This is a genomic window from Streptomyces sp. NBC_00691 (assembly GCF_036226665.1).
GTDB lineage: Bacteria > Actinomycetota > Actinomycetes > Streptomycetales > Streptomycetaceae > Streptomyces.
The window spans coordinates 55,709-112,571 of record NZ_CP109007.1; the positions used below are offsets into that span (position 1 = coordinate 55,709).

General features: G+C 69.0%; 48 protein-coding genes, 1 tRNA gene and 9 pseudogenes (2 of these 58 cut by a window edge). 29 read left to right on the forward strand and 29 right to left on the reverse strand.

The window, feature by feature from the left end; genetic code table 11:
- From OG392_RS00290 to OG392_RS00300, 3 genes are all read right to left on the reverse strand, one after another.
- A protein-coding gene (locus OG392_RS00290) for a DNA repair ATPase (RefSeq protein ID WP_329274140.1) crosses the window boundary here: on the reverse strand, window positions 1-4,825 show its 5' portion. It extends 32 nt beyond the left edge of the window; the window shows 4,825 of its 4,857 coding nt (coding positions 1-4,825); its start codon is at window positions 4,823-4,825; its stop codon lies beyond the left edge, outside the window.
- A 97-nt stretch (window positions 4,826-4,922) separates the two neighbouring features.
- Complete coding sequence (locus tag OG392_RS00295) at window positions 4,923-6,947, reverse strand: flotillin family protein (protein WP_329274142.1); 2,025 nt, start codon at window positions 6,945-6,947, stop codon at window positions 4,923-4,925.
- A gap of 96 nt (window positions 6,948-7,043) precedes the next feature.
- Window positions 7,044-7,517, reverse strand: a complete 474-nt coding sequence (locus OG392_RS00300) for a hypothetical protein (RefSeq protein WP_329274144.1) — start codon at window positions 7,515-7,517, stop codon at window positions 7,044-7,046.
- 228 nt (window positions 7,518-7,745) lie between these two features.
- On the opposite strand from OG392_RS00300, the gene OG392_RS00305 reads away from it, so the two are divergent.
- Both OG392_RS00305 and OG392_RS00310 read left to right on the forward strand, forming a co-directional pair.
- A complete protein-coding gene (locus tag OG392_RS00305; RefSeq protein WP_329274145.1) occupies window positions 7,746-8,807 on the forward strand; it encodes a PucR family transcriptional regulator in 1,062 nt (353 codons plus the stop codon).
- 90 nt (window positions 8,808-8,897) lie between these two features.
- Window positions 8,898-9,224 carry a DUF3040 domain-containing protein gene (locus OG392_RS00310; protein WP_329274147.1) on the forward strand — a complete coding sequence of 109 codons (327 nt, stop codon included), beginning with the start codon at window positions 8,898-8,900 and terminating at the stop codon, window positions 9,222-9,224.
- A 266-nt stretch (window positions 9,225-9,490) separates the two neighbouring features.
- Here the strand turns inward: OG392_RS00310 and OG392_RS00315 are convergent.
- A pseudogene (locus OG392_RS00315) lies at window positions 9,491-9,724 on the reverse strand (Ku protein); the annotation flags it as partial.
- Window positions 9,725-9,774: 50 nt separating this feature from the next.
- Here OG392_RS00315 and OG392_RS00320 point away from each other — a divergent pair.
- Window positions 9,775-10,149, forward strand: coding sequence for a hypothetical protein (locus OG392_RS00320; RefSeq protein ID WP_329274149.1), 375 nt, complete (start codon window positions 9,775-9,777; stop codon window positions 10,147-10,149).
- Window positions 10,150-10,163: 14 nt separating this feature from the next.
- Here the strand turns inward: OG392_RS00320 and OG392_RS00325 are convergent, their stop codons facing one another.
- Both OG392_RS00325 and OG392_RS00330 read right to left on the reverse strand, forming a co-directional pair.
- Window positions 10,164-11,381, reverse strand: a complete 1,218-nt coding sequence (locus OG392_RS00325) for a tyrosine-type recombinase/integrase (RefSeq protein WP_329274151.1) — start codon at window positions 11,379-11,381, stop codon at window positions 10,164-10,166.
- Complete coding sequence (locus OG392_RS00330; protein ID WP_329274153.1) at window positions 11,266-12,375, reverse strand: hypothetical protein; 1,110 nt, start codon at window positions 12,373-12,375, stop codon at window positions 11,266-11,268. The genes OG392_RS00325 and OG392_RS00330 overlap by 116 nt, the downstream gene beginning before the upstream one ends.
- Before the next feature lie 23 nt (window positions 12,376-12,398).
- Between OG392_RS00330 and OG392_RS00335 the strand changes: the two genes are divergently transcribed.
- The 3 genes from OG392_RS00335 to OG392_RS00345 all read left to right on the forward strand — a co-directional run bounded on the left by OG392_RS00335 (window position 12,399) and on the right by OG392_RS00345 (window position 15,434).
- Window positions 12,399-13,568: a hypothetical protein gene (locus OG392_RS00335; protein ID WP_329274155.1), complete on the forward strand. Its 1,170-nt coding sequence runs from the start codon at window positions 12,399-12,401 to the stop codon at window positions 13,566-13,568.
- A 556-nt stretch (window positions 13,569-14,124) separates the two neighbouring features.
- On the forward strand, window positions 14,125-14,679 hold the full coding sequence (locus tag OG392_RS00340) for a hypothetical protein (protein WP_329274158.1): 555 nt from the start codon (window positions 14,125-14,127) through the stop codon (window positions 14,677-14,679).
- Window positions 14,676-15,434 (forward strand): hypothetical protein, encoded by a 759-nt coding sequence (locus OG392_RS00345; RefSeq protein ID WP_329274161.1) that lies wholly within the window; start codon window positions 14,676-14,678, stop codon window positions 15,432-15,434. Before OG392_RS00340 ends, OG392_RS00345 begins: the two co-directional genes overlap by 4 nt.
- Window positions 15,435-15,458: 24 nt before the next feature.
- On the opposite strand, the gene OG392_RS00350 is transcribed toward OG392_RS00345, so the two are convergent.
- Entirely contained in the window at window positions 15,459-15,797 is a 339-nt protein-coding gene (locus OG392_RS00350; protein WP_329274164.1) for a hypothetical protein, read from the reverse strand.
- 73 nt (window positions 15,798-15,870) lie between these two features.
- Here OG392_RS00350 and OG392_RS37445 point away from each other — a divergent pair.
- The 5 genes and pseudogenes from OG392_RS37445 to OG392_RS00370 all read left to right on the forward strand — a co-directional run.
- Window positions 15,871-15,957: pseudogene (locus OG392_RS37445) on the forward strand (IS5/IS1182 family transposase); the annotation flags it as partial.
- 254 nt (window positions 15,958-16,211) lie between these two features.
- Window positions 16,212-16,733 (forward strand): hypothetical protein, encoded by a 522-nt coding sequence (locus OG392_RS00355; RefSeq protein WP_329274168.1) that lies wholly within the window; start codon window positions 16,212-16,214, stop codon window positions 16,731-16,733.
- Window positions 16,734-17,057: 324 nt separating this feature from the next.
- Window positions 17,058-17,879, forward strand: coding sequence for a hypothetical protein (locus OG392_RS00360; protein ID WP_329274171.1), 822 nt, complete (start codon window positions 17,058-17,060; stop codon window positions 17,877-17,879).
- 149 nt (window positions 17,880-18,028) lie between these two features.
- Window positions 18,029-18,466, forward strand: coding sequence for an FG-GAP repeat domain-containing protein (locus OG392_RS00365; RefSeq protein ID WP_329274174.1), 438 nt, complete (start codon window positions 18,029-18,031; stop codon window positions 18,464-18,466).
- Window positions 18,463-19,047: an FG-GAP repeat domain-containing protein gene (locus OG392_RS00370; RefSeq protein ID WP_329274177.1), complete on the forward strand. Its 585-nt coding sequence runs from the start codon at window positions 18,463-18,465 to the stop codon at window positions 19,045-19,047. Before OG392_RS00365 ends, OG392_RS00370 begins: the two co-directional genes overlap by 4 nt.
- Before the next feature lie 348 nt (window positions 19,048-19,395).
- Here the strand turns inward: OG392_RS00370 and OG392_RS00375 are convergent, their stop codons facing one another.
- On the reverse strand, window positions 19,396-20,019 hold the full coding sequence (locus OG392_RS00375; RefSeq protein ID WP_329274179.1) for a flavodoxin family protein: 624 nt from the start codon (window positions 20,017-20,019) through the stop codon (window positions 19,396-19,398).
- Between the two features lie 524 nt (window positions 20,020-20,543).
- Here OG392_RS00375 and OG392_RS00380 point away from each other — a divergent pair.
- The 3 genes from OG392_RS00380 (at window position 20,544) to OG392_RS00390 (ending at window position 23,182) form a co-directional block, all read left to right on the forward strand.
- A complete protein-coding gene (locus tag OG392_RS00380; protein WP_329274181.1) occupies window positions 20,544-21,677 on the forward strand; it encodes an aromatic acid exporter family protein in 1,134 nt (377 codons plus the stop codon).
- Window positions 21,678-22,103: 426 nt separating this feature from the next.
- Complete coding sequence (locus OG392_RS00385) at window positions 22,104-22,577, forward strand: hemerythrin domain-containing protein (protein WP_329274183.1); 474 nt, start codon at window positions 22,104-22,106, stop codon at window positions 22,575-22,577.
- Between the two features lie 5 nt (window positions 22,578-22,582).
- Complete coding sequence (locus OG392_RS00390; RefSeq protein ID WP_329274184.1) at window positions 22,583-23,182, forward strand: isochorismatase family cysteine hydrolase; 600 nt, start codon at window positions 22,583-22,585, stop codon at window positions 23,180-23,182.
- Window positions 23,183-23,663: 481 nt separating this feature from the next.
- Here the strand turns inward: OG392_RS00390 and OG392_RS00395 are convergent.
- The 3 genes from OG392_RS00395 to OG392_RS00405 all read right to left on the reverse strand — a co-directional run bounded on the left by OG392_RS00395 (window position 23,664) and on the right by OG392_RS00405 (window position 24,225).
- Window positions 23,664-23,740, reverse strand: a tRNA-Met gene (locus OG392_RS00395).
- 14 nt (window positions 23,741-23,754) lie between these two features.
- Window positions 23,755-23,925: a cold shock domain-containing protein gene (locus tag OG392_RS00400; protein ID WP_329286984.1), complete on the reverse strand. Its 171-nt coding sequence runs from the start codon at window positions 23,923-23,925 to the stop codon at window positions 23,755-23,757.
- A gap of 18 nt (window positions 23,926-23,943) precedes the next feature.
- Window positions 23,944-24,225 (reverse strand): HU family DNA-binding protein, encoded by a 282-nt coding sequence (locus OG392_RS00405; RefSeq protein ID WP_329274186.1) that lies wholly within the window; start codon window positions 24,223-24,225, stop codon window positions 23,944-23,946.
- Between the two features lie 883 nt (window positions 24,226-25,108).
- Here OG392_RS00405 and OG392_RS00410 point away from each other — a divergent pair.
- Complete coding sequence (locus OG392_RS00410; protein WP_329274187.1) at window positions 25,109-25,558, forward strand: SRPBCC family protein; 450 nt, start codon at window positions 25,109-25,111, stop codon at window positions 25,556-25,558.
- Window positions 25,559-25,799: 241 nt separating this feature from the next.
- Here OG392_RS00410 and OG392_RS37450 read toward each other — a convergent pair whose 3' ends face one another.
- Together OG392_RS37450 and OG392_RS00420 are read right to left on the reverse strand one after the other, a co-directional pair.
- Entirely contained in the window at window positions 25,800-26,219 is a 420-nt protein-coding gene (locus tag OG392_RS37450; protein WP_443055042.1) for a DUF1214 domain-containing protein, read from the reverse strand.
- Window positions 26,220-26,664: 445 nt separating this feature from the next.
- Window positions 26,665-27,129 (reverse strand): annotated as a pseudogene (locus tag OG392_RS00420) (DUF1254 domain-containing protein); the annotation flags it as partial.
- A gap of 394 nt (window positions 27,130-27,523) precedes the next feature.
- Between OG392_RS00420 and OG392_RS37455 the strand changes: the two are divergent.
- Window positions 27,524-28,012 (forward strand): annotated as a pseudogene (locus tag OG392_RS37455) (molybdopterin dinucleotide binding domain-containing protein); the annotation flags it as partial.
- Here OG392_RS37455 and OG392_RS00435 read toward each other — a convergent pair.
- Window positions 27,984-28,538, reverse strand: coding sequence for a cysteine hydrolase family protein (locus tag OG392_RS00435; protein WP_329274191.1), 555 nt, complete (start codon window positions 28,536-28,538; stop codon window positions 27,984-27,986). The pseudogene OG392_RS37455 and the gene OG392_RS00435 sit on opposite strands and share 29 nt — an antisense overlap.
- A 137-nt stretch (window positions 28,539-28,675) precedes the next feature.
- On the opposite strand from OG392_RS00435, the gene OG392_RS00440 reads away from it, so the two are divergent.
- The 5 genes from OG392_RS00440 (at window position 28,676) to OG392_RS00460 (ending at window position 32,395) form a co-directional block, all read left to right on the forward strand.
- Complete coding sequence (locus tag OG392_RS00440) at window positions 28,676-28,837, forward strand: hypothetical protein (RefSeq protein WP_329274193.1); 162 nt, start codon at window positions 28,676-28,678, stop codon at window positions 28,835-28,837.
- A 108-nt stretch (window positions 28,838-28,945) separates the two neighbouring features.
- Entirely contained in the window at window positions 28,946-29,746 is an 801-nt protein-coding gene (locus tag OG392_RS00445) for an SDR family NAD(P)-dependent oxidoreductase (RefSeq protein WP_329274195.1), read from the forward strand.
- 87 nt (window positions 29,747-29,833) lie between these two features.
- Window positions 29,834-30,463, forward strand: a complete 630-nt coding sequence (locus OG392_RS00450) for a flavodoxin family protein (protein ID WP_329274197.1) — start codon at window positions 29,834-29,836, stop codon at window positions 30,461-30,463.
- A gap of 40 nt (window positions 30,464-30,503) precedes the next feature.
- The gene (locus tag OG392_RS00455; protein WP_329274199.1) at window positions 30,504-31,397 is read left to right on the forward strand and encodes an SDR family oxidoreductase; all 894 of its coding nucleotides are present in this window, start codon (window positions 30,504-30,506) and stop codon (window positions 31,395-31,397) included.
- Complete coding sequence (locus OG392_RS00460) at window positions 31,394-32,395, forward strand: PHP domain-containing protein (RefSeq protein WP_329274201.1); 1,002 nt, start codon at window positions 31,394-31,396, stop codon at window positions 32,393-32,395. The genes OG392_RS00455 and OG392_RS00460 overlap by 4 nt, the downstream gene beginning before the upstream one ends.
- 205 nt (window positions 32,396-32,600) lie before the next feature.
- Here the strand turns inward: OG392_RS00460 and OG392_RS00465 are convergent, their stop codons facing one another.
- The 5 genes from OG392_RS00465 to OG392_RS00485 all read right to left on the reverse strand — a co-directional run bounded on the left by OG392_RS00465 (window position 32,601) and on the right by OG392_RS00485 (window position 36,121).
- Window positions 32,601-32,867: a DUF4235 domain-containing protein gene (locus OG392_RS00465; RefSeq protein WP_329274203.1), complete on the reverse strand. Its 267-nt coding sequence runs from the start codon at window positions 32,865-32,867 to the stop codon at window positions 32,601-32,603.
- Window positions 32,864-33,247, reverse strand: a complete 384-nt coding sequence (locus OG392_RS00470; protein ID WP_329274205.1) for a DUF3618 domain-containing protein — start codon at window positions 33,245-33,247, stop codon at window positions 32,864-32,866. Before OG392_RS00470 ends, OG392_RS00465 begins: the two co-directional genes overlap by 4 nt.
- Complete coding sequence (locus OG392_RS00475; RefSeq protein WP_329274208.1) at window positions 33,244-33,657, reverse strand: phage holin family protein; 414 nt, start codon at window positions 33,655-33,657, stop codon at window positions 33,244-33,246. Before OG392_RS00475 ends, OG392_RS00470 begins: the two co-directional genes overlap by 4 nt.
- 283 nt (window positions 33,658-33,940) lie before the next feature.
- Window positions 33,941-34,987, reverse strand: a complete 1,047-nt coding sequence (locus OG392_RS00480) for a YihY/virulence factor BrkB family protein (protein WP_329286988.1) — start codon at window positions 34,985-34,987, stop codon at window positions 33,941-33,943.
- Window positions 34,988-35,167: 180 nt separating this feature from the next.
- Entirely contained in the window at window positions 35,168-36,121 is a 954-nt protein-coding gene (locus OG392_RS00485) for a magnesium and cobalt transport protein CorA (RefSeq protein WP_329274210.1), read from the reverse strand.
- A gap of 298 nt (window positions 36,122-36,419) precedes the next feature.
- Here OG392_RS00485 and OG392_RS00490 point away from each other — a divergent pair.
- Window positions 36,420-36,707 (forward strand): annotated as a pseudogene (locus tag OG392_RS00490) (DUF1622 domain-containing protein); the annotation flags it as partial.
- An 846-nt stretch (window positions 36,708-37,553) separates the two neighbouring features.
- Here OG392_RS00490 and OG392_RS00495 read toward each other — a convergent pair.
- The 6 genes and pseudogenes from OG392_RS00495 to OG392_RS37460 all read right to left on the reverse strand — a co-directional run.
- Window positions 37,554-38,533, reverse strand: a pseudogene (locus tag OG392_RS00495) (iron-containing redox enzyme family protein).
- Window positions 38,534-38,598: 65 nt separating this feature from the next.
- Window positions 38,599-38,733 carry a CDGSH iron-sulfur domain-containing protein gene (locus tag OG392_RS00500; protein ID WP_329286990.1) on the reverse strand — a complete coding sequence of 45 codons (135 nt, stop codon included), beginning with the start codon at window positions 38,731-38,733 and terminating at the stop codon, window positions 38,599-38,601.
- Window positions 38,734-38,824: 91 nt separating this feature from the next.
- Entirely contained in the window at window positions 38,825-39,511 is a 687-nt protein-coding gene (locus OG392_RS00505; protein ID WP_329274212.1) for a HemK2/MTQ2 family protein methyltransferase, read from the reverse strand.
- A 217-nt stretch (window positions 39,512-39,728) separates the two neighbouring features.
- A pseudogene (locus OG392_RS00510) lies at window positions 39,729-41,674 on the reverse strand (catalase).
- 431 nt (window positions 41,675-42,105) lie between these two features.
- The gene (locus OG392_RS00515; protein ID WP_329274214.1) at window positions 42,106-43,572 is read right to left on the reverse strand and encodes an aminotransferase class I/II-fold pyridoxal phosphate-dependent enzyme; all 1,467 of its coding nucleotides are present in this window, start codon (window positions 43,570-43,572) and stop codon (window positions 42,106-42,108) included.
- 339 nt (window positions 43,573-43,911) lie between these two features.
- Window positions 43,912-44,145 (reverse strand): annotated as a pseudogene (locus OG392_RS37460) (DUF6000 family protein); the annotation flags it as partial.
- A 627-nt stretch (window positions 44,146-44,772) separates the two neighbouring features.
- On the opposite strand from OG392_RS37460, the gene OG392_RS00525 reads away from it, so the two are divergent.
- Window positions 44,773-45,330: a CorA family divalent cation transporter gene (locus OG392_RS00525; RefSeq protein WP_329274216.1), complete on the forward strand. Its 558-nt coding sequence runs from the start codon at window positions 44,773-44,775 to the stop codon at window positions 45,328-45,330.
- 430 nt (window positions 45,331-45,760) lie between these two features.
- Window positions 45,761-47,014 carry a hypothetical protein gene (locus OG392_RS00530; protein ID WP_329274218.1) on the forward strand — a complete coding sequence of 418 codons (1,254 nt, stop codon included), beginning with the start codon at window positions 45,761-45,763 and terminating at the stop codon, window positions 47,012-47,014.
- A gap of 44 nt (window positions 47,015-47,058) precedes the next feature.
- Here OG392_RS00530 and OG392_RS00535 read toward each other — a convergent pair whose 3' ends face one another.
- Window positions 47,059-47,430, reverse strand: a complete 372-nt coding sequence (locus tag OG392_RS00535) for a VOC family protein (RefSeq protein WP_329274220.1) — start codon at window positions 47,428-47,430, stop codon at window positions 47,059-47,061.
- Window positions 47,431-48,446: 1,016 nt separating this feature from the next.
- Window positions 48,447-48,725 carry a GlsB/YeaQ/YmgE family stress response membrane protein gene (locus tag OG392_RS00540; protein ID WP_329274223.1) on the reverse strand — a complete coding sequence of 93 codons (279 nt, stop codon included), beginning with the start codon at window positions 48,723-48,725 and terminating at the stop codon, window positions 48,447-48,449.
- Between the two features lie 1,208 nt (window positions 48,726-49,933).
- Here OG392_RS00540 and OG392_RS00545 point away from each other — a divergent pair.
- From OG392_RS00545 to OG392_RS00560, 4 genes and pseudogenes are all read left to right on the forward strand, one after another.
- A complete protein-coding gene (locus OG392_RS00545; protein WP_329274225.1) occupies window positions 49,934-50,059 on the forward strand; it encodes a hypothetical protein in 126 nt (41 codons plus the stop codon).
- Between the two features lie 424 nt (window positions 50,060-50,483).
- Window positions 50,484-51,710: a PP2C family protein-serine/threonine phosphatase gene (locus OG392_RS00550; RefSeq protein WP_329274228.1), complete on the forward strand. Its 1,227-nt coding sequence runs from the start codon at window positions 50,484-50,486 to the stop codon at window positions 51,708-51,710.
- Window positions 51,711-51,913: 203 nt separating this feature from the next.
- Window positions 51,914-52,097, forward strand: a pseudogene (locus OG392_RS00555) (transposase); the annotation flags it as partial.
- 155 nt (window positions 52,098-52,252) lie between these two features.
- Window positions 52,253-54,046: an SMI1/KNR4 family protein gene (locus tag OG392_RS00560; protein ID WP_329274230.1), complete on the forward strand. Its 1,794-nt coding sequence runs from the start codon at window positions 52,253-52,255 to the stop codon at window positions 54,044-54,046.
- 207 nt (window positions 54,047-54,253) lie between these two features.
- Here the strand turns inward: OG392_RS00560 and OG392_RS00565 are convergent, their stop codons facing one another.
- A complete protein-coding gene (locus OG392_RS00565) occupies window positions 54,254-55,477 on the reverse strand; it encodes an IS701 family transposase (protein WP_443054638.1) in 1,224 nt (407 codons plus the stop codon).
- Window positions 55,478-55,683: 206 nt separating this feature from the next.
- Here OG392_RS00565 and OG392_RS00570 point away from each other — a divergent pair, with 206 nt between their 5' ends.
- The gene (locus OG392_RS00570; protein WP_329274232.1) at window positions 55,684-56,118 is read left to right on the forward strand and encodes a hypothetical protein; all 435 of its coding nucleotides are present in this window, start codon (window positions 55,684-55,686) and stop codon (window positions 56,116-56,118) included.
- A 4-nt stretch (window positions 56,119-56,122) separates the two neighbouring features.
- Here OG392_RS00570 and OG392_RS00575 read toward each other — a convergent pair.
- Window positions 56,123-56,863 (reverse strand): IS5 family transposase gene (locus OG392_RS00575; RefSeq protein WP_443054640.1). Its coding sequence is split into 2 segments (ribosomal slippage): window positions 56,123-56,716 and window positions 56,719-56,863, totalling 930 coding nucleotides; it runs 191 nt beyond the window's last position; the frame shifts between segments, so codons are not numbered across the junction.

Here is a 56,863-nt window from a genome sequence, read left to right on the forward strand (position 1 = left end):
CAGCGCGGTGTATCGCGTGCCGCCCGACGGGGCGCGCGAGGAGGTGGCGCGGGTCCGTCGCGCGGGTGATCGCCGTCTCGACGGCGGTGATGCGGTCGGCGAGCAGGCCGAGAGCGGCGACCGCCCGGGCGAGGGGGGCGTCTCCGGAACCGCCCATCGCCTGGGTGCGTGTGTACGCGCCGGTCACCTCGGCCCACCGGGCGGCCTGTGCCGGGGTGAGGGTGCCGCGGAGGCCGGCGAGTTTGAGGAGGTTGGCCTCGGCCTCGGTGGTGAGGGTCTGGGCTTCGGCGGTGTAGTGGTCGTCGACGACGGCGGCGAGTTCTGCGTCGTTCATGGCGGGTGAGATACGGGCCGTGATCTTGTTCATGGTGCGGTACGAGCCCTGGAGCTGGAACGGCGGTTCGGTGCGGGCCGCGTCGGCGGTGGCGGCGGAGGCTATGTAGGCCTCGTTGACGGCGAGGACGGTCTCGCGGGCGGTGAGGAGGTGGCGGAGGACGGAGAGGATCTGGTCGAGTTCGGCCGGGGCGTAGGGGTGGGTGAGGCGGTCGCGGCGCGCGGTCGGGTCGCCGGCCGCCAGCCGGGTCAGGAGCTCCAGGTCGGAGCGCTCGCGGCCGGCGAGCGGGGCGAGGACGGGGTGGGAGGTGAGGGCGTTCTCGACGAAGCTGAGGGCGAAGGCTTCCTCCTTGCCGGTGAGGACGTCGCCGAGGTTCCACACGTCGGCCCGGTTGGCGAGCATGTCGGGGACGCGGAAGGCCTGTCCCGACTCGGTGTACGGGTTTCCCGCCATGCAGACGGCGAAGCGCTTGCCGCGCAGGTCGTGGCCGTTCAGGGTCCGGGTGGCGTCGCAGAGCGGGATGAACTTCTGCAGGAATTCCGGCGAGGTGTGCTGGATGTCGTCGACGTACAGCAGGACGTTGCTGCCCGCCGCCAGGGCGAAGGCGATCTTCTCCAGTTCCCGGCGGACAGCGGCATCGGGGGCTTCCGCGGGGTCGAGGGAGACCGTCCGCTGCCCGAGAGCAGGCCCGTCGACCTTGACCAAGAGCAGGCCGAGGCATTCGGCGACGTACTCGATCAGCGTGGTCTTGCCGTAGCCGGGCGGGGAGAGGAGCAGCAGCAGGCCCTGGGAGTCGCTCCTCTTGGCGTCTCCGGCCGCGCCGAGCTGTTTGGCTAGGTTGTCGCCGATCAGGGGAAGGTAGACCTCGTCGACGAGCCGGTTGCGGACGAAGGACGACATGACCTGGGGGCGGTACTCGTCCACGCGGAGCCGTCCGCGCTCGGCCTCGACGAGCTCCGTCCGCTGCCGCTGGTAGGCGCGGAAGGCGGGCACGTCCTCGGCGGCGAACGCGGCCGTCCTGGCCAGGAACTCGTCGAGGCGCAGCTCCAGAGCACGTCCCTCCACGCGGGGGTGGCTGCCCAGGAGTCCGGTGACAGTCTCCGTGGTGGGGGCGGCGATCTCGTAGCGGTCGAGGTCCGGGCAGAGCTCGACCGCGACGGCCTCGGCCAGCATGCCTTCGTCGAACCGTTCTCCGGACGCCGACGCGTAGGCGGTGAGCCATGCCTCGACGAGCTGGCGCCGCGCGCGCGGCTCGGTGAGGGAGGCGAGGGCGTCGTCGTAGGCGGCGGTGTCGACGGCGCGGCGGAACTTCTCGAGCAGGGTGCGTGCCGCGTCCGAGACGGCGAAGCCCGCCGGAGCGGTGGCGAGTTCCTCGATCAGGTACGCGGCGGCCGTCGGGTCGCCGATCTCCTCGGCCCACTCGTTCCGCAGCCCGTCGAGGGCCGATTCCGCGCCGAACAGGTCACGGGCCCGTGTCAGGGCCTGCGCCCGGCGGGTCCACTGCTCGCGGGCGTCAGCGGTGGTGGCGTGGGCCCAGAAGAGCTGGGCGGTCGCGCGCGCGGTGGCCGGGTACCTGAGAAGTCCGATCCGTTCGTGCAGACGGAGGACGGCTTTGAGGATCAGCTCCGTGTCGTGGTCGTGGACGCCGCGCTCGTACCCCTCGTCGTACGCGGTCTCGGCGGCTCTGCGCGCGAGGGCGGCCAGGTCCTCGCCCGCCAGGCTGCCGGGGCCGTGCTCGGCGAGGAGTCGTGCGGCAAGGTGTTCGGACCGGTAGACCTCTGGTGACTCGGAGGGCAGAGCCCGGTCCCAGAAGCGGCGGGTCTCGGCGAACGCCGGGCCGGTGACCAGAACGCGGTAGTCGGTGCCGGTGAGGGCGAGGGCGAGGGTGTCGTGGTGCGGCACGAGGGTGACTTCGGGGGTCTGCCGGTTGACGGCGAAGCGGTGCCGGCCGAGCCGGATCGTGGCACCGCCGTCGGAGAGCAGGTCGGTACGGTCCCGCAGCGCCCGTCCGGCTTCCTGCCGGGCGGCGCCGAGTCGGCCCTCCAGTTCCTCCGCCCGTGTCCCGTCGCCGAGTTCCCTCAGCTCGGCGCCGGTGTGCCGGATCTTGGCGACCATGGGGTCGGAGGCGAAGTACGTGTTCACCTCGTCCAGGTCGGTCAGGGTCGCGGCGCGCCGGGCGATCGCTTCCAGGACGCGGCCGGCCGATGCAGCGAGGCGCTCCGCGCGGCGGGCGCGGGCGTCCTGGAGGGACTGCCTGCGCGCGGTGAAGGCGTCGTACATCTCGGCCCGTTTGTCAGCGAGCTCGCCGAGGAAGCCGTCGTGCTCGGCGAACCGCGACTCCAGGTTCTCCAGCTGGAGGAGCAGCCGGCCGAGGTGGTCGTCGCAGCGGTCCGGGGTGTCCGCGGTGGCCAGGGCTCCCGTGATGGCCTGTCCGAGCAGGGCGAACTCGGCGGTGAACTCCGCCCGGCCCTCCTGGTCGAGGAGTTCGGCGCGACGGGCGGCGAGGAGGGCCCGGACGCGGTTCAGCACGCCCAGGACATCGGCGATCCGTTCCAGGATCGAGGTGCGGACGGTGGCGTCGCCGATGTCGAGGCCGGCGATGATCTCGCTGAGGGTCCGCAGGCCGGCGGTGTGCGCGTCGATCATGTCGGCGACCGGGCCCGTGCCCGCCACGGTGGTGACGGCGCCGGCCTCGGTCGCGAGCCGCTCCGCCTCGGTGTGGTGGGCGGTGAAGGCGTCCTCGCGTTGGAGGAAGGCGACTGCCCGCTGGGCCGCTGCGGCGATGTCGGCCTCGACGTCCCCGGCGAGGACGTCGATGCGTGCCGTGTCGGCGTACCGCATGTCCTTCATGGTCACCAGGTGGCCCTGTGCCCGGCGGAGTTCGGTGATCCGGGAGATCCACTCCTCCGCCGTGGCGGGTGCCTCGCCCCGGATGCGCCGTACCAGTCGGCCGACCTGCTGGGCGGACTCGTCGAGAGCCTCCGCGGCCTGCCGGGTGAGCGTGGTCACGGTCCGGAACTCGTCGAGGACTTGCGCGGTGGTGGCCCGCAGCTGGTTCAGCGGGGTGCGCAGGTCGCCGGTCTCCGGGTCTCCCAGCCAGTGGTGGACGTCGCTCGCACGTATGCAGGCGGTGACGAGTGCCTCGTAGACCTCGCCGGCGGGGGCCGGCTCGGTGGCCTGGCGGGCGATCGACAGGCAGTCGGCAATGCCCCGGACGAGATCCGCGTTGCCGATGCGGGCCAGCGGACCGTCCACCGCAGGGGTCACGTGCGTGTCGCAGACGTACGGGGTCCGCCACATCTGCACGGGGTGGGCCCGGCCGGGCTCGCCGGGCTCGTCGCGCAGCACGACCATCGTGCCGTCGTCGAGCAGCGCGTATCCGCGGCAGGAGACGGGACGGGTGATCTCCTTGCGGATCAGGTTGTACGGAAGGAGGAGACCGCGACGCTCCGGCCGGGTGTGGAAGGCGAAGAGGACGTCCTCGCCGTTGGGCGAACGGACCAGTCGGTCGAAGACCAGTCCCGAGGTGTCGGTGTCGAAGGTCCTCACCGCACCGGAGGCCAGGCAGTAGCCACCGGGGAACACGACCCCCTCGTCCCCGGGCAGTCGCAGACACGCCTGAGCGAGTCCGTCGAGCCGGACGACGCTCCCGGTCAGAGCGTTGAAGACGAGGTGGCGGACGGCGTCCTCCTTGTACGGGCGGACCCGCAGCAGGATCAGCGGGCCCACGGTGGCGTACGCGACCTCGGCGTCGGCCAGCGCCTGCAGCGGCTCGTCGACCGGCTCGGTGTAGACCCCCTCGGCCCTCTCGGTGTCGTTCTCCGTCTTGACCGTCAGCGCCCCGCCGACCGTGGAGACGAAGATGCGGTCGTCGAGCGAGATGTGCGGGTGCCGCCCTTGGACATGGTCGTCGCGGGTCGTCTCCATCCAGTCCACGTCGTGCGAGGGAGGGACGACGTGGTCGCGTTCTCCCTGGGCGTCGAGGAACCGCGTCTCGCCGGACGGCCCGATCGACCAGCGCAGGACGCGGATGTCGCCGGCCTTCTGCCCGGTCCGGAAGACGGCGAGGAGCCGGCCCTCCACGCGCCTGAGCCGGAGCAGGCGCGCGCCTCGGAAGTACCGGTGCAGTGCCGAGAACTCCCGTACGAAGCCGGGGTCGTCGAGGAGTCCGGGCACCGACTCCTCGGGCAGCGGATTCAGGTCGCGGTCGTGCAGCGTGAAGACGTCGGCGACCGACGGCTCGGCGCTCACCGCGGAGGCCGGGTGGCAGCCGAACAACAGGACGTCGTCCCCGACGGCGGCGACGTCCAGCAGTACCCCAGCGCCCCGGGTGCGGATGCTGTCGGTGCCGGTGTGAGACAGACCGCCGGCACCGAAGGCGGCGGTACGAGCGGTGTTGAGTGCCTCGGCACGCCTGGCCAGCTCGGCCGCCTGCGCCGAAAGACGGTCGCGCAGCACCGCGTACGTGTCCTGGTCGATTCCGGTGCTCATGTCGATCCGCTCCTTGTCCCGTGATGGATGCGGGTCCGGTGCCGACAACCCCCGTATGCCGGTACCGGACCCGCTGTGACCGCTCCCCCCGGGGCGGTCAGTTCGTGGCCGCGCCGTTCAGTGCGGCGGGGTCGGCCGAAGGCGCGGCGGCCGGTCCGGGTCGGTGCGCGTCGAGCAGACCGGACTTCATGACCTTCGCGAGCAGCGCCGAGACGCTCAGGTTCTGCACGTCACCCGTGGACAGCGAGCCGAGCACCTTGGTCAGGTCCTCGGTGAAGGAACCCTCACCGTTCAGCCACGGGCCCGCCAGCGTCTGCGCGGTCCGGGAGTGCTCCATGAAGCCGTCGACGGACTTGCCGAGCGCGATGGACTGCACGAGCCGGTCGAGGAAGACCGACTCCCCGCCGACGATGTTGATGTCCGCGTTCTCCAGACCGGTGGCGAGCACGGTGGCCTGCGCCTCGGCGACCTGCCGCTGCACGTCGAGGCCGGCGAGCCGGATCTCCTTCTCCGCCTCCAGACGCAGCCGGTACTCCTCGTGGGTACGGGACGCCTCGTCGAACGCGGCCACGGCGATCGCCTTCTGGTTGAGTCCCTCGGCCTCGGCCTTGAGCTTCTCGCCGATCGCCGTGGCCTCGGCGAGCGCCCTGGCCCGCAGCCCCTCCGCCTCGGCCCGCAGCCGCGCCTCGGTGGCCTCGGCCTCGGCGCGCCCGGTCTTCTGAATCGCGTCGGCCTCCTTCTCCCGTACCTGTGCGGCGGCGAGCCCCTCGGCGGCGGCCTCGGCCTGCACGCCCTCGGCGAGGCGGATCTTGGCGCGGGCGTCCATGTCGGCGGCCTTGTTGCGGGCCTCCGCCAGGGTCAGCTCCTCGGCGGCCCGGTGCACGGCGGCCTGCTCGGCCGCCTCCGCCGCCTTGATGTCCTTGACCAGCCGCTCCTGCGCCTCCGCCTCCGCCGCGATGACGACCGCCTGCCGGGTGCGCTCGGCCTCCTCGACCGTGCGGAGCCGCTTGATGGACTCCTCCTGCTCGGCGACCGTACGGTCCACCGCGACCCGCTCGCGGATCACCTCGGCGATGTCGCGGCGCTCGGCCTCGACCTCCTTCTCGGCGGAGATCCGAGTCAGTTGGGTCTCCCTGTCGCGGGCGATGACCTCCAGCAGGCGGTCCTTCTCGATCCGCTCGTTCTCGACGGCGATGACCCGCTCGCGGTTCTTCTGCGCGACGGCCACCTCGCGAGCCTGGTTCTCCCGCTGGATGCCGAGCTGCTCCTCCGTCTTCAGGAAGGCGCTCTGAGCCCGCAGCCGCTCCTCCTCCACGACCTTGGCGGTCTCGGCCTCCTCCCGGGCCCGTACGGTGTCGACCTCTCGCTTCTGCTTGATCTCCGCGTCGGCCTGGCGCCGCTCCAGCTCCAGGATGGCCTCGCGGGCATCGACGTTCTGCCGGGTGATCTCCTTCTGCTCGTGCTGTCGGAACTCGTTCGTCCGGACGTTCTCCACTGCGGTCAGTTCGGTGATCTTGCGGATGCCCTGGGCATCCAGGATGTTGCCGGGATCGAGATGGGACAGCGGGGTCTGCTCCAGGTAGTCGATCGCCGCGTCCTCCAGGCTGTAGCCGTTGAGGTCGATGCCGATGATCTCGATGATCCTGAAGCGCAGTTCCTCGCGCTTGGTGTAGAGGTCGGTGAAGTCGAGCTGCTTGCCAACGGTCTTCAGCGCCTCGGAGAACTTGGCGTTGAACAGCTCCTGCAGCGTCTCCTTGTCGCTGGCGCGCGCCGTGCCGATGGCCTGCGCGACCTTGATGACGTCCTCCACGGTCTTGTTGACGCGGACGAAGAACGAGATCCGGATGTCGGCGCGGATGTTGTCCCGGCAGATCAACCCGTCCCGGCCGGTCCGGGAGATCTCGATGGTCTTCACCGAGATGTCCATGACCTCGGCCTTGTGCAGGACGGGCAGCACGACCTGACCGGTGAAGGTGACATCGACCTTCCGCATCTTCGAGACGATCAGCGCCTTGCCCTGCTCCACCTTGCGGAACAGCCGGCTGACCACGAAGAGCAGTGTGAGAACGATGAGCAGGACAGCGGCGACGAGCACGCCGATGCCCACGGTGATGGCATCCATGAGAAACCCCGTGTCGGTGGAAGAAAGGGGAGCCGCGCGTTCGGGCGGCGTTGTGGAAGGGCGAGCACCGGACGGCACGCGCTCCCGGAGCGACAGCTACCCGCGTCGCCGTGTGCGCGCAGCGGCACGGTGCTGCCCGAAAGCGGCGGCTCGGTCCCGTTCGGGCGGCCCCGCCAGACCGGCGTCGTCCTGCCGGGACGGCCCGGGTTCGTCGGGGAACAACTTCGCGAGCGGCCCCACGAGGCGGCGTGTCGACCACCATGAGGTGACGGGAGCGAGCACCAGCAGGGCGAGCGAGAACAGAGCGGGAAGGGGGCGGGGCGCATCGGAAAGGCCGAGGAGTACGGACCCGCTGACGCTCAGGACCCAGCCGGCCACGACGAGCACGGAGGCCGCCACCGAGACGGGCACCCGGCCGAGACGCAGCCCGAGGGCGTCCACGTCGCCGTCGAAGCCCTTCCGTTCCACCGCCCCGAACAGGACGAGCAGCCAGAACACCGCCACGGCGACCAGAGCCGCACTGAACGACAACGAGGGGAAGCCGAAGGCGGCTTTCAGGAACTCCCCCATGGCTCTCTCCCCCCTGACATCACGGTTTCCGTCTCCCGGCATCAGGCCCGCGCCCATGCCTTCCCGTGGAGGCATCCTGCAGCAGGATCGCCGCCTTGGCATTGCCGTAACCAGGCAGTCTTTGACGTCTTCTTGATGCCGGTTGCGAACCCCGGCGGACGGCATGTCAGTCTTGGTCCCCGCGCGTCGGGAACTCGTCGCAGACGCGTCAGGAAACGGGGAGGGACCGTGACGGAGAGGGAACCGGTCGAGGGGTACCTGGAGGGGTACGCCGAGATCCTGACGGGCGTGTGCGAGACCCGCCGCAGGCTCACCCTGGAGGAGCGCTCGGCCCTCCGCGCCCTCGGAGAACGGGCCGCCGAAGCAGGCATCGGGCTGCGGGACCTCATCCGGGCTCACCTCTCCGCCGCGCAGCGGGTACGCCCCGGGCTGCCGAGGGCAGCCGCCGACCACCTCCTGTCCGCCGTGGAACAGGCCGTCGACGCCTTCGCCGAGGGGCACGAGCGGGCACAGCACCTGGCGATGCGCCAGGAGGAGGCCGCCCGGCGGGAATTCATCGACGACCTGCTGTACGGCCGCAGCGACCTCGGCAGGCTGGCCGAGCGCGCCGAACGCTTCGGACTGCTCCTGTCCCACGCCCACGCCGTGGCCGTCGCCCAGGGACCGGAACCCTACAGCGACGGCTACGCGGTCACCCGTGCCGTCGAGTCCTCGCTCGTCGCCCGCTTCGGCAACCGCCGCATCCTGCTCACCACCAAGGAGGGCCGGCTGATCTGCGTCGCCCCCGCCGACGAACCCGACGTGCTCACCCACTTCGCCAAACAGGCGTACGCCGCCACGGACGGCGGCCAGGTGGCGATCGGGCGCGCGCACCCGGGAGCGGGCGGCGTCGTCCACTCCTACGAGGAAGCCCTCAACGCGCTGGACCTCGCCGCTCGCATGAACCTCGACGAGCCGGTCCTGCGCGCCGCCGACCTCCTCGTCTACCCGGTCCTCACCCGCGACCGGCAGGCCATGGCCGACCTGGTCCGCACCGTCCTCGGCCCGCTGCAGCAGGCACGAGGAGGCGCGAAGCCCCTCCTGGACACCCTCACGGCGTACTTCGACACCGGCTGCGTCACCGCCCAGGCGGCCCGCCGCCTCAGCCTCAGCGTGCGGGCGATGACGTACCGTCTCGACCGCATCCACCGCCTGACCGGCGCCGACCCCGGCGATCCCGTCCAGCGCTACACGCTCCAAACGGCCGTCGTCGGAGCCAGGCTCCTGGACTGGCCCGACCAGCCCCTGTGATCACGGGGGCTGAGCGAGCAGACTGGGAGGAGGAAGGGGCGCATCAGCCAGGCGTCTGCTCACCGTCTTCGTCAGAGCAGGGCGGTCACCATGAGCCACTCCCCTGACGAGCAGCGGATTCTCGGCGAGATCGAACGGCGTCTGGCTTGCGACGATCCCGCTCTGGCCACCCTGATCGACTCGCTGAACGCGCAGTTCCCCCGGGCGTCGGACGTGTCCGCGGGCGCCCGAGCCGCGCGCCGCAACCCCCGCGTCGTGGCGGCTGCGGCCCTGACCGTCATCGCGCTGCTGGGGCTGATCCTCACCGCCATGCTGGGCAGCCGGTCGGCCCCGGCGACGGGAGAGGACGGGGGACCTGCGGCGCTCCCGCCCCTCGCGGCGGTCTCAGGGGCATACGAAGGCCGCGCTCTCCCGTAGCCGGGAACGGCTTCGGCGCATTCGCGCTCGCGTTCACCGCCGCCGGAGTGGCCTGCGCCCGAGCAAGACGGTGAGATCACCCGTCGGCTCAAGGGGAGACGGTGGTGCGTGCGGGTGGTCATCGGCGTCCCGACCGGGGCGGCCCAGCCAGGATGTCGTAGATGATCACGAGGGCGACAGAACAGCCGACGAGGCCGAGTGCGATGGAGGAGCATGCTTTCAGTACGCCGTTCGGCGCCCCTGCCAGACGTGCCAATCTCCTTCTCACTGACGTCGGTCTCCGGCGGGGCGAGCTCGGCCGGGGAGCGGATCTCGTCGTCCCAGTGCAGGCCCTGGATGCTCAAGGCTTCGCCGACCGGGCGCAGCAGTCCGAGGCGTTCACGGCCGCGCAGGGCGTACTTCACCACCGCGACCTTGTCCGTGCGGCTCAGGGCCTGGCGCAGGAGCGTGTAGGGCTTCGCGGCGACCTCGCCCTTGGGCCTGGCGTAGTTTCTCTGCACTAAGTCAAGCCGAGGCGTGGGCAGTGCTGGAGCTTGCGTAGGGTGCCCGCATGATCGTTCAGTGTTTCCAGATCATCAGCCCGACGAGCGGAGAAGTGGTGAGTGATCATCCAGGGATCCGGGTTGGCGCTGAGTATCCAGTCCTGGAGGTCATCACGCCCGCAGGCCGGGTCCTCCTCCGGAGCCCTGAGCGGCCTGACCTCCTGGTGGAGCGAGACACCCCTGGGCTGTGGGATGCCGCCATGTTCACCGTGGTCAGCAGTCAGGTGCCGGACTGTTGGGTCGCAGGGCTGAAGGATGGCCAGGTGACGCTCGCGCCCAGGGAATGGCAGCGTCCAGGCTTCTGGGAGGACTACTTCGATGGCGAGCCAACTGCCGGCGCTGAATACGAGCGTCTTCGCGCGGAGGTCCTCTCTCAAGCGTGACCTCGGATGGGTGATCATCGCTGACGTTTGCCGGTAGTTGAGCTGGGGCGGGTGGTCGGGATGCCGAGCACGACGGGTGACCGTTGTGTGAGGCGGGCGGCGTCGGCTTGCTTGGTGCGGACGAAAGTCAAGGTCATGTCGATGCCTTCGATCTCGCCGAGCCACTGTTCATCCTCGGCCCGCTTGCGGCGGAGGATCAGGTCCTTCTCGATCTCCGCCAGCCTGGGCAGCATCTTGGGGTTGACCTGCAGCATCGGGCATCGGATGCAGGCGTGCTCATGTTGACAGGGTGATCCGTAGGGGCGAGCACAGTTGCCGAGTTCGACCTTGCGCTTGTCGAAGTGCTCCTCGAACTCCGCCCACTCCTGGGTGGTGGCGTCGGTGTATTCGTCGGCGGGCCGCAGGGTCCGGCGATGGTTCAGGAACTCCTGGTAGTGCTTGACGATGTCCTCGGCGAAAACCGCGACGTAGCCCTGTGTGGTCCGCAGATTCAGGTGTCCGAGTAGGGCCGCGCCGATGTGGATCGGCAGACCGCCGTTGACGATGTCGGTGGCGAAGAGCCGGCGGAAGCCGTGCGGAGTGACTTTAGTCCCGGCGAAGGCGGGGTTTGTCTTGGCGAGTTCTTCGCAGGTGCGGCCGAGCATTTCGAGCACGGTGCTGGGTGACATGACCGCGCGGACGCTGCCCCGGTGACGCTGGAACAGGAACGGCATGGGGCCCAGCCAGATCCTCTCGTGGGGGTCGTAGCGGGTCAGGAGGGGAATGGGCTGGCCGTCGCGGGTCTGGCGGCGGACGATCTGGGCGATGGCGTGGAAGAGCTCGGTGGACATCGGAATGACGCGCTCGCGTTCAGTCTTCGAGGGGGCGACGACCAGGAGGGCGATAACCTCGCCGTTGGAACGCTCGTATTGGCGGATGCTGAGATGGGTGAGCTCGACGAGTTCCTCGACGCGGATGCCACTGTGTCGCAGGACCTCGATGGACGCCCATTCCCAGAACGCCGTGTCCTCGGCGATCGTCACGTGGATCAGCTCGCCGGTGCCGTGGTCGGTGACCCTGACGGTCGGCTCGGCCACGAGCTTCGCCTGGCGCCTGTCCTCCCAGGAATCGGTGCGGCTATAGCGGCGGCCCCCGTGCTCGAAGGATTCCCCCAGCGGGACCGCCCGGGCGAGTTCCAACAGGCTGGCCAGGCGCTCGTAGCGGTCCTCGACGTGCCGGACGAGGACCGGCAACAGGGGTGTCCTTGCGGATCTTGGTCCGGTCGCTCTTCCCGTCCTTTCGCCAGTACTGGATCTCGGCCCGCCACTGGTCATAGAGCTCCTGGCTCAGGTTCAAATCCCGCTGACCTGGGTTGAGCTCCTCGATCAAGGCCCAGAAATGGCCGGCCAGGTGACGGCTGAGCGATTCGAGGGTGTTGTAGTCCGTCTCCGCCTTGCGACGCGTCAGGTAGTCGATCAGCAGCTGTCGGACCGCAGCGTTCTTGACGCCGTAGCGGTCGACGAGTTCCTCAATGCTGCGCTGGCCGTCATAGACGGACGTCCTCAGCGTCGGCGGCGACCCGGGCGGGAAGTGGCCCATCTTGTGCAGAATCTCCCAGGCGCCCAAGGCTGCGAACCGGGTGGTGTCCTTGTTCGCTCCATGGGTGAGCCCCAGGCGCTTGCTCTCCAGCGAGTAGTGCAGCAGAGCCGACGGAGTCAGATGCTCCATCGCGATGCCCTGCGTGGTCAGAACGCAGGCCAGGTCGAACTTCGCCCGGGCCCGGCGGATCGCGGTCAGATGGTGCTGAGCGTCGACGATCTCGAAGAAAGCGTCCAGGTCGGGGTCCTTTTGAAGCAGCCGGAAAGACTCGGGATATGTGGAGAACTTGTTCGCCCGGAACCCGGGGAGCGAGGGCTGGATGATCCGTGCTGCAAACGCCATTCGCAGCGCGGAAGCCAGATCGCTTGGGTCGATGCGGGACCCCGGACGGCCCAGGATGCTGACCCCCGGCGCCTCCTCACGGTTGAACCCGCTGGCCTCCCACCTCTCCTGCCAGGTCTCTCCCGGTAGCGTCTCCAGATGGCCGAAGAGCCTGCGGATGCCGGCCCGGCGCTTGTAGCCGTCGGACTTCACTCGGTGCGTCCAGACGGACCGGGCCAGCTCGCCCAGCTCGGCGATGCTGGCCCTCGACAGGTCACCGAACGGTGCCGGAGGATTCTCCGGCCGCGGGGCCGGTGCCGCTTTCACCGCGGCGTGGGAGAAAGGCGTCGATGGTCCTGATCCGGCTGGGGTTCCTTGAGCCTTATCTTCTGAAGTCCCATCAGGACCGGTATGTCGTGCGGCCTGCAGGGCTGGCGGGCGCTTTGGCGGCTGAACGGCTGGCGGAACACGGGGGCGTTGATGAGTTGATCTTGCTGTTGGATCGGGCGAGGGCGGTGTTCGATCGCAGCAATCCCGACCCCGAGGCCGCTCTGGACTATCTGGTGTCGTGCCGGAACGCGCTGCGGGTTTTCGCTCTGGATTTGCAGCGGCAGATCGCTACCGGCACGACGGCCGAGTTGATGGAGTCCCATCGACAGCATGATCATCAAGGGTTCACGCGCCAGGTGAAGGAACTGAACAGACTGGTCACGGACCGGTTCAGTGGTGACTGGGCGCTGGAGGAAGCTGGTTCGGCTCTGATCGAGGCGGAGCAGTTCTACCGTCTGCAGGTCATAGCCGCCGCGGACAAAGTGCTTGAGCAAGGCGGCGGCAGTCTGAACTTTGACGTGCTGACCGTGAAGGAGTACGACCACGCCGCGGTCCAGGGTGACGTCGAGCTGCTGTCGCAGGTGGGTACGGCACTGGTCGCCGACGTGCCGGCAGTGTGGGTCGAGCCGGCTCAGCTCCTGGAGACAGTGGAGGGCTTCGCCCCGCGCTCGCGGGCGCGCGTGCAGCCTCTCGTGGTCGAGGGCGACGACGAGGATGAGGACGATCCTTTGCAGTGGGCCGAGGATGCACACGCGCATCTACGGGAGCGGCGTCGGCTGCGGGCCGATGAGCTGTTGGCGGCAGACGAGGATGTCGATCTCACGCAGGCGCTGTACGAAGCGGGATGGCCTGCGGCTGCGTCGATCCTCACCGACGTGATGGCGTTGAGTGACGATCCGGGCGAGCCCTATGCGGTCGTGGTGGAGGACGGTTTGCTAGCCGATCCGGAGGCCTCCGTCACCTATCTGCATCCCCTGCGTCTTCGGCGCCAGAATGTGCCTCAGAAGTCCGATGGGGGGTTCGGATGGCTTCTGAACAGGACGCCATCCGTGAGGCGGATGAGGACAGAGCGTTTCAAGCAGCCTTGCTTCTGGGGCGGTTGCGGGCCGCTGGAGTGGCATCGGCCGAGACGACCGGTCCCGTGGCAGCTGCCGCTGCGGCCGCGGCCGCCTGGATCGGACGCCGGGTGATCCGCGTGCACGGGGTGGGCCGGCTGGCTGATGTGCTGGTCTTGGGGTGGGACGGTGAGACGGCACCGGCCGCCAGCCTGGCGCCGGCGCTCCGGATTGGTTTGTCGCCGGTGCCGACCCTGGTGTGGGCGGCGTGCCTGCGCGCGGCGTGGCCGCGGCCTGAGCGCGCGCCGTTTCCGGGCGGGCCGTTCAGGCGGGCCGCCATTGTGGCGTTGTGTTCTCAACTGGGCGCGGACCGCGAAGCGGTGGAGCGGGCACTCGAGCGGACCTTGCCGGAGGCCAGCCTGATCTCCGTGGACGGAGACGAACTGCGGCTGGGGGCAGCCGTTGCGGCGTTTCCTGCTGTGGTGGTGGAGGGCCTGCGTCGCGGACACCATTTGCTGCCGGCTCCCAGGGCGGATGAGCAGGCGAGCGGGGAGCCGGATTCGGCGGTGCCGCCGCATGAGGTCCGGGCCGATGCCGAAACGGCGCTTGAGATGTCCGACGGATATGTGGTGCGGTCAGTGATCGCCACACGGAGACGGCTCGTCGGCCGGTGCCCCGGGGTGAGCTGCCGATGCTGGCTGATCCGGCGATACGGGCCGCGGTGGATCAGGCCTTGCTGCCGTGCGGGCGGCAACTGCTGCAGACGGCGGAGGGCAACTGGGTCACCGGGTTTTGCGACCCGCTCGCCGACGCCCTGGCGGCCGAGGAGGTCGGGACCCTCGCCGCGGTGGACCGGGCCGTGCTGGCCCTGGTCCTCCTGCACACGGTGGCAATCCCGAGAGCTCGGGGGCGGCACCGGCACAGCCGTTGGACGGGGGAAGCCCACACCGTCACCCTGGCGGAGCTCGCCTCCAAGCGGCGGATCTCCAAGGCCGCGATGAGGACGGCGCTGCGCAGGCCGCGGGCGGCGGGCATGGTCGCGGAGACCACCACGGGCCGTTACCTGCCCGGCCCCGCGCTGGAGCGCATGAGCGAGGTCCGCAGCAACCTGCTCTGGGAGGACCTGATCCTGGTCGGTCGGCCCGGCGGGCAGCTGGCCGCCGCCATCCGCCGGCGGCGTGGCCTCGAAGTCCCGGCGCCTCGCGGGGAGTTGCTCGAAATCCCGACAGAGACGGACCGCATGTGAGTCAGCAGATCCCTAGTGCACGTGGCAAGCGGGGAGTGATCGGCACCCGTCAGCTGGTCGCTGTCCAGACATTCTCCATTGCCCGTCTGACCTCCCACCCCGTGGCGATCGTCCCCGGCACATTCGTCGCGGTGACCGGGCGGGGGCCGAAGGACTCCAATGAGTCGGGAAAGACCAGCTTCCTGTCTGCCCTGGCCCTCTTGCTGGGGGACCCGGAATGGCGCATGACGGGCGGTGGCTCCGTGCATGCACCCAAGCTGCTGTTCGAGCCCGTCACCGCCGGGGCATCGCCAGAGGTGAACGAGGCCGCCTCGATCGGCTATGGGGTGGGCGTCTTCGCCGAACCCGAGGATCCGCTGGGCAGCGCACACACCGTGTGGCTGCAGGTATCGGCCAAGTCACCGCACATCGAGGTACGGCACAAGGAAGGGGTGCACCTTCTGCTCGGCGGAGACGATCGCACCCAGCACGAGCTGGCTCCGGGGTTCTTCCGCGCCCTCGGTGGTAAACCCCTGGGGGCCACGGACTACGCGGAGGTCCTCTACGGCCGCGCCCCGCGTCTGCTGGCCTACATCATCAGCCGCGGCGGCATGCGGTCGCGGCCTTCTTTGCTGAAGCTGGATGCGGGCACCTTCACGCCCGTGCAGATCGGGGAGGCGCTGCTCGATCTCACCGGCAAGGCCGGCATGCTCGCCACGGACGTACAGGCCCGCAAGGATCTGGCTAAGGGCTGTCCCGTAACTGCGGGAGCGTGAGGGCCTGCCCCGGCTTCGCGAACATCAGAGGAAGAGAAGCTCGACATCTTTGACGACGCAGACCCGCAGAACGACCGTCAGCTGTTGAGCCGCGTCGATGTGTGTCCGAGGGACGTCGACCTCATGCCGCCACTGGTCGACCATCGCCTCGAGCCGGGGCAGGAGCGCAGCGCATTCAATGAGGTTCTTCGGCGGTGCCGCTCCGGGGTGGGTACGGCTGCGCGGGGTGGTCACCTGGGCCTTGTTGCCGCTTGGCCTGGAGGACAGGTTGGTGTAGGAGGGTGGAAGCCTTGGCGGCGACGGGGCCCTTCGGGCGGGCGTAGCGGCGCGGGAGTCGCCGCTGCCTCCGTCGATGAACGCCATGACCTCAATGTGGCGTGGGGTGCAGGCGGCCGGGGTCCGTAGAGCTCGTAATGGGGGTGACCTTGGAAGATCCCTGCGCAACTGCCGGCAGCGAGGCGACGCGCGTCACCATGCCGTCCAGGCAGTTGCCACCATGCTCAACCTCGCCATGGCACGGTGAACCGGCAGGTCAGGCGCCGCTCCATCCTGCGGCGATGCTTCCCGGAGCTGTGTCCTCAGGTCGAAGGCAGGGCCCCACCCGCTGGTGCCTTCCGCTGCCTCACCGTTGGATGCTGTGCGAAGCGGCGCCCGGAACGAGGGAGGGCCGATCCCGATGGAATACCCGGGATCATAGAGAGCATCCGGGGGCGACAGGTTCGACCGGGCGGAGGATAGGTTCGCGGGTGGGGCGAGTACACGACCGGCGGGGAGATGATGACGCAGCACCTGGGGCCGCTGGAACGGTTCGGTGACCGATGGGTCGTCGGGGACCCGAAGCGGAAGGAGGGCTCCTGTCTGGTCTTCACCCCGCGAGGTGTCGAGCATCTTCTGCGGGGAGTACCGCAGGCCCGGAATGTCGTCGCGTGGGACAGGTTCAGGCACCTGGAGTTGCGGGCCGTCATGCGGCCATGGATGGCCACCCGCGCAGGCGGGGTCGTCGTCGGGCTCGGCGGCGGCTACCTGGACGGTGGCCGAAGCGGCTGCTCTGTTACAGGTCTTCTTCATTCCTACGAGTCCTGGTCGGTGGACTACACCCACCACGAGCGGACGTACACGAGCATGCACATGGCGCTCGCGTGTGATCTCTTCGCGAAGACGTCCGAGGCCAAGGCCCTGCACCGACTCGGCGACCCCGAGTGGCTGGACGCGGTCGTCGCCCGCCTGGCGCCGACTCCCAGGTGGACCCCCCTTCCAGGCCGGCGTGTGAGCGAGGTCATCGAACTTCTCGGCACCTGACCCACCCCCGACGCCCCAGCTCTCTCGGCGCTTCTCCCCCGCACCGTGTCACCCATGGTTCTGGTGGTCTCAGGCCGTGTCCCGTCCGGCGTCACGTGGCATACCGTGCGAGCTCCGTGCCGCATCGAGGGCCGCGTTTCGTCCGGTCCGAGGCTCGGACCTCCTACGCCGAGTGGAGCACTAGGGTACGCAGAACACGACATGCCCGCACAACCATTCGCCTCTCGAACAAGTCTCCGTCACGTAAGTGACGAACTGGCGTCCAGAACATGAGCACCCGATGCAACGGCAGGCGTGTTCCCGGCGCCTGACGGATGGACACGGATGAGATTCACCAAGCTCCTGACGGGAGCGCTGGCCGGCGGCATGGCGCTGTTCGGGCTCCCCGCGACAACGGCGACGGCAGCGGACGCGTGGAATCCCGCGCCGCCGACCATGACGATGGCCTCGTGGAACCTGTGCATCGCCGGTGGCAAGAGAGGGGAAGATTCCTTCTGCCCCTCCCGCCTCACGACGACTGAGACCGCTGAGAAGGTCGACCAGATCGTCGCGCTGATCAGGGAACGGAACCTGGACGCCGTCGTTCTTCAGGAGGCGTGCGGCGTGCCGGAGGGATTCGTTCCGACGCCGGGGGCCCCCGCCTCCGACCAGAAGCGGCTGATGACGAAGCTTCAGAACGCGGACGGTACAACGGACTGGAGCTTCTACTTCACACCTCTCACGCGGGGCGATGATGCCCTTGACCCGGTCGAGGACATGGGCAGTCACTGCCAGGGGGATGCTTATGGCAAGGGAGGCTCGGGCAAGGTCGGCAATCTGATCGCTGTCAAGGGGGAGATCAGCGCAGCTGATCAGATCAACGGCGTCCCTGTGACGACCAAGGACAAGCTGAGACTTCCGGTCCAGTGTGTGGCGGTCGAAGGGAAGTCCATCGGTGTGTGCAACACGCACATCATCGCGAAGACCTACGCGGAGGACTCCCGGGTTCAGGGGCAGATCAAGAACGTCAGGGACTTCGTCCAGGGCTTCCGCGCGCGTCATCAGCTTCAGTTCATCGCTCTGGGGGGGGTGACTTCAACCGTTCCATCGCGCAGACCGCAGTCATACCCGACGCGAACGGGAAGCTGGTCGAACAGCAGGTCCTGAAGCCCCTGACCGAGATTTTCGAGAACTGTATCGACGGCACCACCCATCACGGCTGGTACGACACCGGCGAGGATGCCTGGCACGAGTACGACCACATCTTCGTCACCCGGCGGGACGAGGGCAGCGCGTTCTCTTCGTGCGACATCGACATGAGCCGCCTGGACACCTCACCGAACGAGCCGAACGTGTCGACGAACGGCTACTCCGACCACGCCCCGGTGATCGCGCGTCTGGGCGGCGAGCGTACGCCCGGCGACCTGAGCGGTGACGGCAAGCCCGACCTCGTCGCCATCGACACGGCGGGGAGGCTGCGTCTCTACCACGGTGACGGAAAGGGCGGCACAGCCCCGTACCTGGGTAACGGTGTCGCGGCCAACTACGAGGAGATCGGAGACCGCGGCTGGCTCGGTGCATCCGTCAGCCACCGCGGGGACTTCACCCGTGACGGCCTGGAAGACGTCGTGGCGCGCGTCGGCACCCAGCTGCGCGTCTACCCGAGCCGATTCTCCGGCGCCCGTCTCGCGCCTCCCACCGTCGTCGCCGACAACCTCCGACGAACGCCCAGGTCGTCACCGCCGGCGACATGAACAACGACGGCGACGCGGACATCGTCGTCTCCGCCGACGGCAAGCTGTGGCTGTACGAGAACGACTCGAACGCGGCCGTCCTGCCGGCCGTGATGCCCCGAGTCGAGATCGGCAACGGCGGCTGGTCGCCCATGACCATCACCGCACCCGGCGACCTGGACAAGGACGGTCACCCCGACCTGCTCGTCCGTGACACGCGGGACGGACTCCTCTACCGCTACAACGGAAGCGCCATGTTCGGCACCCGGACCCCGATCGGTTCCGGGTACACCACGACCAGCCGGCCGCTGATCGCCGGCGCCGCCGACGCCGACCGCGACGGCTCCGCCGACATGTGGACGACCACCGGCACCGGAACCCTCACCTTCTACGGCAACCCTGCCGGGGGCGCCAACACCGTGGTCGGCGCCAGTGGCTGGGGCACCATCACGCCATCAGCTGACCCATTCCCTCGAGCCCCGGTTTTTCCGACCGAAGGGTCGAAGCAGGCCCCGCCACATCAACGACACCGTTGGCGAAACCGGCCCGTCGAGTTCTGCTCGGCGGGCCGGAAGGCTGTCCGACCCTCGCCCCCACCCTGAACAGCGCCGTTCATGGACCGGCGCCGGCCGCCTGGCGCACTCGATCGTGGTGCTTGTGCCCGCGAAGCCGATCAGACGGGACTCGATCGCCAAACGCCTGCGCCAGCGGGCCCCTGTCTTGCAGACTGCTATCCCTCGTACGTCCGCCGAGAAGAGACTCTTCCGCACGACCCCCACCGACCGTGGCCCCCGCATGCTGCACCCCGGAAGACCAGTAACCGCTGTCCCTCCTCCTGCACAACGCCCAACGCGTAGGCCGGGCGAGGCGCGCAGCGCTGTCACGGCCGGCTGCGCTTCCTGGGCCCACCTGCCCTCACGGGCGTAGGAGGCGCCCAGGCACGCCGCCCCTCATGAGGGCGGGTAGGCGGCGTACTTCAGGCGCCGTGCGAGATGGGCGGTGTTCGCAGCGAGCGTCTTGGTCGTGGCCGCCGTCTTCTCCGGGGTCTTGTCGAGGTCCTGGTAGTCGGTAGCCTGCATGGCCTCGCCGACCCAGTACGTGACGGCGTTGGCGGGGAGGGTGAAGCCGCAGTCGTTGAGGCCTTGGAACAGCTCGGCGCTGACGTGGTGCGCGCCGTCCTCGTTACCGACCACGCAGACCGCGGCGACCTTGCCGTAGGTGAGCATCCGGCCCTTGTCGTCGCTCTCGCCGATCTCCGCGTTCAGTCGCTCCATCACACGCTGCACGACGCTGGAGGGGTGCCCCAGCCAGATCGGCGTCGACAGAATCAGGATGTCCGTGCCGAGAATCGTCTCGCGGATGTCCGGCCAGGCATCTCCGCCGCCGAGGTCAACGGCGACACCGGTACGGACGTCGTGATCGGCGATGCGGATCACCTTGCCGCTCACACCGTGCTCGGCAAGCGCCTCCATGGTCTGCTCGGCCAGAAGCTGCGAGCTGGACTCCTTCGGCGACGGAGAGAGAGTACAGACGAGGGCGACAGCCCGCAGCGGAGTGGTCTCTTTGGCTTCCATGCCGGACGCCTACCCCGGCGAACGCATTGCGATCCGATGTCTCGATATGTGGCGCGCGCGGCGACCGAGAGGCATCTCAGGGAGCCGGCTCTCTCTCCCAGCCGGGTGCCCGGGGCCGTAGTCGCTCAGGAACCTCCCGTTCACCCACCCAGCGAGCCGCCATCCTCCCTGCGGGGCGGTGGTCGCGGGCGGCGGTCGAGTCGCTGCAGGCCGGCGCCGCACGGGCCGCGATGAACGAGGAGCCGATCTCCGGCGGGCGGCGGGCGGCGAGCTGAGCCCATTCGTCGTCACCGCGCGTACCCCCTTCGCCATCTGGACTACCACCGGCTCGTAGCACTCGTCGGCTGATCAAGGCTGCCAAGCCTTACGGTGTGCCCGCTGCCTGCCTGACGCTCCCTCCGAGCGCTGCTCCCCTGGGGCGAACCCTCAGCCACGGAAGCCGGCGCGGTCTGTGGCCCGAATCCGGCGCGGCCACCCCGCGTGGGCTTCTCGGCAACGGGCAGACGTCCGACCGGAGGTGGCATATGCCCGACTGGGGCACGCTGTGGAAGAGCGTCCGGACACCCGTGGCAGAGGCTGTGGGCTTCGTGCAGCGCGGGCTGCGCCGCACCGGCAGCGAGCGGGATGATCTGGTCCTTGGGCTGAAGACCGCGCTGGCCGCCACTGCGGCCTGGGTGCTGGCCCGTCATCTGCTGCCTCCCGCCGTCTCCACTTTCGCCCCGTTCACCGCGCTGGTGGCAGTGCAGGCGACGGTCTACCGGTCGCTGAGGGACTGCGCGCAGTACATGGGCGCGATGGCGGTCGGCGCCGCTCTGGCGGCGTCGCTGGCTGCGGCGGCAGGTATCCACGGCTGGTCCTTCGGTCTGCTGACGCTCCTGGCATTGGCCGTGGGCCGGTTCCGGCCGCTGGGGGCGCACGGTACGCAGGTCGCCATCGTCGGCTTCTTCGCCTACTCCTCCGGACAGGGCCAGATCGATTACATCGGCTACCTGATCGCCTCTGTGGTGCTCGGCGCCGTCTGCGGTATCGCCGCGCACCTCGTCCTTGCGCCCGCACGGCACACCCGGCACCGCCAGGAAGCGGTTGCCGATCTCATCACGGGCATCGAGGAGCGTATGGGCGATCTTGCCGACACGTTCGATGTACGGGAGCCCGATGCGGACGAGGTCCATGAGCTGCGGGAGGCATGGCGGCACCTGTCCTCGGACGCCGACCGGATCCGGTACGCGATCGACGATGAGGCGGAGAACAGCCGTCTCAACCCGCGTCCCAGCATCGCCGACTCTGCCGGCGCCCTGATCCGCGCCCGTACCGCGCTCGATGTCGCGCAGCGCTGCCAGGACCACCTCCGCTCAGTGAGCCGCAGTCTCGACTTCGCCGTCAGCAGCGGCGAACTCCTCTCGCTGCCGGCATCCTTCCGGTCCGCATACGCCACCCTGTTGCGGGCCGCGGCGACAGCGCTGCACCACATCGGCCGACAGGACCATGCCGACCTGCGGGATTTCGAGACAGCGCTCGAGCAGGCCGTCATCGAACTCGAGGAGGTCCGCCGGCAGGTACTGATCGAGCAGGACGGCCGGTCTGGGCAGACCGCGGTGCAGGGCACCTTGCTGACCGACGGCGGTCGCCTGGTGGAAGAACTGCGACACCACAACTGACGGGCCACCGGGTTCGTGGCGACATCGGCGGCGCTTGCTCCACGATCAGGCGCTGCAGCTCTCACTCGGCGAGCAGCTCAAGGGACAGCCCTCCCCCGCACCCACTACGCCGGATTCGGCAAGGGCAAGGTGCGGTGCTGAGCGGTATGGAACTCGGCGACCGGCCCGGCGGCACTTGCACCGAAGCCTTTCCCCGGCCGCCCTTTCGGTCCCCTCCAGGCTCACCAGTCGGGAGCCTGGAGGGACTGCGACCAGCGCTGCGGGAGGGCAGGTTCGGGTGCCTCGTCTGCTGCGTAGAGGCGCGCGGCGCCCACAGCGGTCTGATCGAAGCAAAAGGGTTGATACCGAGGATGTTGGTGGTTTCCGGGGAATGCGTCGGAAGGGACGGCGGCGGCCGTCGGTAGTTGATGCGTGAAGGAGACGGGTGTGGACGGGATCGTGCTGCTCAAGAATGACCACAAGACGGTGGAGAAGCTGTTCAAGCAGTTCGAGAAGGCCGGGGAGAACGCGTTCGCAGAGAAGCGGAAGCTGGCGGACCAAGTGATCGAGGAACTCACCACGCACACCTGGATCGAGGAGAAGATCTTCTACCCGGCCGCCCGGGAGGCCGCCCCCGACACGAAGGATCATGTCCTGGAGAGCGTCGAGGAGCACCACGTGGTGTTGTGGATGCTGTCCGAGCTCAAGGGCATGGACCCGTCCGACGAGCGGTTCGACGCGAAGATGTCGGTCCTGATGGAGAACGTGCGTCACCACGTGGAGGAAGAGGAGAAGGAGTGGTTTCCCGAGGTCCGCAAGGCCATGGGACGCAACAGGCTCACGCAGCTCGGCGAGGAGATGGAAGCCGCCAAGGCGACGGCACCGACCGATCCGCTTGCCGTCCCGAGCGCTGAGCAGTAGCAAGCGTGGCCAGGAGCGCGCTGGTCGTCATCGACATGATCAGCCGGTACGAGCATCCAGTAGCGGAGCTGCTTCTTCCGTCCGTCCGCGAAGTACTCCCCCACATCCGCACCGCCATCAAGCGGGCGCGGCAGGCGCAGGTGCCGGTCATCTACGTCAACGACAACTTCGGCCAGTGGCGCTCCCACCACGGGGAGATCCTCGACTCCGCCCTCGCCGGACCGCACCGGGAACTCGTCGAACCCCTTCAGCCGGACGAGGACTCCCCGTTCGTCGTCGAGGCCAGGCATCCGATCTTCTACGAGACCCCCCTCGCCTATCTACTCAGCACGCTCGACGTCGGCCGGCTGGTGCTGTGCGGTCAGGTCACCGAGCAGTGCGTGCTCTACTCCGCCTTGGACGCGCACATCCGACACCTGACCGTCACCGTGGTCCGGGACGCCGTGGCGCACATCTACCCTGACCTGGCGCAAGCGGCCCTGCACATGATGAAGCGCAACACAAGCGCGGACATTCGTCTCGCTGCCGACCTCGACTTCTCAGCAGGAGCTGTCTCCCGGCACACAGACCGGCGCCGGCCGGAGGCGCACCTCAGCAAGCGGTGAGCGCAGGGCGCTGCGGTCGGCTGTCCAGGCGGTCGCGATGTGAGCCGCGAGCCGGTCCTTGAGGAGGACCGTGGGCGGGCAGCCGAAGGCGATGTCGGGATCCGGGTGAAGGAGATCTCGACGCAGGCGAAATGGCCCACGAGGCAGCCGCGCATGGAGCGGTAGAGACCGAAGAGAGACATGAGGTTGAGGGTGGCCGGGGGCCGCGGCGGCCATCGCCGCTTTGGCCCGCCCAGCGAGGCGCGCACGACCAACAGGTGCGGGCCGGCTTGATTGAGGTGGTAGATAGAGCGCGGCGTACTCGCGCAGCTGCCATAGTTCGGGTGACACGTAGGCCCCTTCGGCTTCGCCGAACGCTGCCGGTGCGCGCCCGCCGCACGGGCAGCGTATGGTCAGGGCGACCCGTGGACTGCAGCCCAGGCACGCGCCGCCGCTTATCGCAGGCACGCGACAGGGCCCGACATTTGCCGGGCCCTGTCTTTGGTAGCGGGGACAGGATTTGAACCTGCGACCTCTGGGTTATGAGCCCAGCGAGCTACCGAGCTGCTCCACCCCGCGTCGGTGACACCACTTTACACAGCGGCCGAGTTCTCGGCCTGGGGGCCCTTCTGGCCCTGCGTCACATCAAAGGTGACGCTCTCGCCCTCGACAAGCTCGCGGTAGCCGTTGCCGGAGATGCTGGAGTAGTGAGCGAAGACGTCCGGGCGTCCGTCCTGGGCGATGAACCCGAGCCATCGGGGCAGCGGCCGGCGGCGCGGGTGCTACTTGCCCTTGGCGGCTTCCTTGAGCTTCGAGCCCGCGGAGATCTTCACGCTGAAGCCCGCCGGGATGTCGATCGGGTCGCCCGTCTGCGGGTTCCGGGCGGTGCGCGCGGCGCGGTGGGTGCGCTCGAAGGTGAGGAAGCCGGGGATGGTGACCTTCTCATCGCCCCTGGCAACGACATCGCCGACGGTCTCGGCGAGCGCCGTCAGCAGCGCGTCGGCGTCCTTGCGGGTCACCTCGGCGCGGTCGGCCCGGGCGGCGGTCAGCTCACGGCGGTTCATCGGTGGAAGCACTCCGTATCCATAGACCGTCCCGCCCGTCTCATCGCAAGCGGGGCATCTTCCCCCGCTACTCTGTCACCCGTCCTTGACACAGGCCGGTAGCCGTCTCGTCGCTTAGGCCGTATGGGCCATCAGCCTTGTCCCCGTGGCAGAAAGACTGGGCCATCTGCTGACGAGGTCGGGCGTCTCGCTGGGTATGCGGCATCAGGAGGCCGACTGGCAGCCCAAGACCACCGCTACGGATATGTGGGGAACGACATGTCGCACATGCAGCTCTTGGCCAAAGGAGCGGGCCACGGGACACCACCCTTTTGGATCATCGCGATCGTCCTGATCGTGATCGTCGCAGGCGCATTCGTAGTGACAAAGGCACGCAAGAGATAGAGCGCAGGCAGTAGCGAGGAACGTCGTCCGGCCCGGCCGCTGTCTGGCCCTGGGGGTGGTTCACCCCTGAGAGCGGCGCCGGCGGCCCTTTTCACGCGACGGGCGGCGGTGTTTTCCGCGCACCGGCCGCATGTTGGTAGGCAACGGATCCGGGTGGAATCAACCGAGACGTCGCACTCCGTCTCACCGGCGGCCGTGGGGCAGGAGCGGCTCCAGAAGGCGCCACTCCGCCTCTGTCAGCTCCCCCGACCAGTCACGCATGACCCAACGTCAGGGGGACAGAACCGCTGGACCCTGCACTGGAAGACCGCTTTGAACGCCTTCGACATCACCTTCGACGACCGGCTCTCCGCAGCCCGTGAGTAAGCCCGAAACCCCCGGTTACACCGATCGATTGACACACCCGGGGAGTCATGAGAACGCGGAACGGGGGCACAGGAGCGGGCAGGTGAACGGTTCCGGCCGGGACAGCTGGCCGGTGAAGAGGAAGGCTTCTTCTATGTCGCAGGTCGAAGAGTCCGTTGAGGTCGACGTTCCCGTGCGTACTGCCTACAACCAGTGGACCCAGTTCGAGTCGTTCCCGCACTTCATGGACGGGGTGGAGCGCGTCGATCAGCACACCGACACCATGACGCGCTGGGTCGCCAAGATCGGCGGAGTGACCAAGGAGTTCGAGGCGAAGATCACCGAACAGATCCCCGACGAGCGGGTCGCCTGGACGACGCTGAGCGGCGAGGTCAGGCAGGCCGGCGTGGTCACCTTCCACCGCCTTGATGAGAACAGGACGAAGGTGATGCTGCAGCTCGACTACGACCCGGACGGCTTCGCGGAGAACGTCGGCGACAAGCTCGGCTTCGTGAAACGCCAGATCACCGGCGACCTGAAGCGGTTCAAGGAGTACATCGAGGACCGCGGTCGCGAGAGCGGGTCCTGGCGGGGCGAGGTCTGAGTTCAAGCCTCGCCGTGTGCACGCTGGCCTCTTCGAGTCGATGTCGGCCTCTTCGGCGAGACTCCCCGTGTCAGGCCGGAAGACATGCGGGACAGCGAGCTCGACCTCGGGCGCAATGACACCCCACCCGCCACTCTGAGCCCCGGACCACATCGGTTCGGGGCTCAGGCGTTGAACAGCATGGACTCATCGTTCCCGTTGCCGAGGGCATTCTCGGGCCGCCCCCTGGTGCCTGCGGAAGTCAGCCGGTGCGTCGCAGCGTGGGCGGCGTCCAGGCGCCGCTGAGGGCCTCCTGTCGGGGCTGGTACAGGCGGAGGAAGACGTTGAAGCTGCCCGCCGGGGCGGGGAGCCAGTTGCTCTCGAGTTCGAGCCCGGGGTGCTCGTGCTGGACATGGATGTCCAGGGACCCGTCGGGGTTGGTCCGCATACCGCTGCGATCGCCGATCGCGTACCGGTCGAGCGGGTTGTCGGCGAAGAGCTGTCGCCGGTTCATCATCGTGAGGGACCAGAAGCCGTCGACGGGCGGGGTGTCCCCGGCGTCGAAGTGGCACGTAAGTGTGGGAGCCGTCGAGGGCGCGGCCGTCGGAGTCGGTGGTGGCGTGCGGGTACAGGGCGTCGGCGTCGAGGTTGGCGCCGTACCCGAAGCGGGTGATGACGGCACGTTTGGCGTAGTCGGTGCCGTAGTCGCCCAGGCCCCGGTGCACGGTCCAGCCGCCGGAACTCGCGGACTCCGCCTGACTCAGCAGGTCACGCAGGACCTGCGGACCTCGCCGTGCGCCTTCGTCCAGGGCGGCGAGGGCATCCGAGGACAGGTCGTCAAGCCTTGCCCCGGGAGCGATTCCGACTCTGGCGACGCCGTCGAGGAACCCGGCATCGGCAGGGGCCGGAGGATTGTCGATCATCATCTGGTTGAGCAGAGTGAAGTACTCGCGGCCGCTGAGGGCGTGGACCTGGTCGACGGGCGCCGTGGTCGTGTCGGCCCCCGCGGGGACGGGGACGTCGACGGGAGGGACGTAGTCGTCGGGATCACCGGTCCACTGCGACAGCGGAACCAGCCGTGTGCCGTCTTGCAACCGGTTGACGGCCGGGAAGTCGGACGGGCCGCTGGTCGCGTAGCGGGCGATGATCCAGTTCACGGCGGTGGGCGACCTCAGCAGGGTCAGGCCGACGGGAGTCGCCTCCGACCAGGAGGGCCCAGCGATCAGGAACGGGCCGGCGGACGGTCCGTTCCTGCGTTGGCCGACGACGGCACAGACATTCGACCAGGCGTCCAGGACGGGGACCATCCAGAACCGATCGCCGAACTCGGGCAGGGCCAGCACCAGAGGCTCGTCGGAAAGGTCGAGCCAGGCACTGGAGTACAGGGTGTCGGCGTTCGGCGAGACGACCTCGGTGAACGACGCGTCCGGGGTGGCGCGCATGTAGCAGAACTGATTGACGGGGGCCTTCCTGCGCGAATCGTCCCGGGCCGGTACCGCCGTCATGCTGCTCTTCGTCACAGCCGCCGTGACCAGCGGATACCCGTAGATCCACGCTTCTGTGGCCAGCTTCGCCATCGACTCGTCCGTCATCGGATTCTCCCAGAGGCCATAGGACGTCTCGTCCGGGCCGACGCTACGAGCGACGCCTGCCTCCCGCGCGGCGAGTCCGCCGAACGAGTGGCCGGGACGGCGCGGTGGAGCCGGGACCCTCGTGGGATCCCGCCGGGCAACGGCCGTCACCCCCTGGAGGCGGTGCGCCCGGCCGGCGCCTGCTGCGGGACTGAGAGGAAGGCGCCGACCCGTACACGCCCGGTGCTGTGAACTGGGGTCAATGGCCGAGGGCGTTCTTCAGCTGCTGCTTGGTCATCGTCGAGCGGCCCTCGATGCCGCGCTTCTTCGCCTCCTGGTAGAGGTCGTCCTTGGTCCGCTCTAACCACCCCCCGCCCCCGGACTTCTCCCCGCCGCGCTGCGAGGCGGACTTGCCAACGAGTGGCCCGACCAGAAGCATCCCTTCCAGCTGACCACCGGCCGCACGATCAACCACTTCCACACCCGCACCAAGACCGGCCGGGTCCCCGAGCTGGTGGAAGCGGCGCCGGAGGTGTGGGTGGAGGTCGCGAAATCCGACGCCGCCTGCCTTGGCCTGGCCGAGGGCGACCTCGTCGAGGTCACCACCCATTGCGGGACCCGACGCGGGCGGCTGCGCAAGCGAACGGTCCGCCCCTGAGTCCTGTTCGTACCCTTCCACTACGGCTACTGGGACACCCCCGCCGGCAACGCCCCCGCCCCCGGGACGCCGGGACGCGCCGCGAACGAGCTGATCCCCACCCGGTGGGATCCCGTCTCCGAGCAACCCCAGTTCAAGACCGCAGCGGCCGCCCTCACGCTTATGGAGCGATCCGGTCCTCCGGCCTTCGATCCGGGCACGAGCGATCCAGGCGCCGTCAGTTCGAGCGGGCGTCCTCGAAGCTGATGCCGCCGCTCCGGCGGAGTTCGGCAGCCATGTTGCGCTCCATCATCCGCAGCGCCGCATCCGCGAGCTCGGCGTCGATGTGGGCGACCGCATCCGTGGCCACGACGACGTCGAGGTGCCGGATGTGGGCGTCCAGCGCCGAGTACAGCACGCACTGCTCGGTCACCTGCCCGCACAACACCACCCGCCGCACGTCCAGCTGACCCAGCAGGTAGGGCAGAGGCGTCTCGTAGAAGACGGAGTGCCGCGCCTTGACGACGAACAGCGACTCCTCGTCCGGCACGATCGGCTCCACCAGATCCGCACGGGGGCCGGCCAAAGCCGCTTCGAGGATCTCGCCATGGTGGGAACGCCAGCGGCCGAAATTGTCGTTCACATATACCACCGGCGCCTCTGCGGCCCGGGCCCGCTCCAGGAGCGCCTTCACACCCGGCAGCGCCGTACGGACGGAGACCACCAGCACCTCGGCATCCTCATGCTCGTAGGTATTCAGCATGTCGATCACGATGAGTCCGCTCCGGTCCACGACTCCCTCTCCTCCCGTCACATCCGGCCCCTGCGCCTTCGGGGCCGGAGCGGCGCGTGCCCCCTATCGCCTCGGGTATACGCGAATCGTCAGAAAAGCTCATATCGGACATGTTCGCTTCGGAAGGAGTTGGGGTCATGGAAGGCCAGGCAGTAACCCAGCCGGCCACCAGCCGCGTATCGCTCGATGGACGGGTCCGCACGTGCCGTCCCGCCGTGGTGCGCCAGACACGCACCGACCGCGCGGACGAGGAAAATCCGGCCAGCCAGGACTGGAACATCATCCGCGGCGAGGACTGACGCGGCATGGTGACCTGCCGCAGCCACAACAGATTCCCCACTCTGCGGCCAAATCCCCGTCAGGCTTATTGTCCGGGTATAGCCCGATCGGCCGGGTAGGCGCGGCATATGAACCAGAACCGAGAACTTGCGGTCGTGACCGGCGCTTCCAGCGGTATCGGGTTCGAACTGGCCCGCCAGCTCGCCGATCGCGGCTACGACCTGATCGTCAACTCCGCCGACGAAGAAGGTCTGCGCGTCGCGGCGGTCGAAATCAGGGACCGCACCGGAGCAGTGGTGCAGACCGTACAGGCCGACCTGCGCCACTACGAGGACGCCGAACGGCTCGTCACCGCGGTGGCCGCCACAGGTCGGCCTGTGGCCGTCGCTGCTCTCAACGCCGGCGTCGGCGAAGGCGGGGCGTTTCTCGATACCGACCTGGAGGACGAGCTCGAGATCGTCGACCTGAACGTCCGTTCCACGGTGCATCTGGCCAAGCAGCTGCTGCGGCCGATGGCCGCGGCGGGCGGGGGTCGAATGCTGATCACCTCCTCGATTGCCTCCACCATGCCGGGCTCGTTCCAGGCCGTCTACAACGCCTCGAAGTCATTTCTTCAGTCGTTCTCGCAGGCTTTGCAGAACGAGCTGAAGGACACGCCGGTGACGGTGACCGCGCTGATGCCTGGCCCCACCGACACCGACTTCTTCCGCCGCGCGGACATGGGCGACACCAAGGTCGGCCAGGGTGAGAAGGACGATCCCGCCCAGGTCGCGGAGCAGGGCCTGGACGCGCTCTTGGCCGGCAAGGACAAGGTCATCGCCGGATCTCTGAGGACCAAGGCACAAGGCCTTGCGAACAAGGTCCTGCCCGACAGCCTCAAGGCCGAAGGGCACCGCCGGATGGCCGGACCCGGATCCGGCGACCAGTAGATGCCACCTGCCGCAGCCGCACCCCCGATCGACGGGTATCCGTACGAGAGGCGGGATTCGGGCCGATCATCGGGGTAGCCGGATCACATGGACACCACTACCGAAACCACGCCCCTGCGCGCCGTCGCTCTCGTCTGCACGCTCTCGCCGTCGCCGAAGCCGTCCAGCTCGCAGCTGCTGGCCGAACAGACGATGGCCGCGCTCGCTGATCACGGCGTCACCGGAAAGGTGGTCCGCATCGCCGACCACGACGTCAAGCCCGGCGTCGAGACCGACATGGGCGAGGGCGACGCCTGGCCGGAGATTCGCGCCACGATTTTGGGCTGCGACATCCTGATCCTGTCGACGCCGATCTGGCTCGGCCACCCTTCCAGCGTCGCCCAGCGCGTCCTGGAGCGCCTGAATGCCGAACTGGGTGAGAGCGACGACGAGGGCCGCATGCTCACCTACGGAAAAGCCGCCGCGGTGTGCGTGGTCGGCAACGAAGACGGCGCCCACCACGTCAGCGCCGAACTCTTCCAGGGCCTCAACGACGTCGGATTCTCCCTCGCCCCGAACGCGGTGACCTACTGGGTCGGCGAGGCCATGCAGGGCACCGACTACCAGGACCTCGACAAGACCCCCGAGAAGACTGCGGCCGCCACCAAGACCCTCGCCACGAACACCGCCCACCTCGCCCGCCGCCTCAAGTCCGCCCCCTACCCGCCCTCCTCCTGAAATCGCCCCCCTGACCGCTCCTGCCGAAAGGGAATTTGTGATGCCCTCCCACGACCAGCCCCGACTCACCGACCCCTTGAGCCGGTATCCGCAGCCCCCGTTCCCCGAACAGGACCAGGATCACCCCGGGGCGACCGAGTCCATGGACCCCCGCCCGGATCACGGTGAGGAATCCTACGAAGGCCACGATCTGCTGCGGGGACGAAGGGCGCTGGTAACCGGCGGGGACTCCGGGATCGGCCGGGCCGTCTGCCTGGCCTTCGCCCGCGAGGGCGCCGACGTCGCCTTCACCCACCTCCCCGAGGAAGCCGGCGAAGCCGAAGAGACCGCACGCATGATCCGCGACGCCGGCCGCGCAGCCGTCGCCATCGCCTGCGACATCCGCAACGAAGACGAATGCACCGCCCTCATCGACAAAACCGTCAGCGAGCTGGGCGGCATCGACCTGCTCGTCAACAACGCCGCCTACCAGATGTCCCAACCCGAAGGCATCGAAGCCATCACCACCGAACAGTTCGACCGCGTCATGAAGACCAACCTGTACGGCATGTTCTGGCTCACCAAAACGGCCCTCGCCCACATGCCACGCGGCGCCTCGGTGATCAACACCGCCTCCGTGCAGGGCTACCAACCCAGCCCGCACCTCCTCGACTACGCCATGACCAAGTCCGCGATCATCTCCTTCACCCACAGCCTCGCCCAGATGCTCGCCGAACGCGGCATCCGCGCCAACGCCGTCGCACCCGGACCGGTCTGGACCCCGCTCATCCCCGCCACCATGCCCGACCCCACGGACTTCGGTAAGCAGTCTCCCCTGGGCCGCCCCGCACAGCCGGCGGAGATGGCGCCCGCCTACGTGTTCCTGGCCTCCGACCAGGCCTCCTACATCACCGGCGAGATCGTCAACGCCACCGGCGGAACACCCCTGCCGTGACACCCGACGAAGCCCTGCGCCGGATCGCCTTCCTCCTGGAATGGCGCGGGGCCTCCCCCTACCGGGTGCGGGCCTTCCACACGGCGGCCGATGCCGTCCGCAACCTACCGCCCGGCCCCGTGGACGCCGACCGGGCCGAGCAGCTGCCCGGGGTGGGGCCGGTGACCGCCGAGGTGATCGCCCAGGCCTCGACCGGAGCAGTACCGCGCTACCTCGCCCGACTGGAGACCGAGACCGATCCGGGCGCCCGTGCCGGCTGGGACCTGGCGGCGGGGACCACCGGGGACTGCCACCTGCACTCCGACTGGTCGGACGGCGGCAGCCCGCTGCAGGACATGGCCGACGCCGCCCGCGCCCTGGGCCACCAGTGGGCCGTTCTGACCGACCACTCGCCTAGGCTGACGACCGCCCACGGCCTGAGCCGTGAACGCCTCGAAAGCCAGCTGGAGGCCGTGGCCGCCGTAAACGCCCATATGGGCCAGGATTTTCGGCTGCTCACCGGCATCGAGTGCGACATCCTCGACGACGGATCCCTCGACCAGGACGAAGACCTGCTCGGCCGCCTCGACATCGTCGTCGCTTCCGTGCACTCCAAGCTCCGCTCGGATCCCGGACCGATGACCGCTCGTATGCTGGCTGCGGTACGTAACCCGCACGTCGACGTCCTGGGCCACTGCACGGGGCGGATCATCACCGGCCGCGGGCGCCCGCAGTCCCGGTTCGACGCCGAAGCCGTGTTCGCCGCCTGCGCGGAGGCCGGCACCGCGGTGGAGATCAACTGCCGACCCGAGCGTCGCGACCCGCCCGACGAGCTGCTCGCGCTGGCCACCGCCGCGGGCTGCCGGTTCGCCGTGGACACCGACGCCCACGCTCCCGAACAGCTGCACTGGCAGAGCACGGGCTACGCGCGTGCCGCCCGGATCGGATTGGGAGCGGACCGGCTGATCACCACCTGGTCGCTGGAGCGGCTGCTGACCAGCAGGACCGGCCGACCGTGAGGCACCCGCGTTCGCACGGTGACAGGGCGGCGTCTTCTCCTCCATTGCCCCACCCCGAATACGCAGGGAGGCGAGATGGGACACGGCGGGAATGTGATCATCGACGAGCTGATCGCCGACCACCGGGAGGTCGAAAGACGTCGGTCATGGGTGCGTCTGCGTCGAGCGCCTCGGTGCTTGGCCCGGTGATCGGCGCCGCGGCTGGTCAGCCCGGCCAGGTGCCCGTCAGACGCCGTATCGCTACAGCCCCCGACCGGTCGACCGAGGCCTTTACCACGGCGAAGATCGCCCCCTGGATGGCTGCGGCGAGCAGGATCTGCTTCCACGTCCGGTCCTCGTCGGTGGCGTCAGGAGCATCGCCCTCGCCCTCGATGATCTTCCACGCCTGCTTGAAGGCGGCGCCTGCGATCACGCCGCTGAGGGCGCCCAAGGCCATCCCCACGGGCCTGTAGGCGATCTTGGATGCCTTCATCGTCGATGCCCCCGGCTGCGGCGGACCAGTAGGAAGACGGCTACGGCGGCTGCGACCACCACGAGCGGGTTGCCGTTGGCGCGTGCGGCGGTCGCTGCCTGGCCGGCCTTCTCCAGGAGCGGGTCCGGGGTCTTGTCCTTCACCGCGTGGGCGGCCTGCCCGGCCTTCTCACGGAGCTGCTCGGAGAGCAGCGCTGCTTTCGCGGCGGCCTGGTCCTTGACGGCGGCTGCCTTCTCCTTGGCCTGCGCCTTGATGTCGGCCTTCGCGGCGAGGGCCTCGACCGTCTGGCCCAGCTCGTCGCGGGTGCGCTCAACCTGATCACGCAGTTCGGCGGAGCTGGGGGCGGGGGTGCCGATGTCGGTTCGGGCGTCGTCGTTCATCGGTGTGCCTTCTCCTTGATCTCGGCCACGTCGGCCTTGACACTGTCGATGGTCTGCTGGGGAGCCGGGGTACCGGCCCGGGCGATCTGCTTCTTTCCTGCCAGGGCGGTCCCGGCCGCCACGACTCCCAGGGCCGCGGTGATGATGAGAGCGGCCGCCCACACCGGCAGAACCAGCGCGAGAGCGGCGATGCAGGTTGCCGTCAGAGCCTGGAGTGCCAGAAGGCCGATGATTCCCGTGGCGCCGAAGAGGCCTCCGCCCTTCCCGTAGCGCCTGCCCTTCTCGGTCATCTCCGCCCGGGCCAGTTGCATCTCCTCGCGCACCAGCTCGGACATCTGCTGCGAGGCGCGTGAAACCAGGACGCCCACCGAGTCGTCGGCGGCGTGGGGCTGTCGCTCCACCGTGCTCATGATGGGGACACCTTGCCTTTCGTCAGTCTGCTGTAACGGGCGGCCCGTCCGTCAGATCTCCTGCTCAGCGCTGGTGGGGTCCTGGAGGGGCGTCGGCGCTTCGCTCGACCGAGTCGACGCCGTTCCGGGGCGGGCATGTTGTCGTCACGGCGCGCCTGCCCCGAAATGACGCTGGCACCCGCGCGGCAACCTGCGTTGTACAGAAGGCGGGCCTTCGGCCCGCAGCCGCCACCGGAGTGGCCGGGCCGTGCTGATCTCGTGGCGAGCCGTCTGCAGGTATGGGTCAATGCTCCGTCCGGCGGTGGTCGTCGTCGCTCCACGCACGGGTGTCACGGGGCTCGACGTAGGGCTCCTCGTCCTCGGGCAGCCCGCCGGCGATCGCACGCTGTCGGACCATTTCAGCGTCGAATTCCAAACCGAGGAGGATCGCCAGATTGGTGATCCACAACCACACGAGGAAGATGATCACGCCTGCAAGGGCGCCGTAGGTCTTGTTGTAGGAAGCGAAGTTCGCGACGTAGAACGCAAAGCCGACCGAGGCGGCCATCCAGATCACCAGCGCGAGGAGGCTGCCCGGCGTCACCCACTCGAAGCCGCGGCCCTTCGCGTTCGGCGCGGCCCAGTAGAGAACCGCGATCATGATTGTGACGAGGAGGACCAGCACCGGCCACTTCGCGATCGACCACACCGTCAGGGCGGTGTCCCCGAACCCCAGGGCAGTGCCGGCCTGCTGGGCGAGAGAGCCGGAGAAGACGACGATGAGCGCGCTGGCGCAGGCCATGACCATCAGCGTGACGGTGAGAGCAAGGCGCAGCGGGAGGACCTTCCACACAGGGCGGCCTTCAGGCATGTCATAGACGGCGTTCGATGCGCGGATGAACGCGGAGATGTAGCCGGACGCCGACCACACGGCGACGACGAGGCCGACGACCGCAAGGAGCGATCCGACGCCGGAATGGCCCTGGAGCTGCTGCACGGCGTCGGTGATCACGTCCCGCGCGGAGCCGGGCGCCAGTTTCTGCAGGTTGTCCAGCACCTGCTTGGTGGCGGACTCCCCCGCGAGGCCCAGCAGGGACACCAGCACGAGCAGGGCGGGGAAGAGGGCGAGGACTCCGTAGTAGGTCAGTGCTGCGGCCCGGTCGGCGAGCTCGTCGTCCTTGAATTCCTTCACGGTGCCGCGCAGCACCGCCTTCCACGACCGCTTGGGCAGCTCGGTTGGCCGGTCGGGGGCCCGCTCCTCCACCTGCGGGTCCGGGCCCGCCGAGTTCTCGTGGCCGGTGTCGCCGTGCTCGTCGTTCCCGTCTGGTCCTGGCTTCGATGTGCGTGTCATCCCCTGCGGCTTTCCACCGCGGCGCCAGTCATGTCCGCGAGAGCGCACGGGAAGCCGGGCCTCCTCGGCGGGGCGCCCGGACTTCCCGCGTCTCGGTGGGGCCGGCCTCCCCGTCTACCGGCGGCGCGACACCAGGACAGGGAGCCGCCGGGGCCGGGGTGGCCCCGGTACGGGAGGCTTCTACAGCCAGCCGTTGCGGCGGAAGGCACGGTAGAGGGCGCCTGCCGCGAGGGCCATGAGAACGACGGCCAGCGGGTAGCCGTAGGTCCAGCCGAGTTCCGGCATGTGTTCGAAGTTCATGCCGTACACGCCGGCGACCATCGTGGGGATCGCGAAGATCGCCGCCCACGCGGAGATGCGCCGCATGTCGTCGTTCTGCCAGGTGCCCACGCGGGCCTGCTGCGCGCCGAGGACGGAGTCCAGCAGTTCATCCAAGGTCCGCACCTCGATGTCCGCACGGTGCAGGTGATCGGCGACGTCACGGATGTACGGGGCGATCTTCGAATGACGGTCCTTCTCGCCCGGGTCGCCGGACAGGATGCCTTGGACCACCGGTACGAGTGGCTGCACGGCATCACGGAATTCGCGGACCTCGCGCTTGAGGGAGTAGATGTTCTCGGTGTGGTCGACGCGGGTAGTGGAGAACACCTCGTCCTCGAGCCGGTTGAGCGTGGCCCGCACTCTTCGGGCGGCGTCGTTGTACGCATCGACGACGACATCCAGCACGGCGTGCAGCACAGCCTTGGGGCCATGGCTCAGCATGCCCGGATCTGTGTCCAACCGGCGAGCCGCCTCGGTGCAGGGATCGATCGTCCCGTGGGTCACGGTGAGTACGCTGCGAGGCCCAACGAAGATCATGATGTCGCCGGTCTCCACCGCCGATTCCTCTTCCACGTACCGAAGGGTCTTCAGCGCAACGGCCAGGATGTCGCCGAAGCGCTCGCGCTTCGGACGCTGTCGCCCGTGGAGCGCGTCCTCGACAGCCAGGGGGTGAAGGCCCAGTTCCTCGGCCAGCTCCACCAGTTCGCTTTCCGAGGGATCTGCCAGCCGGACCCAGGCGAACTCACTGTCGTCCAAGCCCGTCAGCCGCTTGAGGATGCGCTGGCATGCGTCGTCCGGCAGCTCGCGCTCCACGTGCTTCGACCAGCCAGAGACCTGGTCGTATATGACACATTCCATCACCCTCGCATACCTCACCAGCCCCGTTTCATGCGCCCGCAGCCGGCTCTCGCCCGCGTCCGCCGTGTGGCGTGAGACAACGGAGCCAGCTCGTGTAGGCGTGTAGACGTGAGTAAGGAGCGCTCCCATGAACGCATGGAGTGAACGGGTGCCCGAGTTCGGAGTGCGGGAGCTGATCGGGTGGCGGGTGCACGTCAGCGAGGCGGGCGGCGCGCTGATCATCTTCGTGGGCGCCGTCTAGGCCTTCGTCCGCTTCGCCACGACCGGCCTGCGCAGGCGCTCCCTCATCGCCGAGTCCAACGAGATCCGCCTCAGCCTGGGCCGCTTCCTCGTCCTGGGGCTGGAATTCCAGCTGGCGGGCGACGCCCTGCGAACGGCACCCCCCGTTGGGAGTGCGCCCCGACGCGTATCGCTCGGCGGTCTGGGAACACGAGCGGTCATGCACGGACCACATGCGCGTCCCGCGAACAATCCGTTCGACCCAGCGCCCACAGTGCAGGTGTCTCCATCTGGCCGAACCAGCGCCACACACTCGCGGTGAAGCCGGATCAGCGGCCGGCTTCGCCGCCGCATCCTGGCGTACCGGGCAATCGGATTCCTGTCCGCGCACATCCCGGACCCCGCGGGATCGGGCGAGGAATGCCTGCTCCTCGTCCACATCCGCCAGGTCGTCGGCCAGGTCCGCTACAGGATCTGCCCTGACTGCGCCCGGGGTGTCATCACCGCGGTCATCATCGACGAACGGTTCCACAGCGCCGGCCTGGGAACGCGGGCGCTTTCGCACCTGCGTTCCCGCCACCCGACGACTGCCTGGCACAGCCCTGCGACCCGGCGCATCGGACGGGACCTCCTGCGTCGCATGGGTATTCCCGCAATCACCTCTGGCACGTCTTGCAGCCATGCGCGCCCGCCACTGCCTGGCCCGGTGCCGACCCCTTCCTGACCAACGACCCGTCACCTGTACGAAACTGCGCCTTGTGCGAAGCGGCTGGGTGACACCTCGGCGCCCTGCCCGGTGCCTCGGGCACAGAAGTGGTCAGCGGCGTCCGGGCCATGGCCCCACACACCGCAGTGATCGTCCTGCCCTGGCCTTCGACGGACTGCTGCACGCCGTGTCGGCGACGCCGTCGGAGACGGTCCCGACGCCGTGGTCCTCGGCGTCTGTCTGCACATCACCCGGCGCACTCGTCCAGACCCGCCACCACAGCACCGATCTTTGCACCTCACGGATCGTCTGGTGGTCGCGTAGCTCGGCCCAACCCCGCCCCGGCCACCTGCGCTCTCCCCACCCCGCCCAGAAGGCCCCTTCTCAGGTCTACGGGTTCGCTGCACGCCCTCCCCGGGCGGCCTCAGGGGCCCCGTGGTTGCCCCTGAGGCAATGTCGCCGCTAGTTCTCGTGCAGGCGCATGCGCAGTGCGCTGCGTTCGTGGTTCCAGGCTTCGCGGATGTGGCTTGCGAGACGGTCTTCGAGGAGGGCGGTCGCCGCACAGCCGAACGCGATGTCCGCTTCGAGCCCAAGTTCGTCGGCGAGGAGGCCGTCGATCACTTCGGGGCGGACGACCTGCTCGTGGACTGCGTCGGCCTCGACGTGTTCGGCCTAGAAGTGCTCGGCGGCCGGCCCCGCGCCGCAGCGCCGCATGGCCTTGGCCAGGCGACGGGAGCCGGGCGATGAGGTGACCTCGACGCACGCGAAGTGACCGACGAGCGCTCCGCGCATGGCCCGGTGCAGGCCGAAGAGCGACATCAGGTTCACGCTCGCGAGAAGGGGTGCCGGCGCCTGATCCAAGTAGCGGCCGTACCTGGGGTCCAGCCCGAGGTCGGTCATGAGATCGGCGAAGAGCTGTGCATGGATGCGGTCGGCGCGGCCGGCGCCGAACTCGTCGTATTCGATGGCGACCATGGCAGCTTTGGCTCGCCCGGTAAGCCGGGGGATGACCCAGGCGTGCGGGTCGGCTTCCTTGAGGTGGTAGAGGGAGCGCAGGGCCGCGTACTCGCGCAACTGCCAGAGTTCTCCCTCGGTTGCGAGGTGGTGGCTCAGGCTGCCGGAGAGTCGATGGGCTCGACGAGGAGCGGGGCGAAGGCGTCCTCGACCGTTCGCGGTGCATCAGACAGCTCGGTGCGCAGGGCGTCCAGGAAGCGCGCTTCCAATGCCTGGCGCAGTCGCAGCAGGTCCGGGTCCCACTCGCGTGCGTCGTCCACACCGTCGAAGCCTCGGTAGTGGAGCTCGTAGAGGAGGTAAAGGGAGAGCTGGAGGTCCTCGCCCCACGGGTCGGCCTCCAGTACCGCCCCGGGGGCGCACTGCGGCGGGCTCCCGGCGCGCAGAGCGTCCGACACTGCGCAGGACAACACGCCCCGCCCTCCTACCAGATGGGGCCCGGGACAGCAACGGTGACCGGGGCCAGGCTGGGAGGCGGCATCACGGGTTCCTGTCGTCAGGCGGCGGAGCGGTTCGCTCGCCGGGGGCGGTGGCTGGTGTCGCACCAGGGGTACGTACGGCTGCGCCGGCAGGTGCAGATGGCAACAGTGAAGCGGTCTGAGCGGGCGATCGTCCCGTCGTCCCGGACGATTTCGACGGGGCCTTAGATGAGGACGGGCCCCTGCGGGTCCACGGACACGCGGCGGACGGGCTTCACACCGTCGGCCGGGCAAGGGCCGGGGTCAGCGGTTCTGGGCACGAATGACCACCAGCTCTTCCCTATCCTGGGCCTCGCTCGCCAGGCCCTGCCGCTCCAGCCAGATCCGCCGCGAGCGCAGGACCGGGCCCCAGGGTACGGATGCCTTCGCTGTGACCTGGGCGGACAGCCCTGCCCCGGCCAGCCGGTCCACGGTCTCCTCGGCCCCGCACATGCCGGAGTGCACCATCAGCAGCGCGCCGCCGGGGCGCAGCAGAGCGGAAGCGGTCGCGCAGATCCGGTCGATCACGAGGCGTCCGTCCGGCCCAGCGTCCCAAGCTCGCTGCGGCCCCCGTGTGGGCAATGCCAAGCCCGGAGCAGGAACGTATGGCGGGTTCGCCATGATCAGGTCGAATCGTCGGCCGACGGTACGGGCCTTGAAATCGCCGTGCAGGACGCGCACCGGAAGCCTCTGGATCAGGGCGTTCATACGCGCTGTTGCGACGGCCGGCCAGGAGACGTCGACCGCCGTGACCGCGGCACCTCTGCGAGCGGCATGCAGAGCGAGCGCGCCGGTCCCGGTGCCGATCTCCAGGACGCTGGTGCGGAGCCCCAGCTCCTCGTGGGCGAGGGCCTCGGCGCGCAGGTGGGTGTCCGCCTGCGGCCGGTAGACACTCGGCAGGGCGACCAGGCCGCCGGTCAGAGTCCCCAGGGCGAGAGCCGTACTGGACATCGCGTTCCTCCGGGGATCGTGGCGCCTGTAAGGCCGCTTCCTGGACGTCATACGGCTGCCCATGGTCGGTGACCTCATGCAACGTTTCGGCGGTCTTCGCAGTATCGGAGGGAAACGGAGAGGAGATCACCGAGCGAAGGAGTAAGGGCTGGCGGGAACGGGCTCACCGCAGCGGCCACGGTGAGCCCGTCCTCGCCGTTTCCCGCCCCAGGTCCTTTCAGACTGCGGGCGGGAACCTGTCCCAGGCCCGGTGCTCGGCCAGGGCTGCGGTGACGGCCGCTACGACGGCCGTACCGTCCTCCCCCAGCGCGACACCCGGGTCGTCGGCTGTGATGCCGGCGGTCTCGAGGAGCTGGTCGGCGCCGTTCCAGCCGCCGATGGCCTTGCCGTGCCGGTACGCCTCGGTGACGAGCAGGAGCACGCGCGGGTCGATGGCTTGCGGGGGCCGGGCAGCGCCGGCCTTGGCGTCGCGGGCGCCGTACGCGTCCGCTCCGGCTTGGGGCACACCGGCGAGCAGGACGGCGTCGAATTCGGTGGAGCGGGCCGTGGCGTAAGTCCGCTGAACCCCGATCGGATCGCCGGGACCGAGGGTGCCGCCGGTCGGGGCGATGACGAGGGGAACCATGCCGACGTCGAGGACGGCTTGCCGGACGGTCCGTACGCCGTCCAGGTCGGCCTCCGGGTCGGCGATGATGCCGATGACGCGGCCATCAGTCGGCCAGGTACCGCCAATCTGGGAGAGGGCCGGGCTGGGATCGGATTCGGCGAGCGGCTCGGTGGCCGCCGGGGCCGGCAGTCCGAGGCCCGCGGCGACCTGTTCGCACAGCTGCGGGTCGATGTTCGCCAGGACCTGGAGGGTGCGCTCCTTGACCGCCTGCTCATAGCACTTGCTCAGTTCGAAGGTGTACGCGGCGATGATGTGCTCGCGTTCGGGCGGGGTCATGCTGAGCCAGAACAGCCGCGGCTGGGTGAAGTGGTCCGAGAACGAGGCGGGCGCCTCACGGACCTTGCTCGCCGCCGGAACCTTCACCGGTGTTTCGATGAAGGCTCCCGTGTCGGCTCCGGCGAAGAAGGGGCACCCGCCGTCGAGGCTGTTGGGGTGGTAGGGGGCGACCCCGGTGTGGACGGCACTCTGGTGCGTGCCGTCGCGGAGCATGTCGTTGACGGGGGCGTGCGGTCGGTTGATCGGGATCTGACCGAAGTTGGGGCCACCGAGGCGGCTGATCTGTGTGTCGAGGTACGAGAAGAGGCGGCCGGCGAGCAGCGGGTCGTCGGTGACGTCGATGCCGGGAACCAAGTGTCCCGGGTGGAAGGCGACTTGCTCGGTCTCGGCGAAGTAGTTCTTGGTATTCGCGTCAGGCGGAACGTATGGACGCCGAAGCCCTCCATCATCCGGAAGGACCTCGGGATCCCGCGGTCGGACATGTTCCACAGGGTGTGATGCGTGGCTTCGGTGTGGAGCGAGACGAAGTCCCAGAACGTGTCGTGCGCGCTCTGCGCCTGCGGGATCTCCCGGTCGGGGTGCGGCTTGCCGGCGTGGATGATGTCGGGGAACTTGACGGCGTCCTGGATGAAGAAGACCGGGATGTTGTTGCCGACCAGGTCGAAGGTGCCTTCCTCGGTGTAGAACTTCGTCGCGAACCCGCGGGTGTCACGCACCGTGTCCGCCGAGCCGCGCGAGCCGAGGACGGTGGAGAACCTGACGAACACGGGTGTCTCCACGTCCTTCGCGAGGAAGGCGGCACGCGTCACCTCGCCTGCGGTTCCATAGCCCTGGAAGACCCCGTGCGCGGCGGCTCCGCGCGCGTGCACCACTCGTTCCGGGATTCGCTCGTGGTCGAAATGCGTGATCTTCTCGCGCAGATGGTGGTCCTGGAGAAGCACCGGCCCTCGTGGTCCAGCCTTCAGCGAGTGATCGGTGTTGTGGAGCCGTGCCCCTTGGGCGGTGGTGAGGTGGGCACCGCTCTGCGCCACGCGTGCCTGCTCCGAACCGGTGGCCTGCCCAGTGGGGCTCACGGTCTCCGGCCCTTCCTGGTCCGCTTTGGGCGGGAGAGGCTCCGCGGGCTGCGTCAACTCGACCACGCCTGGGGACACCGGCCCAGGCTTGCCCGGCACGCCGTCCTCGTCCGGCTCCGAGGCGGCAGGGCTGTACTTCGTTGTCATCGTCTGTCTCCAAAAAGTGGGCTGTTGAACTTGAGCCATGACCGGGATGCACCCGCTCCCAAACAGCGGCCAGCTTCTGCTCACCCACCTCAGCGGCGTTCCGGGCATCTGCCTCGACAGCAGAACGGTGGTGCGTGCCCACCGGCCTCCTATCGACCCGCGCGCCGTAAGGAGCCCGGTGGCGCACCACCGCGGGGCGGCTGAGAGCCGTCGGATCAGGGCGGGAAGAGGACCACGAAGACGCCGTCCTGATGCTTCTGGAACATCTCGTACGCGTCCGACGCCTCTTTCAGGGACGATCAGTGCATGACCAATTCCTCGGCGTCAGAGGGTCACCGTCGGTGAGCTAGGGACGCTTCCCATGGGTCGGGACGAAGGAGAGCGAGCGACGCCGACCGAGAAGTGCGACACCCCTACCGCGTCCGCGCCAGTCACTCTTCGCAGAGCACGCGGACGCTCGTGACCTCCGTGTCGGCCGCGTCCGGCACGACCATCCCCGCCTCCACCCCGGTCCGCAGGTAGCGCAGAACATCTCCGGTGAGGCGCTCGCCAGGCAGGGCAGCCGGGATGCCGGGAGGGTAAGGGGTCAGCATTTCGGCCGCGACCCGACCCTCCGCCTCCTGCCAGGGCACCTGCTCTGTCCGACCGAAGAAGGCGTCACGGGGCAGCGCCGCCTGCTCCAGCCTCAGCCGCGACGGCGGCGGGACGTCCACCGGCTGTCCGGTGCGGAGCTCCGCAGCATGCGCGGACAAATCGGTCAGGGCCGTCAGAAGCACCTCGGCTGTGTCGCTGTCGTCGGCGTGGGTGAGCTGGGCGCTGATGCGGCGATGGTCGGCGATGTGGAGGTTGATGCGGTGCTTGTCCCGCAGCCAATCGGCGGCGTGGTAGCCGGTGACCTCCCGCGCGCTGATGTCGATGATGATCTGGAGGGGGTCCAGGTCTGCCGCCCGGCCGGGCCCGCAGAAGTCGTCGCGGCCGTGCACGTGCATCCCGTCGATTCGGGAGATCCGCTCGCGGGTCTTTTGTGCGAGGGCGAGTGCGTGGTCGTAGAGGGCCTCGCCCTGCTCGACCATCTGACGGCGCCAGCCGTCCAGCGCCGCATAGACGAGGGACGAGGGGCTGGTGGTCCCCAGGAGGTCCTCACGGCTCTTGAGCACCTCCGGCCGGACCAGGTCCCCCTGGAGGTGGAAGACGGAGCCCTGTTCGAGACCCGAGCCCATCTTGTGCACGGAGGTGACGCACACGTCTGCGCCGGCGTCCATGGCCCACGTGGGAAGGTCGGGGTGGAAGGGCAGGTGCGCGCCCCATGCCTCGTCGACGATCAGGGGTCGGCCCCTGCGGTGGCAGACCGCGGCGATCGCGGCCAGGTCCGAGCAGGTGCCGTAGGGAGTGGGCGTGGTGACCAGTGCGCCGCGGGCGTCGGGGTGCTCGGCGAAAGCCGCCTCGAATGCCTCGGCGGTCGGCGGATGGGCGAGGTGGCGCTCGGCGTCCCACTGCGGATCCACCCAGACGGGCCTTATGCCCGAGAGGATCAGGCCTGACACCACGGATTTGTGTGCGTCCCGGCCGACCAACAGCTTCTCGTGCGGCCCGGCGACGGACAGCATGGCCGACTTCACCGACAGTGAACTGCCGCAAGTGGAGAAGAACGCGTGCTCCGCCCCGACGTCGTCCGCCATCAGTGCTTGGGCCTCCTCCAGGACACCGTGGGACGACGTACGGTCGTCCAGGCCGCTGGTGGCGAGCACATCGGACCGGAACACCGCTTCGCCGAGCACGGCCCGCACCCTGGGATCGGCGCCTCGTCCCTGTTTGTGTCCCGGGGGCGTGAACGGGGTCTGACTGCTTTCGTGGTAGGCGGCCAACGCATCGAGTACCGGTGCCTTCGACTGGTCCATGTCTCGCGCCTGCCCCGAGACCCTCGGCGAAAACGGACATCAGGACGAGGCCGGACGCAGATGGTGCTCCAGCCAGTCCGCGGCGGCGGCGCGGGCACAGACACCGGTTTCCCCACACCCAACGGGGGGGTGCTCAGCGGCACGCCGATGTCCACGCACTACGGGATGCCGGGCACAGCCGTCGCTCGATCCAGCGACAACTCGGCATGACCTGGCGGACAGTGAAGCAGCTAGCTGACGCTGCGGAGCCGGAGGATCTGTTCACCGGGCAGCGACAGAACCGCCCATTGGTCCTCGACGACTACAAGCCCTACCTGGACGACCGCTGGAACGAGGGCTTCACCAAGAGTGGTCGGCCAGGTCGCCGTGCAGGACGGAGTCGGTGTACGCCAGAGCGCCCATGGCCGTCGGCTGGTCGTAGGCAAGGTCGGGCCGACGCAGGTAGCGATCCAGGTAAGCGGCAAGCAGGTCAGCATCCCGTGCGGTGCCGAAACTCGCCAGCGCCACGCAGTAGGCCCCACCCGCGCAACAGACCTCGCTCTCCAGCAGCAGCGCTCCCAGACGCTCGCGGAAGTGGTCACGGCGCGAAACAGCGGCGAGCCATGCCGCGGTCCGCCGCTCGCGCCAGCCGCGCTGCCCTCGAAAAGGATGGTGAGCTCGGCGTCGGAAACAGCCTCCGCATCAGCGGCCAGGGCATGAACGAACGGCTCCTACTCCTCGCGCGACATGCGAAGTACTGCTCCGCCAAGCTTCAGGTAGCGGCGCGCCGGGAGGCAGTAGCGGCGGTACAGAGCCTGTATCTCGGGGTCGTAGCGGATCACCACCCCATCCTCTCGCGACGAGCAGGTCGGATGAGCAGGGTTTCGACAGCACGCAGCGTTATTGCTCCACAGGCGATGAGCCAGAACCCATTCTCATGAACAAAGCCAGAGTACGAGGAGCGGTCCGGCCGGTCGGAGAAGGTGGAGTGCGGCCTGGAGGACGAGACCTGCCAGCTGGGGTTGAAGCGGCTGCGTGGCCTGGGAGAGGGTGAGTTCGGCTGGGTGCGCCTTGTGGCCCCTGCCGAGGCCGGGCTTTAGCAGCTGGCGGAGGAGCTGGGCCTGCATCCTTTGGCGGTCGAGGACGCGGTCCAGGCGCAGCAGCGCCCCAAGCGCGAGCGTTTCGGTGATGTTCTGGCCGTCGCACTCAGGTCCGCTGTCCGTGCACGCTGTCCTCGACGTCGTCGTGGACGCCTACAGCCACGCCGCGGACAAGGTGAGAGCCGCGCTCACCAAACTGGAGGACTGCGTTTTCTCTACCTCTCGCGTCGACCACACCGAGCAGATCTACTCCCTCAAGCGTGAGGTGCGGGAGTTCCGTGACGCCGTACAGCCGCTCGTCCCCGTCCTGCAGTCGCTCCTGACCGGGCCGGAAGCGGACGGGCATGCTCATCCGCCGAAGGTACTGCCCTACTTCCGCGATGTGGCGGACCACCTGAACCGTACTGACACCGAGGTACGCACCCTCGACCAGCTGTTGAATTCGGTCCTGGACGCGCAGCAGGCGCGGGTAGGTACCTGGCAGAACGACGATATGCGCCGTATCTCGGCCTGGGCGGCGATCTTCGCGATCCCCACCATGGTCGCCGGTGTCTACGGGATGAACTTCGAGCACATGCCCGAGCTGCGGTGGAGTTTCGGCTATCCGCTCGCGCTGGCGCTCATGGCGATGGCCTCGGGGCTCCTGTACCGAGCCTTCCGCCGTAACGGCTGGCTCTAGGCCAGACGCCGTCAAGGATGCAGCCCGCTTGGTGTGGGTACGTGCCCCAGGCCAGGCGGAGAGGCACAGAGGGCCCGCACGTGCGGCAGCAAGGCTGTCGGTGGCTGTGGCTGTGGCTGTGGCTGTGGCTGTGGCTGTGGCTGTGGCTGTGGCTGTGGCTGTGGCTGTGGGGATGATGCTGGACGAAGTCGGGGTCCTTCAGCTGGTCGGGGTCGGGCACCTGCCTGTGCGGAATAGGACGCCGTCCGGCGAACGACCCTCCCAGGGGACGCAGTCCTGCATGGTTGTCCTGGGGGGCAGCGTTGTCGATGGCGTTGCCGATGGCTGCGCGGACGATCTAAGCGAACGCGCCGCGTGGACAACGACACTAGGATGCTGCGGAGTTGACCAAGCGGAGGGGATCACTGTGCGAGCGACGCACCGGCATGTCATGCATCTGGCTCTCGTGGCTGTGCTGGCCGGTTTGGCGGGGTGTTCCGACGGCTCGTCCGGGACGGACGCGGACGCCGGGGCGCCGGGTGAGGCCCCTGGCGTCAAGCCACCGGTCGCGGCGAAGGCGTTCGACCCTCCGGCGAAGTTCGGCGCGGAGATCGCGCTGTCCGTGGACGAGGACGTCAAGGACTGGGGGTTCGCCCTGCACGGGCCCAGGCTCTACCACCGGACCTCCGCGGCCCTCGACGCCTACGACACCCAGTCCGGGCAGAAGCTCTGGTCGTCCCCTCTCGGCCGCAAGGACTGGTACACCGGCAAGGAGGGCCAGCCGAGCGACGACCAGACGATCCCCCCGGTATTCGCCCAGCAGGACGGGCAGACGGGTGTCCTCTTCGCGTTCGCCGACTACACGAAGGGCTCGGGTACCGAGCGCGACCGGACCGACGTCTACCTGCGGTCCGTCGACGCGGACAGCGGCAAGGTGTCCTGGACGGTCCGGCTGCCCGCGCCCAAGGGAGCGACCGTGGGTGATTTGGAGCCGGCGGTGATCGGCGCTGAGGGCGGAACCGCGGCCGTCAGGGTCCTCACCAGCAGGGACGATTCGGGCAGTGACGGCGGTCAGAGCGCCACCACCTACGCCGTTGACCTGAAGAGCCACCAGGTGACCTGGCAGAAGGACGGTTTCGCGGGCGGCGTGCTGGACGGCGGCGTCGTCATCGGTGCCCAGCTCGGCGACGAGGCGACCTTCCAGGTCATCGACGGCTGGCACTCCCAGAAGGAGGACCTCGCCCTCGCGGGCCTGGCGCTCACGGACGGCTCCCCGCGCTGGAGGCAGGAGGGCCGCGCCGCAGTGGAGGTCGAGCAGGTGGGCGGCGGCTTCTTCGTCGCGGGCTCGCTGCGCGACAGCCGTACGGGCGAGCGCGTCCCCAGCTCACCGGGCGGCAGCTTCATCCACTGCTTCCACGACCAGCGGTCCGTCGTCGTGTGCGACACCAAGGAGACGGCTCTGGGCATCGATGCCCAGAGCCGCAAGGTGCTCTGGAGCATCTCCGAGGACGGCCCCTCGCGGAAGAAGCCCGAGGTCCACAACGCCTTCCACGGTGCCGTCTACGCCACCGCCGGCGCTGACGGCGTCATCCTCGACGCACGCACGGGCAAGGACCGCGGTCTCTACGACGGGGCGAGCACGTACGTGATCAACGAGTACGCAGCCGTGGGCATCGACATGAATGTGTATCCCGCGACCGGATGAGCCGGGTCGATCTGCGGTCGGCGCGTGGGTACCCCGGAGCAGCGTCACTTAGCCGGGATCGGCTGGGTGAGGTTCAGCGGGTTGCCGTCGGGGTCCTGGATGTGGGCGACGCGCTGCCCCCACGGCATGTCCCTGGGGCCGCTGCGGATCGAGCCGCCCAGCGCCGTCACCCGGCCGAGCGTGTCGACGACGTCGTCGACACCGATGCTGAGCAGGATCCGCGGTGCCGCCGCCCCGGTCCCCGGGTTCGTCTTGGCCACCAACCCGAGGTCGGTGTCGCCGATGCGCAGGCCGAGGTAGAAGGCCGGGCCTTCCGCCGGTACCCGGAAGATCTCCTCGGCGCCGAACAGTTTCGTATAGAAGCCGACCAGGACGTCCTGGTCGGCAGTGATGATCACTGGCTGGATGGTGGACATGGCACTCCTGTCGAGAACGGTCGTGTCGCTGGGTAGACCGTTCGAGGACGGTGAACTCATCGGCAGACCAGTTCACCGGACGATCCCCGCCCCTGACTGCAGCCCACGGCCAACACGAGCACCCCGAAACGGGGTCACGCCACCCCTGCTGACCAGCCACGTCAAGATGGCGAGGCCGCTATGGCCGGCCGGGCGTGCGATGGCCATAGGTGAGGGCCGGTTGCGGGACTGCGCAGACCTGGCCCCGGAGTGCCTCCACTTCGCCAGCAAGGGCGGCTTCGGCTCGATTGGCTTCGGCCCGCGCGGTGCGGGTGCCGCGGCCCTCACCCACGGGGACACGGACCGTGGAACGGCCGGCACGACGGAAGCCGTCGCACGTGCAACGGTGACCGCCCTCCTCCCCCAGCCCAGGCGCAGCCGAGCGGCGAGCGCGAGGTCTACTCTTTCGCCCTGCCCCACGCCCTGCCGTGCCAGTGGCTTCGACGAAGGGGTGCTGGTGACATGCGGTGGTGTCGAACTGTGACAGGGAAAGACCTGGTGAACGGCAATGCCGCAGCGGCGTCACAGCCCTGACGCCTACCGTTCGCTATGGCCGGAAGTGACTGTTGGTTGGTCATGGCCAGGCGCACGCATGAACACGACGAGTACGTTTCCGGAGTCCGTTCTGGTCTCTGGGACCCCTACCGGAACGGTGCTGCTGCAGGTGACCCAGACGGTGCTCCCTGCCGCTTCTGCCGTGCTCTGAGTGACTCGGAAGGCGACACAGCGCCTTCCTTTCCGAAGTCAGACGAGTAGGAGGCTTCCCTCCACACCTCCCTCCCGACCTGCCGCACGTGGACGCATACGGGCACTGCCGCTCCCGGGTAACGGGGGCCGCTGGAAGCGGTGACGTGCAACAAGGTGAACCTCAAGCGGACCGCCACGCCCGGGCGCCGTCACCTGACGGGGCGCCCGTGAACAGCGGACTGGCTCCCCCTCACGAGGGGGAGCCATAGCCCCAAGGGTGACCGGTCCGCTCAGGCGTGCCGGTGGTGACGCCTGTTCCCGGTGACCAGTCGGTAAACGGCCAGGAGGATGACAGAGCCGACGATGGCAGCGATCCAGGTGGAGAGATCGAAAAAGCCGTCTATGGAGTCGACGCCGAAGATGACCTTGCCGAGCCAGCCGCCGAGCAGTCCGCCCGCGATGCCGATGAGCATCGTGATGATGATCCCGCCGGGGTCCTTGCCCGGCATCAGGGCCTTGGCGATGAAGCCCGCGAGCAGTCCGATCAGGATCCAGGCAATGATGCCCATGCGCTTCTCCTACCTCGATAGACGGGCGCTGCGTTGAGGTGCCGTCTTCGCCGTCCTGAGAATTCCAAACGTCTGAATCGGTTGATCACCGCGATAGCAGTGCTCCCAGGGGCCGCGGGGGCGTCGTCGGCCGTGGCTGGGTGATGGCAGGAATGGCGTCCAGATTGGAGGCAGCGCCCCGGTTGCGAGGTGCCCATTCCCGCGGTGGCCCTCTAGACCGACGGGCGCCGATGTCTACGTGAGCCGAGGGCGCCGGCCGCGAAGCCCGTGAGCTGACCGGAATCCGCCCCGAACCGTGGAAAGGGAAGGTGCGCGATCCGGCAGAGAGGGACCGCAGGCAGGCACAGCTCGCCCCCGGGGCATCCGCCTCCCAGCGGGGCGGCGAGACGTCGGGCGGTGGCTGCGGTTCATCCAAACGGACCAGGGACAACCTCTACCAGGGGGCGAAGAAGCGCGGCCCGAGTGCCTCTCGACCATGGCCAAGCAGCAACTGAAGAACGTGCTGGGCCCACCCACTCCGGCCATCGGCGTGCTCGCACCAGGCCAGGACGACGCAGGCCGAGCGACGTCGGGCTTTCCATGAGCGGTGGCTGTGGCTCGGGTGCCGCTGTCCTGATGCGCCTTCTCCGTGCGGCGTTCTCAGCCCACTTGCGCGACGAGCTTTCGGTAGTCCAGCTGTTCCAGTCGTTCAGCGGTCAGATGGACGCCGACATCGGCAAGCCGGTCCGTCAGGAAGGCGTAGGCCGCCGTGTGACTGTCCCTCTGAGCGATGCCAGCAGCGGCGGGCTGCCAGAGGATCAGCAGCTGTTCATGTCTGCGTGCACCCTCTGGGGAGGCAAAGGACAGCTCACGGACGACCAGACGCAGCTCCTCGATGGGCAGGACCTGGAGCAGCTCCTCATGGGTCGGTGTCTCGTAGCCGCTACCTGGGCTTCAACGGGACGACCCCGGCCGTGGTTGCAGTACACGGACTCGCATGATGTGTCCGGCCGGGGGGTGGGCGCCCCGGGCTCCAGGTGAGTGACGGGTCGCAGCTCCGGCGGCGTGTGCGATGACGGCACCAACAGCCGTATCAACACCTGACGGGGCGCCCGTATGGATGCGATCGTGCTGTTGCGCGACGACCACAAGACAGCCGAGAAGCTGTTCGAGCGCTTCGAGAAGACCTCAGATGACGATACGGCGGAACGCCGCCGGATCGCCGATGAGTGATCGAAGAGACCCGCAAGGCAGTGGGCCGCAACCGGCTCGTGGAGCTCGGCAGCGAGCTGGAGGCCGGAAGGAAGCAGGCGCCGCGCAACCCGCCGGCCGTGCCCAGCGCCGAATCGGAGTGACCCGGTCGCGGCTTCGCTCCGCCGGGGCCCGGCGCCCCTGGTGCGGGCTGCTCTCGGCGTTGGCGCTGTCGCTCGCAGCGACGGGGCACGGAGACCCGTCGGCACGGCAGGACGCCGCGTCCGCCGCGGGAGCCGCATTCGCAGTGGCCGTCGCCACCGGCGACCACGTCGGGGTCCGCCGGCCGCTGGCTCCGCCGGCCTGTCAGCAGCTGGAGCGGGACGAACAGAAGACCTGTCTCGTCACGTCCGCGTCGCAGGAGGTGCCTGATACACGCGGGCGCACCCCAGTCTGTCTGGTGTGCCGTCCTCCCGATGGGGCGGTGCGGAGCGACCGCTAGATCTCCTTTCGCGTCACGACCCGCGCTGGATGCGTCCGGCTCTTATCGTGGGAGTCACGGACGGTAGCGAGCGCGGGCAGGTAGTCGTGGCGGAGGCGGAAATCAACTACGCGGCGGTATTCCAGGCGCTGCCCGGCATGGTGGCTGTGCTGACCCCGGATCTGGTGTACGCGGACGTGAACGAGGAGTTTGTTCGGCTGTCCGGCCGTACGCGGGAGCAGTTGGTGGGCCGGTATCTGTTCGATGCTTTCCCGGACAACCCTGGCGATCCGGCGGCCACGGGTGCGCGGAATCTGGAAGCGTCGCTCAGGCGGGTGCTGGCCACCGGTGAGCGGGACACGATGGCGCTGCAGCGCTATGACGTGGAGTCCGCGGAGCGGCCTGGTGAGTGGGAGGAGCGGTACTGGAGTCCGGTCAATGCGCCCATCGTCGGGGCGGACGGGCGGGTGGAACTGCTCGTGCACCGGGTGGAGGAGGTGACCGAGCTGATCAGGGCCCGGGGCAGGCCAGAGGGCAGCCGTGCACGGGTGCTGGAGGCCGAGCTGTATACCCGCGCCCTGGAGCTGCAAGGATTGAACGAACGACTGCGGAAGGCCCATGCCCATGAGCGTGAGGTCGCCCTGGCCCTTCAGGAAGCGATGCTCCCCACCCCCGGCCCGGTGGGTCATCACCGCGCCGCCGTGCGCTACCGGCCCGCGGTCGGCTCTCTGAACGTGTGCGGCGACTGGTACGACCTGGTGGACTTGCCCGGCGACCGTATCGGCGTCGGCGTCGGCGACGTCGTCGGCCACGGCCTGCGGGCAGCCTGCGTCATGGGGCAGCTTCGCAGCGCGCTGTCCGCCGCGTCTCGCGTTGCCGGCGGCCCGGCACGGGCTCTGGAGGTTGTCGGCCTGTACGCCCGCTCCATCGACGGCGCCGAGAACACCACCGCCGTGCAGACTCACATCGACTGGGACTCACACACCCTGACATACAGCAGTGCCGGCCACCCTCCACAGGCCCTGCTGCGTACGGACGGCACGGTCGAGTTCCTCGACCAGGCCACCGATCCGCCGCTCGGGGCGCGCCCCGACCACGTCGCCCGGCCCCAGGCCACCATCGCGTTCAACGAGGGCGACACTCTCGTCCTCTATACCGACGGGTTGATCGAACGCCGCCGCGAGGACATCGATGCCGGCCTCGCCCGCCTGGCCGATTCCCTCACGCGCAACCGTGCGGCAGATCCCGAACGTCTCGCCGACACCCTCCTGCTCGAGCTCCTGCCCGCAGGAGGGGCTACCGACGACACTGCCCTCGTCATCGTCCGACTCTGACCAACCGCCCCAGGGCCCAAGAGACTCGTGAGTGCTTCACACGTGCGGGAGGCAGATTGACGCAGACCGTGTCCTTCCTCGCCGGATCCGGTTGGCGGCAGTGACGCGCGTGGGCTGCGATGTTCACGCGGCGGGTTCACTGCCACACTCCACCTGACCGTCGAGCAGGGCCGGAAACCCATGTCGATCGTGGTCCCGGCAACCGGAACCGCACCGGAGTGCCCTGGCGGGATGTGCCGGCGCGTTCCGGGAGCTGGAAGGCCATGTACGAGCGACACCGACACTGGTCGGCGGACGGCACCTGGGACAGGCTCTTCGCGGCCGTCCTGGCCGACGCTGTTCCCCGAGGGCCGCATCGACTGGTCGATTGTGAGCGTGGACTCCACCAGGCAGGGAGACGTCAGAAGGTCCAGGATCAGGTCACCGGCCTCGGGGAACAGCCGTACAGCGGTCAACGGAGTGATCACGGGATGGGAGGGCAGGAGGGGACGACGGACAGCCCGGCCGTCCTGGTGTCAGTGCCCGCGCCTAGGGTGCGAGGCATGGTCACGTTCACCGTCGAAGAGTCCTGGGACCGCATCGAGAGCTGGCTCGCGCGGCACGCCCCCGTCACCCACGGACTGCTGCGGCCGCCAGCCGTCCTGGCGGACATAGCAGCGGCGGAACTCCGGCTGGGGGTGGCCTTACCGCCCGATCTGAGGGAGTCGCTGCTGCGGCATGACGGTGTGGAGCTCCAGGACGGAACGCTCCGGCTCGACTACTACGGACCGCTGTCCGGAGTCGGGGAGATCGTCTGGAGCGCCGAGTTCCTGCGCGAGGTTGGGGAGGACGTTGCCGAGGAGGAGACCGAGCTCGACGAGGAGGAGCGAGACGAGTACGCGTACTGGCCGCACGAGCGACTGCTGGTCACACTGGGCATCGGTTGGCAGTCCTCCGACGGACTCTTCCTGGTCACTCGCCCCGGCCCACACCGCGGGCGGGTAGGCCGGTACTTCGACGAGACGGGCTCGACGTTCACTTCTTGGCCGGGATTGCGGCACGTCCTCTCCGACTTCGCCACGGCCCTGGAGAACGGCCTGCCCTTCGACGGGCGGACACCCCTGGCCCACGAGGGCACTCTGATCTGGGACGGTGGCGGGACGGTAGTCGCCGACCCAACCTCCGCCCTGGGCCTCGCTGCCGGGGCCCCCGAGCCGCAGGTCCTCGCGGCCGAGCCGGCCCCGCCCGTCCCGCAGCCTGACGGGGCGTACGCCGTCGTCTCCTTCTGGGGCGGCGGATTCTTCGGACCGGAACCTGCACCGCCCGTGCAGCCGGACGTCGTGTTCGTGGCGGGCATCGACCCCGGGGAGCTGCTGGACCGGCTGGGCTCCGTGCCCGCGACCGCCGGACCGCGCAGCCGGGAACAGGCGCGGCTGTCCGCCGGCGCACCCTGGGCCGCGCACCGCCCCATGGTCCGGGCCGGGTCCTGCGGCGAGGGGTGGTCGTACGCCACACAGGAGGGCGGTGACGCCCAGTTCGGCCGTCCCGAGGTGCTGGGACGGCTGTCCCGCGGAACCCGGGTGGTGCGGCTGGCGAAGCAGGGATGCGAGGTGCGCGTGACTGTCGTGGAGGACGGCACGGAGTGGCCGGAGGCAGGCCACCGGGTCGAATCGCCGCGCGAGGACTACGTGACCGGCCCCGACGGGCAGCCCGCGCTCGGAGGCGGCGGACAGCAGTGGCAGCGGGTCGGCGTCGATCCCTGGCCCGGCTCGACGGCCGCCTACGCACGGCTGCTGGCAGGCCTGACGGCGGAGCACGGCATCAGCTGGGACCCGGCGGCCGACGCAGCGGCACCGCTGGCCAGCGCGCTGCTGCTGCCGGTCCTCGACGACGTACCGAAGGCGCGCCACCCGGTCTCCGTCGTACGCGACTTCGACCTCGGTGCCATCGTGGAGCGGACCCCGCCGGAGCGGTTGCGCTCCGCGATGGCGGCGCAGCTCACCCGGCTGGCGTCGGAGACCGGCGTCGACGGCTACTCGGAGGTTGCCCGGGCGCTGGAGCAGGTCTGTCGGGGCGAGCCGGTGGACCTCGCGGCCGACGAAGCCCTCGACCTGCGGATGCGGACCATCCGGGCGGAGGTCCGGGCCGTCCGCGGACAGCTCGACGCGGCCCGCGACCAGCCGGACCCGGCGCCAGTCACCGAGGCCGACCTCGCGGCGTGGCACGCCCGGGACGCGGCGGCCGGGGCTCTGCGCCGGTTCGTGCTGCTGCCCCTGCCCGCGGCGGCGGAGACGATCCTGAGCCTGCGCATGTCCGTGCTCTGGCGCGATGAGCTGGCGGCGGACCTGGCCGACTAGTACTCCAGCAGGACTTTACTGTCTGACCTGCGGGTTTCGCTGGGCGGCTGGAGTGTAGCGGGACTTCGGTCGTGTGGGGGCGGTCTCAGGGAGACCGCCCCTCGATCGTGCGACAACGCCGCAGGTAATGGCAGCGGCGGGCGACTGCTTGGCGTCGGCGGCGCCAGTTCGACCAGCTCAGCGCGTGATGTAGTCCTCGGTGTCCGCTCAGGTGCGGGGGCCGGGCACGACAAGCTGCCAGGAGTCGCCGAACCTCCGCCACTGTGAGTTCGATGGCCTCGGCTGTCCCATCTGTCCCGCCCCTTTTTCCCGGGGCTGGCATGCCGTGGCGGTCAGGAAGGCGTGGGCGAGCATGGCCAGAGTGATGTGCCGATACCAGCCCACGTAGCGGCGGACTTCGTACTGGTCCAGGCCGCATTCGTTCTTCGCGGCCTGGAAGCACTCCTCGATCGCCCAGCGGGTCCCGGCGACCCGCACCAGTTCCTGGACGGTGACCTGAAGGGGTGCGTAGGCGAGGTAGTAGGCGATCTCGTCGGGCTTGCTGACGCTGCGCCGGGCCAGTGCCCAGCGCATCCGGTGAGGGACCTCGCCCTGATAGTCGAACTCCGCGACGGCCGGCAGCCGCACCGCTGCCCAGTGGTAGACGCGGGGTCCCTTCGCGCCGTCGCCGCACGAGGTCTTCTCCCACGCTTCGTCCGGAGCCTGCGCGAACAGAACCTCGATCCGTGAACAGCCCACACTAAACTGGGACTTGGGGACGGCCAGCACGTAGCCGACACCCGACTGTTCCAGCAGCCGGCGGAATCGGTTGTCCTGACCGTAGGCGGAATCCGCGGTGACCCAGGCGATGGGCAGCGGCGAGGCGAGGGCCCGCAGCACCAGGTGCCGGGCCAGTTCACCCTTGGTGGCGAACTCCCGCTCGTCGGGGACCCTTGCGATGCGGCAGCGTTCCCGGTCCTCGGTCCAGGACTTCGGGAGGTAGAGCTCGCGGTCGACCAGGGCCCTGCCGCGGGTGGTGGCGTAGGCGGCGAAGACGCCGATCTGGCAGTTCTCGGTCCGGCCGGCGGTGCCGGAGTACTGGCGCTGGACCCCGGCGGAGGTGGTGCCCTTCTTGATGAACCCGGTGTCGTCAATGATCAGGACGCCGTCGGCCTCGCCGAGCTTGTCGGCAACGTATTCCTGCAGGTCGTCGCGGATGTCGTCGGGCTCCCACTTCGATCCGGCGAGGAGGTGCTGCAGGCCGTCGGGCGTGCGGTGGCCGGCCTGTTCCGCCAGCTGCCAGCTGTTCTTGCGGGCCACCGGGGCGAGCAGCCCGCGCACATAGTCACGCATCCGGCGGCGGAGCTCGACTCGGCCGAAGCGGTGCCCGATGGTCAGGAAGAGATCGTCCAGTTCGACGTCCCACTGCGCGGCGGCATACTCGGTGATCACCCTCGGAGGCTGCCCCGCTGCTGTCACTATCTGCGGCGTTGTCGCACGATCGAGGGGCGGTCTCCCTGAGACCGCCCCCACACGACCGAAGTCCCGCTACACTCCAGCCGCCCAGCGAAACCCGCAGGTCAGACAGCAAAGTCCTGCTGGAGTACTAGGACTTGTCCGGCCGATCATGGTGGTGGGCGGTCGGGCATGATGCCCGGGTGAGCATCATCGTGAAGTTCTTCGTGGCGCCGGACGACACGTCAGCGAGCCTGGCCCTCCAAACCGGGCCGGGACGGGCATTCGAGTCGCTCTCCTTCGGCAACTTCGATCCCGAGGAGGCGGTGATCGAGTGGGAATGCCTTCTGGCCGGCGGCAGCTTCGAGGAACTCGTCGATGCCGGTGAGCCTCGCATCGTCGCCGGCCAGGACAACGACGGATGCGTCGTCTTCGCGATCTCGCCTCGCCTGTCCACTGCACTCGCGGACGCCGGGGCCTCCAGACTGCGTGACGCCGCCGCCTCGTGGGCTCAGCTGCGTGCCGAGGACGGCGAGGTCATCGGCACGGAGATCGCCGAGGCGATCGTGGGTGATCTGGCTGGCCTCGTCACCAGCGCCCGGCACCAGAACCAGGGCGTCTACTGCTGGGTCGCGTAGGAGTTCACGTCCGGAGCCAGATGGCGACGGCCGCAGCAGTGGCGGTGCCGAGGGAGACGTAGCCGCGCTTGTCGTAACGCGTGGCGACCGCCCGGAACTGCTTCAGGCGGTTGATCGCCCGCTCGACGGTGTTGCGCTTTTTGTAGCGGTCCTCGTCGAAGCCCGGTGGCCGTCCGCCACGTGAGTCTTTGCGCAGGCGGGCGGCCCGGCTGTCGGTCTTCTCCGGGAGGGTGTGCCGAATTCCGCGTCGTCGCAGGTAGTCGCGGATGGGGCCGTTGCTGTAAGCCTTGTCGGCCGCGAGGCTGTCGGGCTTGTTGCGCGGCCGTCCCGGGCCAGGTCTGGGCACTCGGATCTTCTCAAGGACCGGCTTGAACTGGGTGCAGTCCGCCCGCTGACCTGGAGTGACGATCAGGGACAGCGGGCGGCAGCGGCCGTCCGCGCTCAGGTGGAGCTTGCTGGTGAACCCGCCCCGCGAGCGGCCCAGGCCCTCACCTCCCGCACCACCTCCACCAGGCGGGCGACCAGGCTCTGCCACGGCGTCTCGTCCTGGTGTTCCACCCCTGCGGCCCCCTTTGATCCCGGGGCCGGCGGCGGATCGGTGCGGGCTCCGGCCGCGTGCTGATGCGCGCGGACAATGGTGGAGTCGACCGAGATATCCCAGTCGATCTCGCCTGCGGCGTCGGCCGCGGCCTGGACCTGCTGGAGCAGACGTTCCCAGGTTCCATCGACCGACCACAGACGATGG

Coding starts and splice junctions, on each gene's coding strand:
- OG392_RS00295 (WP_329274142.1), bottom strand. CDS start 6,947: ATGGATGCCATCACCGTGGGCATCGGCGTGCTCGTCGCCGCTGTCCTG.
- OG392_RS00300 (WP_329274144.1), bottom strand. CDS start 7,517: ATGGGGGAGTTCCTGAAAGCCGCCTTCGGCTTCCCCTCGTTGTCGTTC.
- OG392_RS00310 (WP_329274147.1), top strand. CDS start 8,898: ATGAGCCACTCCCCTGACGAGCAGCGGATTCTCGGCGAGATCGAACGG.
- OG392_RS00320 (WP_329274149.1), top strand. CDS start 9,775: ATGATCGTTCAGTGTTTCCAGATCATCAGCCCGACGAGCGGAGAAGTG.
- OG392_RS00335 (WP_329274155.1), top strand. CDS start 12,399: ATGGTCCTGATCCGGCTGGGGTTCCTTGAGCCTTATCTTCTGAAGTCC.
- OG392_RS00340 (WP_329274158.1), top strand. CDS start 14,125: ATGCTGGCTGATCCGGCGATACGGGCCGCGGTGGATCAGGCCTTGCTG.
- OG392_RS00350 (WP_329274164.1), bottom strand. CDS start 15,797: ATGGCGTTCATCGACGGAGGCAGCGGCGACTCCCGCGCCGCTACGCCC.
- OG392_RS00355 (WP_329274168.1), top strand. CDS start 16,212: ATGACGCAGCACCTGGGGCCGCTGGAACGGTTCGGTGACCGATGGGTC.
- OG392_RS00360 (WP_329274171.1), top strand. CDS start 17,058: ATGAGATTCACCAAGCTCCTGACGGGAGCGCTGGCCGGCGGCATGGCG.
- OG392_RS00365 (WP_329274174.1), top strand. CDS start 18,029: ATGAGCCGCCTGGACACCTCACCGAACGAGCCGAACGTGTCGACGAAC.
- OG392_RS00370 (WP_329274177.1), top strand. CDS start 18,463: ATGAACAACGACGGCGACGCGGACATCGTCGTCTCCGCCGACGGCAAG.
- OG392_RS00375 (WP_329274179.1), bottom strand. CDS start 20,019: ATGGAAGCCAAAGAGACCACTCCGCTGCGGGCTGTCGCCCTCGTCTGT.
- OG392_RS00380 (WP_329274181.1), top strand. CDS start 20,544: ATGCCCGACTGGGGCACGCTGTGGAAGAGCGTCCGGACACCCGTGGCA.
- OG392_RS00405 (WP_329274186.1), bottom strand. CDS start 24,225: ATGAACCGCCGTGAGCTGACCGCCGCCCGGGCCGACCGCGCCGAGGTG.
- OG392_RS00410 (WP_329274187.1), top strand. CDS start 25,109: ATGTCGCAGGTCGAAGAGTCCGTTGAGGTCGACGTTCCCGTGCGTACT.
- OG392_RS00440 (WP_329274193.1), top strand. CDS start 28,676: ATGGAAGGCCAGGCAGTAACCCAGCCGGCCACCAGCCGCGTATCGCTC.
- OG392_RS00445 (WP_329274195.1), top strand. CDS start 28,946: ATGAACCAGAACCGAGAACTTGCGGTCGTGACCGGCGCTTCCAGCGGT.
- OG392_RS00450 (WP_329274197.1), top strand. CDS start 29,834: ATGGACACCACTACCGAAACCACGCCCCTGCGCGCCGTCGCTCTCGTC.
- OG392_RS00455 (WP_329274199.1), top strand. CDS start 30,504: ATGCCCTCCCACGACCAGCCCCGACTCACCGACCCCTTGAGCCGGTAT.
- OG392_RS00465 (WP_329274203.1), bottom strand. CDS start 32,867: ATGAAGGCATCCAAGATCGCCTACAGGCCCGTGGGGATGGCCTTGGGC.
- OG392_RS00470 (WP_329274205.1), bottom strand. CDS start 33,247: ATGAACGACGACGCCCGAACCGACATCGGCACCCCCGCCCCCAGCTCC.
- OG392_RS00475 (WP_329274208.1), bottom strand. CDS start 33,657: ATGAGCACGGTGGAGCGACAGCCCCACGCCGCCGACGACTCGGTGGGC.
- OG392_RS00480 (WP_329286988.1), bottom strand. CDS start 34,987: ATGACACGCACATCGAAGCCAGGACCAGACGGGAACGACGAGCACGGC.
- OG392_RS00505 (WP_329274212.1), bottom strand. CDS start 39,511: ATGTCCAGTACGGCTCTCGCCCTGGGGACTCTGACCGGCGGCCTGGTC.
- OG392_RS00515 (WP_329274214.1), bottom strand. CDS start 43,572: ATGGACCAGTCGAAGGCACCGGTACTCGATGCGTTGGCCGCCTACCAC.
- OG392_RS00530 (WP_329274218.1), top strand. CDS start 45,761: ATGCATCTGGCTCTCGTGGCTGTGCTGGCCGGTTTGGCGGGGTGTTCC.
- OG392_RS00535 (WP_329274220.1), bottom strand. CDS start 47,430: ATGTCCACCATCCAGCCAGTGATCATCACTGCCGACCAGGACGTCCTG.
- OG392_RS00540 (WP_329274223.1), bottom strand. CDS start 48,725: ATGGGCATCATTGCCTGGATCCTGATCGGACTGCTCGCGGGCTTCATC.
- OG392_RS00560 (WP_329274230.1), top strand. CDS start 52,253: ATGGTCACGTTCACCGTCGAAGAGTCCTGGGACCGCATCGAGAGCTGG.